Annotated in this window: 48 protein-coding genes, 1 pseudogene and 2 riboswitches (1 of these 51 running past the window's edge); of the genes and pseudogenes, 10 read left to right on the top strand and 39 right to left on the bottom strand. The window is 37.4% G+C overall.

Annotated features, from left to right (window positions below):
- The 8 genes from ACFSTH_RS01000 to ACFSTH_RS00965 all read right to left on the bottom strand — a co-directional run.
- Positions 1-415 carry the 5' portion of a transglutaminase-like domain-containing protein gene (locus tag ACFSTH_RS01000; RefSeq protein ID WP_377769283.1) on the bottom strand. The gene continues 284 nt to the left of window position 1, outside the view, so only the first 415 of its 699 coding nucleotides appear in the window; it begins with the start codon at positions 413-415; its stop codon lies off the left edge, out of view.
- A gap of 29 nt (positions 416-444) precedes the next feature.
- On the bottom strand, positions 445-1209 hold the full coding sequence (locus tag ACFSTH_RS00995) for a helix-turn-helix domain-containing protein (RefSeq protein ID WP_377769284.1): 765 nt from the start codon (positions 1207-1209) through the stop codon (positions 445-447).
- A gap of 407 nt (positions 1210-1616) precedes the next feature.
- On the bottom strand, positions 1617-3449 hold the full coding sequence (locus ACFSTH_RS00990) for a DUF4365 domain-containing protein (protein WP_377769285.1): 1833 nt from the start codon (positions 3447-3449) through the stop codon (positions 1617-1619).
- A gap of 475 nt (positions 3450-3924) precedes the next feature.
- The gene (locus tag ACFSTH_RS00985; RefSeq protein ID WP_377769286.1) at positions 3925-4167 is read right to left on the bottom strand and encodes a glutaredoxin family protein; all 243 of its coding nucleotides are present in this window, start codon (positions 4165-4167) and stop codon (positions 3925-3927) included.
- A 36-nt stretch (positions 4168-4203) separates the two neighbouring features.
- Positions 4204-4407: a heavy-metal-associated domain-containing protein gene (locus ACFSTH_RS00980; RefSeq protein ID WP_377769287.1), complete on the bottom strand. Its 204-nt coding sequence runs from the start codon at positions 4405-4407 to the stop codon at positions 4204-4206.
- Positions 4408-4440: 33 nt separating this feature from the next.
- Positions 4441-6876, bottom strand: coding sequence for a heavy metal translocating P-type ATPase (locus ACFSTH_RS00975; RefSeq protein WP_377769288.1), 2436 nt, complete (start codon positions 6874-6876; stop codon positions 4441-4443).
- Positions 6877-6906: 30 nt separating this feature from the next.
- Complete coding sequence (locus tag ACFSTH_RS00970; protein WP_377769289.1) at positions 6907-7107, bottom strand: copper ion binding protein; 201 nt, start codon at positions 7105-7107, stop codon at positions 6907-6909.
- 308 nt (positions 7108-7415) lie between these two features.
- Positions 7416-8372: a cation diffusion facilitator family transporter gene (locus tag ACFSTH_RS00965; RefSeq protein WP_377769290.1), complete on the bottom strand. Its 957-nt coding sequence runs from the start codon at positions 8370-8372 to the stop codon at positions 7416-7418.
- A 233-nt stretch (positions 8373-8605) separates the two neighbouring features.
- On the opposite strand from ACFSTH_RS00965, the gene ACFSTH_RS00960 reads away from it, so the two are divergent.
- Together ACFSTH_RS00960 and ACFSTH_RS00955 are read left to right on the top strand one after the other, a co-directional pair.
- Entirely contained in the window at positions 8606-8776 is a 171-nt protein-coding gene (locus tag ACFSTH_RS00960) for a hypothetical protein (RefSeq protein ID WP_377769291.1), read from the top strand.
- A 41-nt stretch (positions 8777-8817) separates the two neighbouring features.
- Entirely contained in the window at positions 8818-9570 is a 753-nt protein-coding gene (locus ACFSTH_RS00955; RefSeq protein WP_377769292.1) for an HAD-IIB family hydrolase, read from the top strand.
- Between the two features lie 80 nt (positions 9571-9650).
- On the opposite strand, the gene ACFSTH_RS00950 is transcribed toward ACFSTH_RS00955, so the two are convergent.
- The 7 genes and pseudogenes from ACFSTH_RS00950 to ACFSTH_RS00920 all read right to left on the bottom strand — a co-directional run bounded on the left by ACFSTH_RS00950 (position 9651) and on the right by ACFSTH_RS00920 (position 15471).
- Complete coding sequence (locus ACFSTH_RS00950) at positions 9651-10427, bottom strand: ABC transporter permease (protein WP_377769293.1); 777 nt, start codon at positions 10425-10427, stop codon at positions 9651-9653.
- A 22-nt stretch (positions 10428-10449) separates the two neighbouring features.
- A complete protein-coding gene (locus tag ACFSTH_RS00945; protein WP_377769335.1) occupies positions 10450-11448 on the bottom strand; it encodes an ABC transporter substrate-binding protein in 999 nt (332 codons plus the stop codon).
- Positions 11449-11565: 117 nt separating this feature from the next.
- Positions 11566-11673: riboswitch (TPP riboswitch) on the bottom strand.
- Positions 11674-11778: 105 nt separating this feature from the next.
- Entirely contained in the window at positions 11779-12219 is a 441-nt protein-coding gene (locus ACFSTH_RS00940; protein WP_377769294.1) for a GyrI-like domain-containing protein, read from the bottom strand.
- Positions 12220-12286: 67 nt separating this feature from the next.
- On the bottom strand, positions 12287-13183 hold the full coding sequence (locus ACFSTH_RS00935; RefSeq protein ID WP_377769295.1) for a helix-turn-helix transcriptional regulator: 897 nt from the start codon (positions 13181-13183) through the stop codon (positions 12287-12289).
- Positions 13184-13460: 277 nt separating this feature from the next.
- Entirely contained in the window at positions 13461-13679 is a 219-nt protein-coding gene (locus tag ACFSTH_RS00930) for a hypothetical protein (protein WP_377769296.1), read from the bottom strand.
- Between the two features lie 354 nt (positions 13680-14033).
- Positions 14034-14747: pseudogene (locus ACFSTH_RS00925) on the bottom strand (DUF4317 family protein); the annotation flags it as partial.
- A 451-nt stretch (positions 14748-15198) separates the two neighbouring features.
- Positions 15199-15471, bottom strand: coding sequence for a class I SAM-dependent methyltransferase (locus ACFSTH_RS00920; protein WP_377769297.1), 273 nt, complete (start codon positions 15469-15471; stop codon positions 15199-15201).
- Between the two features lie 260 nt (positions 15472-15731).
- Here ACFSTH_RS00920 and ACFSTH_RS00915 point away from each other — a divergent pair, with 260 nt between their 5' ends.
- Both ACFSTH_RS00915 and ACFSTH_RS00910 read left to right on the top strand, forming a co-directional pair.
- Complete coding sequence (locus tag ACFSTH_RS00915; RefSeq protein WP_377769336.1) at positions 15732-16289, top strand: histidine phosphatase family protein; 558 nt, start codon at positions 15732-15734, stop codon at positions 16287-16289.
- A 595-nt stretch (positions 16290-16884) separates the two neighbouring features.
- A complete protein-coding gene (locus ACFSTH_RS00910; RefSeq protein ID WP_377769299.1) occupies positions 16885-20697 on the top strand; it encodes a hypothetical protein in 3813 nt (1270 codons plus the stop codon).
- Between the two features lie 481 nt (positions 20698-21178).
- Here the strand turns inward: ACFSTH_RS00910 and rlmD are convergent, their stop codons facing one another.
- The 3 genes from rlmD to ACFSTH_RS00895 all read right to left on the bottom strand — a co-directional run bounded on the left by rlmD (position 21179) and on the right by ACFSTH_RS00895 (position 24070).
- Complete coding sequence (rlmD, locus tag ACFSTH_RS00905; RefSeq protein ID WP_377769300.1) at positions 21179-22768, bottom strand: 23S rRNA (uracil(1939)-C(5))-methyltransferase RlmD; 1590 nt, start codon at positions 22766-22768, stop codon at positions 21179-21181.
- Between the two features lie 32 nt (positions 22769-22800).
- Positions 22801-23709, bottom strand: a complete 909-nt coding sequence (locus ACFSTH_RS00900; RefSeq protein WP_377769337.1) for a diacylglycerol kinase — start codon at positions 23707-23709, stop codon at positions 22801-22803.
- 64 nt (positions 23710-23773) lie between these two features.
- Positions 23774-24070, bottom strand: a complete 297-nt coding sequence (locus ACFSTH_RS00895) for a YerC/YecD family TrpR-related protein (RefSeq protein WP_377769302.1) — start codon at positions 24068-24070, stop codon at positions 23774-23776.
- A gap of 200 nt (positions 24071-24270) precedes the next feature.
- On the opposite strand from ACFSTH_RS00895, the gene ACFSTH_RS00890 reads away from it, so the two are divergent.
- On the top strand, positions 24271-24987 hold the full coding sequence (locus ACFSTH_RS00890) for a hypothetical protein (protein WP_377769303.1): 717 nt from the start codon (positions 24271-24273) through the stop codon (positions 24985-24987).
- 94 nt (positions 24988-25081) lie between these two features.
- Here the strand turns inward: ACFSTH_RS00890 and ACFSTH_RS00885 are convergent, their stop codons facing one another.
- From ACFSTH_RS00885 to galA, 9 genes are all read right to left on the bottom strand, one after another.
- Positions 25082-25624, bottom strand: a complete 543-nt coding sequence (locus ACFSTH_RS00885) for a DoxX family membrane protein (protein WP_377769304.1) — start codon at positions 25622-25624, stop codon at positions 25082-25084.
- Between the two features lie 230 nt (positions 25625-25854).
- On the bottom strand, positions 25855-27231 hold the full coding sequence (locus ACFSTH_RS00880) for an NCS2 family permease (protein ID WP_377769305.1): 1377 nt from the start codon (positions 27229-27231) through the stop codon (positions 25855-25857).
- Positions 27232-27347: 116 nt separating this feature from the next.
- A riboswitch (purine riboswitch) is annotated at positions 27348-27448 on the bottom strand.
- A gap of 200 nt (positions 27449-27648) precedes the next feature.
- Positions 27649-28056, bottom strand: a complete 408-nt coding sequence (locus ACFSTH_RS00875; protein ID WP_377769306.1) for a hypothetical protein — start codon at positions 28054-28056, stop codon at positions 27649-27651.
- Positions 28057-28317: 261 nt separating this feature from the next.
- Complete coding sequence (locus ACFSTH_RS00870) at positions 28318-29166, bottom strand: SDR family oxidoreductase (RefSeq protein WP_377769307.1); 849 nt, start codon at positions 29164-29166, stop codon at positions 28318-28320.
- Positions 29167-29314: 148 nt separating this feature from the next.
- Positions 29315-29884: a xanthine phosphoribosyltransferase gene (locus tag ACFSTH_RS00865; protein WP_377769308.1), complete on the bottom strand. Its 570-nt coding sequence runs from the start codon at positions 29882-29884 to the stop codon at positions 29315-29317.
- A 93-nt stretch (positions 29885-29977) separates the two neighbouring features.
- Positions 29978-30856: a hypothetical protein gene (locus ACFSTH_RS00860; RefSeq protein WP_377769309.1), complete on the bottom strand. Its 879-nt coding sequence runs from the start codon at positions 30854-30856 to the stop codon at positions 29978-29980.
- Positions 30843-31433: an RNA polymerase sigma factor gene (locus ACFSTH_RS00855; RefSeq protein ID WP_377769310.1), complete on the bottom strand. Its 591-nt coding sequence runs from the start codon at positions 31431-31433 to the stop codon at positions 30843-30845. Before ACFSTH_RS00855 ends, ACFSTH_RS00860 begins: the two co-directional genes overlap by 14 nt.
- Positions 31399-31635 carry a hypothetical protein gene (locus ACFSTH_RS00850; RefSeq protein WP_377769311.1) on the bottom strand — a complete coding sequence of 79 codons (237 nt, stop codon included), beginning with the start codon at positions 31633-31635 and terminating at the stop codon, positions 31399-31401. The genes ACFSTH_RS00855 and ACFSTH_RS00850 overlap by 35 nt, the downstream gene beginning before the upstream one ends.
- A 491-nt stretch (positions 31636-32126) precedes the next feature.
- Positions 32127-34523, bottom strand: a complete 2397-nt coding sequence (gene galA, locus ACFSTH_RS00845) for a beta-galactosidase GalA (RefSeq protein WP_377769312.1) — start codon at positions 34521-34523, stop codon at positions 32127-32129.
- A gap of 127 nt (positions 34524-34650) precedes the next feature.
- Here galA and ACFSTH_RS00840 point away from each other — a divergent pair, with 127 nt between their 5' ends.
- Positions 34651-35484 carry an AraC family transcriptional regulator gene (locus ACFSTH_RS00840; protein WP_377769313.1) on the top strand — a complete coding sequence of 278 codons (834 nt, stop codon included), beginning with the start codon at positions 34651-34653 and terminating at the stop codon, positions 35482-35484.
- Between the two features lie 173 nt (positions 35485-35657).
- Here ACFSTH_RS00840 and ACFSTH_RS00835 read toward each other — a convergent pair whose 3' ends face one another.
- Complete coding sequence (locus ACFSTH_RS00835) at positions 35658-36155, bottom strand: flavin reductase family protein (RefSeq protein ID WP_377769314.1); 498 nt, start codon at positions 36153-36155, stop codon at positions 35658-35660.
- 766 nt (positions 36156-36921) lie between these two features.
- Here ACFSTH_RS00835 and dcm point away from each other — a divergent pair.
- Entirely contained in the window at positions 36922-38274 is a 1353-nt protein-coding gene (gene dcm, locus ACFSTH_RS00830) for a DNA (cytosine-5-)-methyltransferase (protein WP_377769315.1), read from the top strand.
- 51 nt (positions 38275-38325) lie between these two features.
- On the opposite strand, the gene ACFSTH_RS00825 is transcribed toward dcm, so the two are convergent.
- The 10 genes from ACFSTH_RS00825 to ACFSTH_RS00780 form a co-directional block, all read right to left on the bottom strand.
- The gene (locus ACFSTH_RS00825) at positions 38326-39051 is read right to left on the bottom strand and encodes a PmeII family type II restriction endonuclease (RefSeq protein WP_377769316.1); all 726 of its coding nucleotides are present in this window, start codon (positions 39049-39051) and stop codon (positions 38326-38328) included.
- A gap of 455 nt (positions 39052-39506) precedes the next feature.
- On the bottom strand, positions 39507-39962 hold the full coding sequence (locus ACFSTH_RS00820; protein WP_377769317.1) for a hypothetical protein: 456 nt from the start codon (positions 39960-39962) through the stop codon (positions 39507-39509).
- A 76-nt stretch (positions 39963-40038) separates the two neighbouring features.
- The gene (locus ACFSTH_RS00815) at positions 40039-40335 is read right to left on the bottom strand and encodes a hypothetical protein (RefSeq protein ID WP_377769318.1); all 297 of its coding nucleotides are present in this window, start codon (positions 40333-40335) and stop codon (positions 40039-40041) included.
- A 228-nt stretch (positions 40336-40563) separates the two neighbouring features.
- Positions 40564-45750: an S-layer homology domain-containing protein gene (locus ACFSTH_RS00810; RefSeq protein ID WP_377769319.1), complete on the bottom strand. Its 5187-nt coding sequence runs from the start codon at positions 45748-45750 to the stop codon at positions 40564-40566.
- A gap of 3 nt (positions 45751-45753) precedes the next feature.
- Positions 45754-47001 carry a discoidin domain-containing protein gene (locus ACFSTH_RS00805; RefSeq protein ID WP_377769320.1) on the bottom strand — a complete coding sequence of 416 codons (1248 nt, stop codon included), beginning with the start codon at positions 46999-47001 and terminating at the stop codon, positions 45754-45756.
- 197 nt (positions 47002-47198) lie between these two features.
- Positions 47199-48731: a response regulator gene (locus tag ACFSTH_RS00800; protein ID WP_377769321.1), complete on the bottom strand. Its 1533-nt coding sequence runs from the start codon at positions 48729-48731 to the stop codon at positions 47199-47201.
- Positions 48728-50398, bottom strand: a complete 1671-nt coding sequence (locus ACFSTH_RS00795) for a sensor histidine kinase (protein WP_377769322.1) — start codon at positions 50396-50398, stop codon at positions 48728-48730. The genes ACFSTH_RS00800 and ACFSTH_RS00795 overlap by 4 nt, the downstream gene beginning before the upstream one ends.
- A 64-nt stretch (positions 50399-50462) precedes the next feature.
- Positions 50463-51842, bottom strand: coding sequence for an ABC transporter substrate-binding protein (locus tag ACFSTH_RS00790; RefSeq protein WP_377769323.1), 1380 nt, complete (start codon positions 51840-51842; stop codon positions 50463-50465).
- Between the two features lie 104 nt (positions 51843-51946).
- Positions 51947-52777, bottom strand: coding sequence for a carbohydrate ABC transporter permease (locus ACFSTH_RS00785; protein ID WP_377769324.1), 831 nt, complete (start codon positions 52775-52777; stop codon positions 51947-51949).
- 26 nt (positions 52778-52803) lie between these two features.
- Positions 52804-53733 carry a carbohydrate ABC transporter permease gene (locus ACFSTH_RS00780; protein WP_377769325.1) on the bottom strand — a complete coding sequence of 310 codons (930 nt, stop codon included), beginning with the start codon at positions 53731-53733 and terminating at the stop codon, positions 52804-52806.
- Positions 53734-53968: 235 nt separating this feature from the next.
- On the opposite strand from ACFSTH_RS00780, the gene ACFSTH_RS00775 reads away from it, so the two are divergent.
- On the top strand, positions 53969-54412 hold the full coding sequence (locus ACFSTH_RS00775; RefSeq protein WP_377769326.1) for a GyrI-like domain-containing protein: 444 nt from the start codon (positions 53969-53971) through the stop codon (positions 54410-54412).
- Between the two features lie 302 nt (positions 54413-54714).
- Here ACFSTH_RS00775 and ACFSTH_RS00770 read toward each other — a convergent pair whose 3' ends face one another.
- Positions 54715-56007 (bottom strand): immunoglobulin-like domain-containing protein, encoded by a 1293-nt coding sequence (locus tag ACFSTH_RS00770; protein WP_377769327.1) that lies wholly within the window; start codon positions 56005-56007, stop codon positions 54715-54717.
- Positions 56008-56657: 650 nt separating this feature from the next.
- Here ACFSTH_RS00770 and ACFSTH_RS00765 point away from each other — a divergent pair.
- Both ACFSTH_RS00765 and ACFSTH_RS00760 read left to right on the top strand, forming a co-directional pair.
- Complete coding sequence (locus ACFSTH_RS00765; protein ID WP_377769328.1) at positions 56658-57056, top strand: hypothetical protein; 399 nt, start codon at positions 56658-56660, stop codon at positions 57054-57056.
- Complete coding sequence (locus tag ACFSTH_RS00760) at positions 57053-57385, top strand: hypothetical protein (protein WP_377769329.1); 333 nt, start codon at positions 57053-57055, stop codon at positions 57383-57385. The genes ACFSTH_RS00765 and ACFSTH_RS00760 overlap by 4 nt, the downstream gene beginning before the upstream one ends.
- Positions 57386-57671 lie beyond the last annotated feature (286 nt).

Genomic DNA, 57671 nt, shown 5'->3' with positions numbered 1-57671 from the left:
CATCCAGTATAAACCCTTCAATATTCAACCACTTCTCATCATATAATACTTCCACCCAGCTATGGATAATTTCCTCTGGCGACAGCTGGTAATACCACCCTGTTAGCGCACCTTTTTGCAATTTTTTATCAATCGTAAATCCATGCATGCGACAAGGTATGTCCACCGCTCGGAGCAGTGCCATAAAAAGAATCCCTTTCGTATTACATTGACCGTAGCCATCTTGCAGCACTTCCGATGCTTTTATCTCATCAGCTCGATTATAACCAAATAAAATTTCATCCCGCACGTAATTATATATGGCAAGTATTTGTTCTTTTTTCGGCATCCGATCCCATTTACGATTATGAATTAATTGCTGCACTTGTGAATACGAATAATTTAACAATGCGGTTTCTTGTACATATACTTTCATCAGAAACACCTCCTGCATCGAGTATACAATTAACGGAAGCAGGAAACTTGCAAAAAGACGCTATCTTTACGAATATCACGCGCTGTCATTCCCAATAGTTTTTTACTCGTTGTCGCCAAATGGGACGGGCTATCAAATCCAGCCGACATCGCTGCCTCTGTAATGCTGAGCCCTTGAAAAATATAATAAACCGCCTTTTGTAGTTTGTGTAGTACGATATATCCACTTAGCGAAATACCAGTATTTTCTTTAAATAGATGAGATAATCTGCTGTTCGACAACCCTATTTTCTGAGCATAGAGACTAACCGAATGGTCAGCATCTGAACAATCTTTGAGCAGCGTAATAAACGCTTTAATTCTATCATCAACAATAGTAGTATCAATAAACTCAACACCCAAAATCGCCAACATTTGCATCAAAAAAGTACTGTAACTCGCCGAATCTGTCACGTGAACATATTCTTTCTGCACATGCTCACGGACTTTCATTATTGTTGTAGGTGAAAGCAAAGCATACTTTTGATCGTTGATGTGTCGTTTAAAGCTTACCGCTAAGCTAGAGGTACTATCTATAAGAAGGAGCAACAGTGGATAACCCGAACCTGAAAGACGATGAACGACATTCGAGTTAATAATAATACCTGTACAGCCGAAGCGTTGCCCCGCTACATCCATTACACACTCCTTCTCCAAAGCTATCGTCAGCTGTAAAAAAGAGTGCTGATGTTCTTCTGCATCAATCGTATTGGATATAACCAACAAATGATCGTCCGCTCCAAACACATTCATCATCCACTCGCTCCTTCCTAATTCGAAAATCTAAATACTAATCTGTTGTTATCATCTCTCCATTCCATTGCTTCCTCAAAATTCCCCTTTGTATAATTCAATATAGTTTTTATTCAGCTCGCTAAGATTTGTGATCAGTTCCCATTTACCTGAAAAACTGCAAACCCTGCGAGACGATTATCAACTACTATTAAAAAAGATATAAAAAATTAGGTTACTTCCATCAAATATGTTGCACATCAAACTGATCTTGTAATGTTTTGAAGTTTGAATTGTCCTCAAAGATACCTTGTTTATTTGGTGTATGTCCTGGACCAAGTCCATAGTCTTCAATTAATCAAATTAATTTCTTATTTATTTTACAATCTTAATGTCCATCTTAAATCGTTCCTATTAATTTGCATTCAATTTCAATTGTCTACTTGATTCCAGAATTTATAAATAGGATATTTTATAAAGCTTTTTTGTAATTCCTCATCCATTTTTAAAAAACTTTTTTCTGCTTCTGATCGATTTTCAAGCAAAAGAAGTGCTCCTGTAATTATATCGTCTCCCTTAGAGGCATCTCCTGCTACTGTATAAAGCTGCTTATGTTCACCTGAATTGAATTTACGCTCTCTACGAACAACTTGTAAATAATTGAGCAAATTTAATTCATAAGAATGTTTTTTATCATCATCATCTAATATCCATTTCGCTAGTTTTTTCGCTGCATTGAGTAACCTAGAGTTCTTTATACTACTTTCATCATATGCTAATAACATCATTAGCAGATCATTTGTTGCTTTTTCGAATATTTCTTCATTTTCGTTTTTTAATGATTGATATGACGGTAGTATAGCATCATAATTTATATTAGATACTTTTAAATATCCTTCTTTTTGTAAAATAGAATATTCTGATGTTTTTAACTTTTCCCCATCTATTGTTTCATAACCTAGAGTAATACCTGAAGAAAAATAGTCTTGAATAATAAATGTATGATATGAATCTAGGTATTTCTCAAATATGAGTAGTAATGTTATATTAGCAATGCTAACATAACCTATTCTAGGTAAATTCGGTTTTAAGTTTGACACCGGCTTTCTATCAGCAAAAGCAATAACTAGATTGTAAAATTGACGATACTCTTGATCAGTCATTTCTTCTAAATTAATATCCTCTTTTACATGTAGTGTATCAAGCGCTAGTATCATTTTAAAATAATATTCAAGTGACTCTTTCTGCTCCTTTATATTAATTTTCCTAATTTCATCATCATTTAAATCAAATGGAATTCTTATCCCATCTACAAAAAATGATTTCCTAGTAATTAAATCAACAAAAAATTCTAAATCTTTTGTACGCTTTCGAAGCATCGACGCAGGCTTATAGCGAAATTTAACTATTCCTAGATTTTCATTTACTTCTATAAATAAACTATCTCCAATTTGGATGAGTGTATTTTCTAATGACTTAATTCTTAAAAATTGATTATAATATTTTTTTTCATTTATTGATATCACAGCTGTTTCTACTTCCTTTATAATAGGGTCAATGGGTAATTCATCAATTGGAAGTAGAATATCACTCCCCTTTAACATTGCATATACATATACTTCATTTTCCAAAATAGCTCTATGAATTTCATTTCTTGTTACTCCGTATCCATAACCTGAAACAGTAAGCGACAGCTCCGTCAACTTGTCGAGTTTACTTAGATCATCAAAAGAAAATACATTCGATTTAGAAAAACTAATTTGTTTTTTACCATCATTAAAAAAATTCAAAAAGATATTAGCCTTTCTAAGGCTATCATTTGGAAATTCTATTAATTTAAGATTTTTTGTTTTTTGTATTCTATTGCTATCTATGTTACTTCTCTCTATTTCCCCTAAATACAACTTTAGCTTTACAGGAGTTAACGTTTGATAATATATTTTGGTTCTATTCCCATTTTCATTAATATAAACAACAAAATAAACTACTCCTCCGTCGTTAAGGTAATTTTTCATATCAATAATGTTAACTGGATATGATATTTCTGATTTAGACAAATCATTATTAACAGTACCTTTAACCTGTACCGGAACTCTCCCTGTTAATTGATTCTTTTTTTTGTTCTTGGCATTATATATATAAACAAATCCATCCCAAGATGGCTCTTTATCGTTATCAGCTATATATTGATCTAGGTAATCAGAAACAACAATACTATCACGAACAGCACTGATTGATATAGTTTCAATAGCTTTTGTATTCATTGTAACTTACCCCCAATTTTTTTTATTATAAAAATCAGAAATATACTCTTCCTATTAATTTTAACAGTATTTTCAAATATATGCACAATAATAACGTATTTACTTTTCACCTATTACAACAATAAGCTTCATATCAATCTTTCATTTTTAAATTTAACGTACTTGGATTACTGCATATTCAAAATAAAAGAGTTCATATGCAAGCTAAATTGAAATTGCCAATTAAAAATAGTCCCAATCGCGAAGATAATCGCTGATTAGGACTATTTTATGTGTGATATAAGAAATTAAATTATTCATTAGATGCTGTAATAGTCAGTTAGAAACTCTGTATACGGAATAAGATTAATAAAAAGTTCATCTGTTGTTAAACCAACGTTCAGTCCGAATTTGATATGCAATTCGATCTGCCGCGTACCCTTGCGCCACAAGTGGAGATATCGTCGGTCGTAACTAATTCAACTACAATGAAAACTTAACCTTGTAACAACTTTTGAATATCTGTTAAGTTCTCAGCAAAACCAACAAATACTTCCCCATTAATGACAATGGTTGGTACGACTTGTTTGCCTGTTAACTTCCAAACTTCTTCTGGATAAGCAGGATTTTCTGCACAATTTAAGTCCTCATATGGAACATTATTTTCTGTGAAATAACGTTTTGCATAGTTGCAATCGCTACAGGTTGGGATTGTATAAATTTTTACCGGTTCATTCATAGTTAGTCCATACCTCCCTCGCTCATTAGCTAATTATTATGCCTCGACATTGTATCCTTTATTACGGATGGCTTCCTCTATTTCAGAAATTTGAACTTTCGATTCGTCAAATTTAACTTCAACTGCACCTTGCTCCATATTCACACTGCCTTCCGCACCGATTTCGCTGATAGCTCCTTCAATTTTCGAAATACACGAGCGGCAAGTCATGCCTTTTACTTTCACTGTTGCTTCTTGCATTATTTTTCACCTCCTCCCTTCTGCAACATCACTTTATTTGTTCATTTTCACACGTTGTAACCGCAGCGAGTTAAGCACAACGGAAACGGAACTTAATGCCATCGCTGCACCTGCTACCCACGGCGCAAGCAAACCAATTGCTGCAATCGGAATACCTAGTGTATTGTAGCCAAGTGCCCAAAATAGATTTTGTCTAATGTTGCTCATCGTCTTACGACTCATAAAGATAGCGTCTGGAATACTGGACAAGTCACCGCGCATCAACGTAACATCCGCTGCTTCCATTGCAATATCGGTACCTGTACCGATTGCCATCCCAATATCAGCTGTTGCAAGCGCTGGCGCATCGTTAATACCGTCGCCAACCATGGCAACTTTTTTACCTGCTGCCTGTAGCTTTTTCACTTCATCCGCTTTACCTTCCGGTAAAACTTCTGCAAGCACATGATCAATACCGACTTCAGTGGCAATCGCTTTAGCAGTTCGTGCATTGTCACCAGTGATCATAATGACCTGAATACCCATTTCTTTTAAGCGACGAACCGCAGCTGCTGAAGTTTCTTTGATCGTATCGGCTACCGCCACCATTCCGGCATACTTACCATCAATTGCTGCAAGCATCGCTGTTTTTCCTGATTCCTCCATTTTCTCCATAACAGGAAAAGCAGCTGTTGCATCCACATTATATTTATCCATTAATCTGCGTGTACCGATTAAGACATTATTACCTTCCACCACAGCTGCTATTCCGTAGCCTGGAATTGCTTCAAACGATTCGATTGCTGGAAGTTCAATATTTCTAGCTTGAATACCTGCTACAATCGCCTCTGCAAGCGGATGCTCCGAGTTTTTCTCAGCAGCACCAACCAATCTAAGAAATGTTGTTTCATCACCAATCGTCATAACATCTGTAAGCTCCGGCTTACCTTTTGTAACAGTACCTGTTTTATCAAGAATAATCGTATCTATACGATGCGTTTGTTCCAGATGCTCGCCGCCTTTGAACAATATCCCTATCTCGGCTGAACGACCAGAACCTGCCATAATAGATGTCGGTGTTGCTAGACCAAGTGCACAAGGACAAGCGATAACAAGTACCGCAATGGCTTTTTCTAATGAACCAGCAAAATTACCAGGTTCCACGAAGAAATACCAGACTGCAAAAGTGGCAAGGGCAATGCCGACAACAATAGGTACAAACACACCAGAAATTTTATCGGCAACCCGTTGAATCGGTGCTTTGGAGCCTTGCGCTTCTTCTACTACCTTTACAATTTGAGCAAGTGCTGTTTCTTTACCTACCCGAGTGGCACGAATACGTAGTACACCATTTTTGTTAATCGTTGCTCCGATAACCGGATCGCCAACTTTTTTCTCTATAGGAATACTTTCACCTGTCAGCATCGATTCATCAACAGAAGATAAGCCTTCCAACACTTCTCCATCGACCGGTATTTTGTCACCAGGACGTACTAACACCACATCGCCAACAATTACTTCTTCTATCGGAATAGTTAATTCCTGTCCATCACGCATAACTAGAGCTGTTTTTGCTTGAAGTCCCATCAGCGACTTGATCGCTTCTGACGTTCGTCCTTTCGCCTGCGTTTCAAATAATTTACCCATCACTACTAGCGTAATTAATACCGCACTCGTCTCATAGTACAGCGACGGCATATGATGCCCACCACTACTATTGAACGTCCAATCCAGCGTCAAATACAAACTATAGAAATACGCTGCTGATGTACCAAGCGCTATTAACACATCCATGTTCGCACTACCATTACGTAGTGCTTTGTAAGCTCCGACATAAAAATGCCAGCCAATAATGAACTGCACTGGTGTTGCCAATGCAAATTGGAACCATGGATTCATCAAAATTTCAGGCATATATATCCACGAAGTAAAGGAAAAATGTCCAACCATCGTCCACAATAACGGTAGAGAGAGTAGTGCAGAGACAAGCAACATTAATTTCTGACGACGTAGTTCCTTCTCCCGACGATCACCAGTCGACTGACCTTCTTCTTTCACTAAAGCTTTGTAGCCGAGTTGTTTTACTTTAGCTTGCAAATCAGCAGTCGAAACTTCCTCTGGCGAATATTCGATGCGAGCTGTTTCAAGCGCAAAGTTAACAGTTGCACTAGACACCCCCGGCATCTTGCTAAGTCCCTTTTCGATTCGAGTCGCACAAGCAGCACAAGTCATACCTTCAAGCTGAAACTGCGCTGTTTCCTTAATTGTTTCATAGCCTAACTTACGAATCATTTGTTCAACATTATCAAGGTTGACCTTGTTCGGATCATAAGTGACGCTAGCTTTCTCTAATGCAAAATTGACATTAGCAGCAGTCACACCATCCAATTTGTTCAACCCTTTTTCAATTCGATTGGCACAAGCGGCGCATGTCATTCCGCTAATTTGCAGCGTCGTTTGTTTATTCGTAGCACCCGCAGTCGTTCCCATCCTTGAGTCACCTTCCTCTCCAACTTGCAATTAAACTACATCATATCCTTGTTCTTCGATGACTTCTTTAATGCTGTCAATATTAGTGTTGCTTTTATCAAAAGAAACATCTACCGTATTATTTTGCAAATTAACTTTTCCTGCTACCCCAATTTCCTTTAACGCCCCTTCAATGCTATTGACACAATGTTGACAACTCATTCCCTCTACTTGCAATGTTACTTTCTCCATGTATATTACCCCTTTCGTTAGGTTTTAATTAGTTGTTTCCATTCGATTAGTTATTTATGAATCACATACCATACCCCTGTATAGTATATGAGATTCAAAAAAATTTGCTACCCTATCAAAATCACCGTCTTATTACTCTAATACCACGAAGTTATTCTTCCTCTGATTTCATGGCTGATGATTTTAATTGGCTGCATGTGGATACAACTTTTATTATTAATGTAAATTTAACATACCCCCCATACGTATGTCAAACTATTTTTTTATCAGAAAAACCACGCCGGCATAACGTGGCTCTCCTGATTTTACTAATGGTCATCGTGGTGGTCATGTGAACCCGTCGCATAATCTGTTTTACACATCAACGAATCTTCGTGCGGATGCGTATCCGTTTCGAGTTGAATAGTAACATGATTAATCACCTTGTGCTCCAACTCATGCTCTATTTTCCGAAGAAGCTGCTGGCTTTTTTCCACCGTTAAACTTCCGTCCACAACAATGTGGCAAGAAAGTGCATTTTGTCCGCTTGTTATACTCCACACGTGTAAATCGTGAATACTTATTACGCCATCTACATGCTCAATCATCTGAATAATTTCCGGGACATCTACATTAGCTGGTGTTCCTTCCATTAGGACATGAACAGCATCTTTCGTAACACGCCACCCACTTAGTAATATGAGCAACGATACAAGTATACTAGCTACTGGATCAGCCCATCCAAAGTCAAAAAAGATGATTAGCAATGCAGCAACTACTGCACCGACAGAACCCAAAAGATCACCTAATACATGAAGAAAAGCAGCTCGCATATTCAAATTTTCTTTTGTATCCCCACCACGCAGCATAATAAATGCGACTAATATATTAACTAATAATCCGATACTCGCTACAATTAACATACCCTTTGAAGCAACGTCAGGTGGAGCAGAAAGTCTATGATATGCCTCATAAAAAATATAAATGGAAATGCCCAGTAGTGTAACACCATTAAAAATAGCTGCTAATATTTCAACACGCTTATAGCCATATGTCTTGGCATAGTTTGCTGCTTTTTCTCCCAGCGTAAAGGCGATTAAAGCGATAAACAATGATATCGAATCACTTAACATATGTCCTGCATCAGCTATGAGAGCTAAACTATTCGTAATAACTCCTCCGATTACTTCTACAACCATAAAAGCGGTAATAACTAAAAAACTAATTAATAATGTCTTTTTGTTCGCACCATGCGTATGATCATGACCTTGATGATCGTGTCCCATATGGCAACCTCCTCCATATTTATATATGAACATATTAGCATGTATTCATATGTTATTCAATGCTTTTAACATTAATTTATCCGAATTCACTCGTTAAGTTACCCTTTAAGCTGTTTAACGATACAGTATTTTGCAAAGAAATGTGTTCATCGTTTTAATAAATGTTAAACTAATAGTACTTAACAAGTAAATAGGACGAGGATATGGTATGAAAATAAGATTAGGTGGATGAAATGGTTCATAAGCTCGTATTTGTTAAAAATGAGAAAGTGACTCTAGATATTACTTTGTATCGAAGTGACGTAGATTTCCTACAGATAAAAGAACTAGTTAACATGGATAGAACTAAGCTTACTATTGAAAAAGACGACAAACATAAAAATATTATTGTAGTAAGTGAATGAAAAAATAAAGTAAGGAATAGAAACCTAAGGGGGCAACACCAATGACATTTGTTTTTGACCTAGATGGTACCATTTGCTTTAAAGGAAAGCCGTTAAGTAAACAGATGGTCGATGCATTAAACTTATTAGTGGACAAAGGACATGACATTATATTTGCCTCGGCTAGACCAATTCGAGATTTATTACCCATATTACCTCCGCAGATGCACCATTTTCCAATGGTAGGTGGCAACGGAGCCTTTGTCGTTACGGAAGAACTACATATTTCTACCAGCCATTTCGATACAACTACGGGTAAAGATATTATTCAACTACTAAAAAAATATAAAGCTGAATATTTGGTTGATAGCGCTTGGGACTATGCTTATTCAGGTAGTGAAGACCACCCCATTCGAAAAAATTTAGATCCTAATCAAACAGCAAAAAACGTTCCTCTAGAAAAATTAAATGAAATTGTGAAAGTTGTTATTTTGCACAGTAACGATAACGAAAAATTGTTACACGAGTTGAACCAGTTACCGATTGTTACCTATTTACATGGATCAGAAGATATTATAGATATTAACCCTAAAGATGTTAGTAAGTGGAGCGGTCTACAAATGATAGGTATAGCTCCCTTTGATTTTATCGCATTTGGCAATGACGCTAACGATATTCCGATGTTTAAACAAGCCAAACGTTCCATCTGCGTCGGAAATCATCCCGAGCTAATCCACGTTAGTTCTGAACAGGTCGCCAGCGACGAACAACTCGTCATCCAAAAAATAATAGAAGTGATGAATGATATAGACTAGTGCAGGTTAGTTCATCATTCATCACATGTGACACATCATCGATTAGTAATTTATTGTTATTTTAGCATGATTCAGATTACTCAAGTATCTTGGGTCATATGCTTATCTCTATCCCAGCGAGTGAACCATCTTCCCGCTAATGCGACTACCCCATATAGCGATAAGCTAACGATAACGATGACAATAATAGCAGCAAAAATTCTATCAGCGCGATAAGAAGCAAGCCCCATTTTCATATATTGCCCTAATCCTTTTTCTGTTCCAAGATAATCTGATATAACAGCACCCATCACACTGTATGTCGTTGATATTTTCAACCCCGAAAACATTTGCGGCAGAGCACTTGGCAGCTCCAGTTTCCAAAAAATTTGCCACTTTGTAGCCCCGACCATCCGCATATACTCGAGCAATTTACGATCAACCTGCATCAATCCGCCCATCATCGCTATCGTCACCGGGAAAAATAACATTAATACAATCAATATTATTTTAGGCAGTATTCCAAAACCGAACCAGATCACGAGAATAGGACCAATTGTCAACATCGGAATATTTTGCGAAATAAGAAGTAATGGATAGAGTGCCTTTCTTAGTGGTGAAATAAGATGTAATGCGATTGCGACGAATAAACCGACACCTATACTTAACAGATACCCTGTAATAGCAATATACATCGTAGCTGTAATATGTGGCCACATCATTGGAAAGCTAGTGACCACAGTATGCAGCACATCTAGCGGGCTTGGTAATATATGTTTTTTCATCCCGCTCCAATCAACATACAGTTGCCAAGCAATCAGAGTTAATAATACGACCACAAAGGGCAGCCAAACTAATCTAATCCATCGCAGCAACATAATCACTATTCCCTCAATAAGATTATTTAGGTAAAAATTCATTCGTATACGCTTGATCCACTTCAAGCTGTTTCTCTATTAAACCATTGTCGTACATCCACTCGCCATAGAGCTGCCATACTTCCCGTCTTTGCTCACCCCAGCGAGGCGCATCTTCTTTGTAGCGTGGACTGAGCCACTTCTGACTAGCAATAACAAGCTCTTCGTCTAATTCAGGCGCTGCTTTCAGCAACACTTTGGCTGCTTCTTCTGGATTGTCTATTGCAAACTCATAACCTTCCGATGTCGCTGCCATAAATGCTTTAACAACATCCGCCTGCTCGTTTATCATCTGCTCATTGGTCACAATAACTGGTGTATAGTAATCTAGTTTATCTGAAAACTCATTCACATAAATCATATCAATCGGCTCGTTACGAAGCTCTGCCTCGATACCAGTCCAAGCATAAAACACCCATAAAAAATCAATATCCTTTTCAACAGCAGCGAAAAACTCCGTAGTCCCGACATTCACGAACTTCACTTGTTCAACATCAGCGCCCTCTTCTTCCATTAGTGTTTTAATAATGGCTCTCTCAGGCTCGCCTCCATAACTGCCATATACTTTTCCAGCAAAATCTTTAGGTGATTTGATATTTTTACTAGCAGGTGCAGCAAAACCAGAAGTATTATGCTGAATGATGGCTGCAAGCGAAACGAGCGGGACATCTTGAATGCGTGCTTGCGTCACATTTTCTTGATTTCCGATTCCAAACTCAACTGTTCCAGCAGCAACGACTTGCTCTGGGGGAATATCTCCAGGATTAATAATGGTGACATTCAGTCCATGCTTTTTATAAAATCCATTTTCCAGCGCTACAAAAATCCCAGTATGATTCGTATTAGGCGTCCAATCAATCATCATTTTAACATCAATCAATTCATTGCTCGACTCTTTCTCGCCTTCCGTCACTTGCTTGGCCCCACTACATCCTGCCATAACAAGGAACAACATCATTAAGCTTGTACATATGAATACCATCTTTCTCACAATGAAACACTCCCACTCTTTTTTTATAATACTATAATGGGTCACTCCCGGAGATGGCATGAAAAAAAGCCATTCCTCGAAAGAAATGGCTGGATTCGTTACAGATGTAATCGAAACTGCCCACTTCCCTACGCTGGTATAGTCCAGATCAGGTTCGAAGGGTCCCGAATTTAATTTCAGTCTCAGCCCATAATGTGGGCTCCCCTAGTGACAGTTAACATCATATACACTTTAGATTGACTTGTCAATCAGTGATTGGACTATAGTTACTAACACTTGAAAATCACAGACAGCAGCTTCAACAAGTTACAAAGCTAGTATTTATTTTAATGCAATATAAATATCAACATCTGTGTTTTCCCAATCATTATTAAGATACTCCTCGAAATCTCCTGTAAAACTTCTATCCAAGTCCATTTTCCAGATTTCACCCCAAGCTTCGGCTACAACAGTCCCCATCGGTCCATGTACAGAAAACTTTGCGTATTTACCTGCTGGAATCGTCTTAGTAGTTAGTTCATCATTGACCGCTTTGGAAACCTCGTTACCAACTGTAACACAGTACTGGTCATTGGAGTAATCAGAATAAAGTCCAATCGCATACTGATTAATCTTGTTTTCAATCGAAACATTTATTCCACTTTGGTATAATTTATCCCAAAGCCCTTGAATAATTTCACCCATGTTTGGATCAGTATTACCGGTAATTGCACTAACACCTACAACTGTTTTTTGCTCTAAATGCACAATTTCATATTTCACTTTACATAACCTCCATCTGTTTGATAAGGCTATTATACTCTGTCTAATATGACAGCTTGTTGTCATATTAAACGTAATTTTTTAATGTGTTCTGCAATTCTTTTTTTACCTCGTCTCTTACTTCTTCCGGTGCTAATACTTCACAATGTCTACCAAACGTTGTAATATAGTAAATTAACCATTCACCCTTTGGATAGTCAATTTCAGTAATAAAACTTCCGTCCTCTTGCTGCTCATAGCTTTCGAATTCATCATATACTCTGTAAGCAACTTCGGCAGACAACTTTAGCTTCAATCTAACATACTCTCCCGGGGGCACATTTTCTTTCACTAAAACTTGCTTCGGAGATTTCCGCTGGAAGTGTTGTTCTAATACACGAAGTTCCCTAATTCTTCTTAGTTTGAAAAAACGAAAATCCCTTTTCTCCTTACAATATCCATATACATACCATGCAGCACTTTTAAAACACAGTTTTAAAGGCTCTACTTGACGAGCTGTCTGCTGGCTTTTTGCACTGGCATAGTTGAATGAAATAACTTCCTTACACAATATTGCAGACTTAATCATATTAAAAGTTTCCGTTTCATGCTGTCCACTAGCCCAAGACGAAAAATCCACTTCAATCCAATCTGTTTGTTCACCACCAAATAATGAACCAAGTTTAGCTATGGCATTGTCACTTTCACTCAAATCCACGGAATGTACAGCTTTAAGTGAAGATAGAATACTGTTTTTTTCTTCCTCTGTAAACACCGTTTTATTTAGTACAAAATCAGGTAAAAGGCTAATCCCACCACCTCTACCTTTGGTCATAAATACTGGAATTCCAGCACTAGATAACGTTTCTATATCACGATAAATCGTCCGAGTCGACACCTCAAAATGTTCTGCAAGTTCATTTGAAGTCACTATCTTTTTATCGAGTAAAATATATACTATTTCAAAAAGCCTATTAATTTGCATCTCATCACCCTACTTATATATACACTATTAAAATAAACGTACAACTTATATTATATATCAAGTATAGTGCAAATATTTGTTGAGTGATTTTTATAGCAATTCAGATCTAACTAGCAATGTAAAGCGTCCTTGCTCAGTCTTCCGATTGTTGAATACTTCACCATATCTTTAGCTGTCACACCTGAAAAAGCTCTTGCAAAATGAAAAAGTATTGGTTTATCGTAATACCGAAAAAGCGCAAAAAAAAAAGAGCGGTAACAATCTTCTATTAATTATGCTATCTTCTTTTTTTGACAAAATATATAGCAGATATAAAACAAATGGCACTTGGCAATAAAAACAAAACACTTCTGCCAATGATAAAGCTATAAAATGGTGCAGCATCAATTAAATTTTGTGATTTATAATAATCAGCCCCTAATCGAACAATAAATCCTATTATTAAAAGAATACCTATGACGTTCAATAATTTATCTAATTCTAACAATCTCTTCATACTATACCTCCAATCTATAAATAATTTTTATTACTCCTAATTTTTTCGCTCGAACACAAAACATTATCTAAATTATACTCTCCGCATCATACAAGTGGATGTAATTGATGTCATAGGTTAATTTTAATTATAGAAACTCCCTTGTGACGAACTGTTTCAAAATCTTCGGTTCCCATTAAATACAACATGGACTTCAAATATTTATTCGAGTACTCCAGTTTGACTTATCCTCCAGCAAGACCCTCCCCTCTCATCGCTGTTGTCTTATTTTAATATTTTCTTTCCCTCAAGAACACATTATGTGCCAACCTATTCAAACTCTGCAACCGCATCAACCACCGCTGTCTACTGAGTTTATAATGTCTCTGTACTGAGCGTGAATCCTTCGATTACAACATCTTCGTCGATCTCAATCATGATGCATCGTTTCCCTTGATAATTCACCTGTCTCACATACTTTAAATGCTGCGGGCTGACCGAAATCGAGACTATCTTTGTATCGATCTTAATCGATTTTGAAGTGAATTTCGGCATAACGCTGCTTACCTTCATTTCATAGTTCCTATCGTCCACGATCGTTTGAAACGCGCGTTCCACTTTATCCGTCGTCACATTCTCTATGCCGCTTACTGTCAGCAAACGTTCCACATCTTTATAATCCAACTTCGGGAGTTCTTCCTTATCTTCGTTGGTTTCGATTACCTGGTGGATCTCCTCGTACACATGTGCGAGAGTGGCTACGTCGAGTTGTGCGCCCACCACTTCCTTCACGATGTCTTCGAAAATAGCCCTCTCTTCCATTGAAGTCATGGATCTTTCGGCATTTAAGACCTGTCCGATGAAGTGCGGATCTGGATAATTCGATTTTGCCGTACAATACAGAATGCGGTTCGCATCGGAATAGTTATCCGTCACGCTAGGGTAAAAGAACCCGTGCTCTGGCGAACTTAACTTGATAATCGGATCTACAATGACATTGTACTTAAATTCCCTCTCCACATAATCGAACAAGAGAGTTTTCTTTTGCTTCTCCGTGGAGTTCACACTACATAGAATGAACGGATGCGCAATTTTGCTTGTCTAACACATATAACCATCATATAGAAAGAGGCGATCTTATGAAATTCCCTTGTAAAAAAAAACCAGTCATGAATCCGTAATGATCTTAAAATATCCTGCTTAGTAAGAAATCAACAAAGAACTGTAACAGAGCTTTTCAAGAAAAAAACTCAAACATTACTTCCACTTGAGCTCAACTGGTTATACATTTAGGTAAATATGACTAGTTAACAAAGACTTAAGAGTATCATTATCAGTAAAACGACAGGCAATTCGAGAAGCAGTTTTCTTATATCCCCAATCACGGAAAGTGATCCAGTACATGATATGATTCCTGGCATCATAGGTTTGCATTCCAGATACCTTGACATTAATTCCATCCTTATCGATAAATTCTCCCCAAATTGTTTCCTCTTCGTTTGATAAATCAGTTCCGTTTTCAGACTCAAATGTCCGAGCATCACCTTTTAATAAAAGTAACAGGCAGACCTTTAGCTTTAACCCGCGCATAGTAAAGCATTGCTGAAGAAATATCAACACCCGTAATATTAATTCCGGATTTTGATAAGGGTATTGTTGTTAATCCTGTACCACATGCAAGTTCTAAAACTTCTCCCGGGTTTATTTTTGCAAGTTCAAGATAGAAATTATATTTATTAATCTCACCGCCAAATTCAAGATCATAATTAATCGGGTCCTGGTATTCTTCAAGATTATTATGCTCTAGCAACATAGTATCACCTTATCTTATTAATTTGGATTTCCTTGTTCATTCATATAATTAAATACGTCTAGTTTAAACTGTAAACTGTAGGATGTATAGTTTTTTTCAAAAGCTTTTTATCCTTTAAATCGATGCTGCTGAATCCATGCCATATGATCACTTCTTCTAAAGGAATAATCACGACAATAAATCCGGATATACAGACAATACTTTCTTTAATGTGTTAAAATATGGTTATTTACTAAATCGATTGGATGGTGACAGAGTTGATTACAAATCTATATTTTGTTCGACATGCTCATTCTACTTATTCTGCTGACGAATTAAATAGACCATTATCAGAACGTGGAAGAGAGGATGCTAGGAAAGTTACTGATATACTGAAAAACGAAAGTATAAATGTCCTGATTTCAAGCCCGTATAAAAGAGCAATACAAACGATTCAAGGGTTAACTGGTATATATGATGTTGATATAGTCATAGAAGAAGACTTTAAAGAAAGGTTACTATCTGACAAACACCTCAGCGACTTTGATAGTGCAATAGCTAAGGTATGGGAGGATTATTCCTTTGCTTGGGAAGGAGGAGAATCTAACATTGTTGCCCAAAACAGGGGAGTTCGAGCGCTCGAAAAAGTATTGGAACGATATGTTGGTAAAAACATTGCAATCGGGACACACGGTAATATTATGGTATTAATTATGAATGACTTGGACAAAAGATTTAATTTCACATTTTGGAAACAGTTGAATATGCCTGACATTTATAAATTAAGTTTTGACAATCAGAGACTTATTGAAGTCAACCGGATATGGGAAAAGAGTTAGTTATGTACAACTCCCTGTTCACCGTCTTAAACTACTTCAAGTGGAATTGTTAGAGCTATCTATGTACATTGGTTTAATAAAATTGGTATCTATTCATGGAACGTTAGCATATTTAACGTCTGTGCAATCTCAATTGAAATCGCCTAAAAATTGTTTGATTTGGTGTACCCATACCGATCACTTTAGCCAAATTTCTAAGGGTTACGATAGCTTCAGTAAACCTTTTAGTTATCAAACATTGATTGGCAAAAAATTTAAAACGAAAGAAGTAAGATTACTACTGGACGATCTGCTCCTCTTACTTAAGTCGCAGTTTGTTCTATCCGTGGAAGAGTTCTGGAACGTTTACTCATATAGCTATAATATTATGAAAGGCTTAAGAATTAATCATTTTCTAGGTAATCTCGTATGGATTTTAGAGGCCTACTCCAAATATAAATTAGGAAAAGAACTAATGAAGTAACAGGTCAATTTGAAAAAACAACCGTTTGTTCCTACTTTTCATTGAACTTTCGGATTCGTAACTAAAGAACGACAAACTTACTAAAGCGACAAGCAAATGCCGATGAAGAATTTGAAGGAGGTTTTTAATATTATGATCGAAGTTACAGGTAATGATATTAGTGAGCTAAGTGATGCTGATTTAAGATCTCTTATTGGCCTTCTTTGTGAAGCAGACCTTCGTCTTAACGCACTACCGACCGCAGGAGTTACATGGGGTGGCCATCAAAATGCCAAAGATGGCGGTGTTGATGTCCGTGTTGAACTTACAAGCACGTTACATTCTGACAGCTTTATTCCGAGATCAAAAACTTGTTTTCAAGTAAAAAAACCAGACATGCCACGTAGTGCAATTATTAATGAAATGCAACCAAATGGTGAGCTTAGACAAGTTATTAAGGACTTAATTGACGAGAGTGGAGCTTACATTATTGTGAGTAGTCAGGGTTCAACTGCTGACTCAGCACTATCAGACCGAAAAGATGCGATGCAAGAAGCAATATCTGATTACCCGAACTCTCATAATTTAAAAGTTGACTTCTATGATCGTGAACGAATTGCTGGCTGGGTACGTAACCATCACGCTCTTGTCCTTTGGATACGAGATAAACTTGGACGGCCAATTCAAGGATGGAGAGCATATGGAAATTGGGCAAACTGTCCGGAGGGTCTTAAAGAAGAATATATTTTGGACGGACACATTCGTCTTCACAATGATTCTGCCCCTCTCTCAGAAGGACTTTCGGCAGTAGATGGAATAAACCATCTTCGAGCAATTCTACAGCGCCCGTCCTCTTCCGTTCGTTTAGTTGGACTTTCAGGTGTAGGAAAAACGAGGTTAATCCAAGCATTATTCGATGAACGCATTGGTGACAAACCTCTGAATCTCTCGCAAGTGTTTTACTGTGATATTAGTGACAGTCCTAATCCTGATCCTCGTAATTTTGCTGAACGAATACTAGCTTCTCATAGACCTTCAATCTTAGTAATAGATAACTGTCCGCCAGAATTACATAGCCGATTAACATCTTTATGCTCGGCTTCAGGAAGTTTAGTTAGTTTAATAACAGTTGAGTATGATGTCAGAGATGACCAACCTGAAGAGACTGAAGTGTTTCGTCTAGAACCAGCTTCCTTTGAACTTATTGAAAAAGTTATTCGTGTTCGATTTAATCACATTAGTGAAGTAGATGCTCGCACGATCGCAGAAGTTTCAGGAGGTAATGCACGTATTGCAATTGCATTAGCTCGTACAGTTCAAAAAGATGAAAACCTAGCAAATTTAAGAGACAACCAGCTATTTATTAGATTATTTCAACAAAGAAACGAATCCAATAGCAATTTACTAAGAGCAGCAGAAGCTTGCTCGCTTGTATACTCATTCGATAGTCAGACTGTTGAAAGTACCGACTCTGAACTTAGACTTCTTGGATCTCTAGTAGGGATATCTGTCCGAGAGATTTATGAAAATGTTAGTGAACTGAAACGCCGAGAGCTTGTACAACAACGTGGAAAATGGAGGGCTGTTTTACCCCATGCAATTGCTAATAAACTTGCACAAAGAGCACTTGAAAACATCCCACTTGAAAGTATTCATAATGCGTTTGAAAGAGTGGGTACCGAGAGACTGTTAAAATCTTTTTCACGACGTCTGAGCTACTTACATGAATGTGAGGCAGCAAAACAAATATCGAATAACTGGCTTTCAGAGAATGGTCTATTAGGAGATGTCAGTGACTTGAATGAACTTGGTATTAGTTTGCTTAATAATATTGCTCCTATTAATCCAGAGCTAACCCTTTTGGTTATTGAAAGGGTTTCTAGTCGAGATTATGCACAACAGTTTTTCTCACGTGATAATGCCCACTATACTTTTTTCACAAAACTTCTTCGATCTCTCGCGTACGAAAAGGATTTGTTTGAACGATCTGTTTTGTTGCTTAGTCGATTTGCCCTTTCAGAAAATCCTAATGAAAATAATAATTCGATTCGAGCGCTGTTGAAGTCATTGTTCTATATATATCTGTCAGGTACACATGCTACACCTGCACAAAGGCTTAAAATAATTTCGAGCTTGGTAGAATCGAACTCTGATGAGCGAATCGCTCTAGGAATTTCTTTGTTAAGTGCATCATTGGAATCCTGGCACTTTAGCTCCCATCACGGATTTGAATTTGGTGCTCGCTCAAGGGACTATGGATATTCACCAAGAGATAAAGATGATGTTCAATCATGGTTTAAATTATTTATAGAATATACAATATCTCTTGCAATCTCCGAGACCCTAGTAGCATCTCAGGCAAAGGTCCTTTTGGCAGAAAAATTTAGAGGATTATGGTCAAGAGCAGGTATGCATGATGCACTTGAGTTCGCAGCAGAGAAGATTTCCAGTAAAGGTACTTGGAGAGAGGGATGGGTTGCTGTTAGAACTACAAAAAAGTTCGATAAAACACGTATGGATCCTAATATTCTTTCTCGTTTAAATAACCTTGATATTATTCTTAAACCACTTACTTTAATTGAACGAGCAAAGTTGTACGCTCTTTCTCCTCTCAGCTATATTTGGGTAGACGATATCGAGAATGGAGATACCAGAGCAACTAATAACTATCATCAAACAGAAATTACTACTCGTTCTATAGGCCAGGAAATTGCATTTCAAAATGTTATTTTAAACGAGTTATTACCTGATATTCTAAGCAATGAAGGGGTTAGACTATTTAATTTGGGACAAGGCTTAGCAGATGGCCGTGATAATTTGGAAGAAATGTGGCGGAATTTTTATAAACAACTTTCCCTTATAGAAGAATCAAAAAGAAATTTCCAAGTAATTCGGGGATTTTTAAATGCTATTTTCTTTGGCAAAAGCCCCAACATGGCTGAGGCTTTTCTCGATGAGGCTGTTACAAATGATATTTTAGCGCCAGTGTATCCTTGGCTACAAACAAGCATACCAATGACAATTCAAGGTATAGAAAGGGTCAAAAGGTCTCTAGAGCTTGGGATTACGCCGATATCGCAATATGCGAATTTGGCCTATGAAGGTGTCCATCAAATAGTAAGTGACAGCGATTTTTGCGAATTATTAAGAATAATATCCTCTAAGCCCGGAGGTTTAGCATTATCAATTAAAATTTTACAAATGAGAATTTCTGGTCATTCTACAGAAACTTCTATAAGTGATACTATCATTTCTATCGGACAAGATTTACTTGGACAATTTCCTTTTTCAAGAGAGTCTAACATTGTAAATCAAAAGGATTATGAGTTATCTATCCTAATTATGACTTGTTTTTCAACTGAATCAGCAAAAGAAAAAGCAAGGATTCTATGTGACAGACTTGTTGAGGCTTATATAAACTATGATATTTATTCTAGGGACTACGAGCATGTTTTGGAAGCACTCTCTAAAACACAGCCACTAGTCTTTCTCGACTCCTTTTTAGGAGATAGTGATGAACTTAATTACATGATACGCCGAGTATTTATTTCGGAACGTTCACTGAATCCCATATCTAATATTGAAGATGATTTAATCATTGCCTGGTGTGAGATTAATCCCGAAACAAGATACCCTATTGCAGCCTCAACCATTATGCCGTATCGAAAAAACGAAAAAAATAATCTAGAGTGGACTCCCTTGTCACAAAGAATCCTAAGTAACTCTTCCAATCCTATCGTAGTTTTGAATGAGTATAAATCAACCTTTAGACCGATGTCATGGGAAGGGTCCAGGGCAGAGATAATGCAATCACGTCTTTTTTTAATATCTGATTTAAAAGAACACGAAGATTATTTTATTGCAGATTGGGCAAATAAAGAAGAAAAAGTATTCGAAGCAGAAATTCGTAGCGAACGTGAGTGGGAATCAAAACGAGAAAGTGTTAGAAATGAGAGTTTTGAATAATTATCTACACCTGCAAGATTATTTAGGGATAATCTACAAGAACTCAATCAGATATCTAAGCTGTACTGCAGAATCCAGTAAAACTCTCAAAATATAGAACCCTGAATTTATTAAGAATAGCTATTACCAGTATGTAGTAAAACAAAGAGCATGATCAGGGTGAATATATGGCAAAACGGATTTTATCCTAATTCTCACGTTCACCTAGGATAAGAACCTTTTGCATCACACGGAAAATAATTTTAAACAAGTAGACAAAATGTCTACCAATGCACCACTAAAAAATCCTTAAATAATTTGATGTGTACTGTATTGTCTATTTTTTATGGCAAAACAAAAGCCCGACCGTACTAGGTCGGGCTTTTCATGGTGGAGGCGAGAGGATTTAATCTCATAGTTCACCATAAATTCTTAACATATATCGAGATATTAACGACACTCAAGTCATATTCCATAAAACATTTGGTTTAGGCATTCCCAATTATTTGTCTACACGATGCATTGATACTACACTCTCCACATGACTCGTCCAGGCAAACATATCTACTGGTGTAGCTTCTACTATGCGATAACCGCCATCTTCCAGTATGCGCAGATCACGAGCTAGTGTGGAGGGATTGCAGCTCACGTAAACGACGCGTTTAGGCTGTAACTGAATGATTGTTTCCAACAATATCGGATCGCAACCTTTGCGTGGTGGATCGACTACAATGACGTCAGCAGTTATGCCTTGTTGTTTCCATGCAGGCATCACCTGTTCTGCTGCTCCGACGGCAAAAGTTGTATTGTTTATGCTATTTAAGCCAGCATTGCGCTTTGCATCTTCAATAGCTTCGGGTACAATCTCGACCCCATATACGTGAGCCGCTTGACGTGCCAAAAACAACGATATCGTTCCGATGCCACAGTAGGCATCAATGACCGTCTCTTGCCCTGTTAACGCTGCATACTCCACTGCTTTTTGATACAGTGCGATCGTCTGCTTAGGATTCACTTGAAAAAATGATCGTGCAGAAATAGCGAAACGAATACCGTCTAGCTCATCATATATAATATCGCTGCCCCACAGCGTAATCGTCTGCTCGCCAAAAATAACATTCGTATTGCGCTCGTTTATATTTTGGACAATGCTAGTCACTTGCGGTAGTTCCTTACGAATTCGCTTTAGCCACTCGGCAAGCTGCGGTATAATTCGTCCATTCGTTATAAGGACAACCATCATCTCGCCTGTCACTTCACCGCTACGCACCATAATGTGACGGAGTAATCCGCTTCTAGTCCGCTCATCATAAGGCTCGATTTGTAGCTGCTTAGCTATTTGTTTGACCACTCGAACTGCTTCATCGTTAGGTTCATTCTGGATAAGACAATGATCCATATCGACTATTTCATGGCTACCACGCTCATAAAAACCAGCGATCAATTGACCGGTTCGTTCCTCTCTACCAACAGGTACAGTCGATTTGTTACGATATTTCCAAGGATGAGCCATCCGAATCGTTGGACGAACGATAACGCCAGTTTGCTCGCCAACTTCTACCGTGGATTCTTCTTTGACGACGTTCAACTTGCCAATTTTCAGCAAATTATTAACAACAAGCTGTCTTTTCCAAACTAATTGCTGTTCATAATCAAATTGTTGCAACTGACAACCACCGCACTGATCGAAGATAGCACATGGTGCAGAAATCCGACTCGGACTAGCTGAAAGTAGCTCTACTGGTTCGGCAAAACCATAGCTCTTTTTTAGATGCGCCAACTTAACCTTCCATCGATCTCCCGGAATAGTACCGGACACAAATAAAGGATAGCTGGCCAACCGCGCTACCCCTTGACCTTCATGCGTCAAATCGACGATATCGACTTCTACTATATCATTTGCATGCCAATTACCAGCAGCTAGTGCTGCTGGTTGGACGGAGTTTTCATTGTTTACTGCGGATGCTCCTGATACACCTGAAGGCTGTTTGTTACGACTGTTTCGTCTGCGAGACATGGACGATTTTCCAGCAGTTTGCTTAGCTGGTTTATTGCGATCCTTCTCATGCCGTCCTGCTTTACCATATTTCATTTTTAACTCTCCGCTCTTACTGAAATCAATTGTTATTCATACGTAGAAATTCCCGTCTCATCTGTAAAAATATGCAAATGTCCCGGTAGTATAGAAAAAGTAAATGGCAATACGCCACCATATTCTCCATCCAAGTTAATTTGCACATAGTCAGGTGTTTCTACTTGTAATCGTTTTGTTTGAAAATGTATGACATGTGGATCGTTCAGATGCTCACCACGCAAAGCTAATGTAACTAACCGAATAAATTCTGCCAGATTGCACTTCGTCACCAACAAAACATCCAACAAGCCATCGTCTGGCAAGGAATTAGGCGCTAACCGTTCAAACCCACCGACTGAGTTACTATTGCAGATAAGGAACATCATATATTCGTCGTGAAATGTCCCGACTCCTTCTGCATCCAATTTCAGTACCGTTGGACGCAAACGAGTCATTTTCTCTATACCCTTCATATAATAAGCCAATTGGCCAATCATCGTTTTTAATTTACTAGGTACGTCGTAAGTTAGCTCTGTCAGGGAACCGCCACCAGCAATGTTAATAAAATAACGTTCATTGGCTACTCCGACATCAATCGGCTTTTTATATTGTTGAATAATTAAATCGCAGGCATAGTCCCAATTACGCGGGATGCTCATCGCTCGAGCGAAATCGTTAGTCGTTCCGACTGGTAATATTCCTAGCGGTGGACGATTCATTTTTGACGCCAACCCATTTACTACTTCATACAATGTGCCATCGCCGCCAGCAGCAATAACCATATCATAATCTCGCTCAGCTGCATCAGCAGCAGCTAGCATGGCGTCTCCCTCACCCGTAGTAGCATAACAACTCACTTCAATACCACCAATATCAAGCTTTTGCAATATATCCGGCAGCCGTTTTCTCATTTCTTCTCTACCCGAGGAAGGATTGTAGATTAAGCGGGCTCTTTTCATAATCACGACGTCTCATCCCTTCATCTCTAATCATATAACGGAACATGATTGCTCCTACGATGAACTAGACATTGTTTTCAATTCGCTCCAGTGCCATTTTGTACCCATCATTCCCATAGTTTAGACATCTTTTTACGCGAGAAATCGTGGCAGTGCTAGCTCCTGTTTCCGCTTCTATTTGATTATATGTACTACCTTTGCCGAGCATGCGAGCTACTTCTAGCCTTTGTGACAACGATTGAATTTCATTAACTGTACATAAATCATCAAAAAATATATAACATTCCTCTACCGATTTTAACGTTAATATTGCTTCAAACAATTGATCTACTGCTTTATCATTTAGCTTTTTCAATTGCATTTCCCATCACTCCTAGTGTTTCGTTACCATGATATAATTGTTGTCTCCATTGTAGCGTTTTTCTCTCATTTTTTCAAACGTTACAGTATTCACGCTTTACAGGAGGGAAGAGTTTTTCTTGTTTATTTTTAAAACCGTGACAATCGTCCAATCGCACCATAGGTTATTGCCATAGACTATAAAAAAAGGTTGTGATCGGTTTGAATAATTCACGTCAGCATCAGTCTGAGCAGCGCTATCGAATCGGCAACGGATTTAGCCACGATCCCACTGTCCATAGAGAAGCAGTAGCATCCGTGTCTTCGCATACACCACGCAGACCGATGCTAAATAATTATGCGCAAGAACACGGGCACTTTACCAATAACTCACCATCAACAGCTACTATTAGTCATGCAGCAGCACCATATTTATTACCACGTCCACCAGAACTACCTCTTCCTGAAGCAACAAACGCTATCGTAGAACAAAGTACCGACATTCCACTACAACAAGATGCCGAAAAAGCGAGCGGATTTAGTTTAGCTAAACTTGGTAAAATGGCAAACATGACAGAAATTAAACGAGTAGTTGATCGCATGGGCGGACTCGATGGCATATTAACAACGGTAACTAAAGCACAAAAAATTATGACTAGCGTGTCACAAATGGCTCCATTAGTAAAAGTGTTCTTCGGTTCATTTGGCAGTAAAAACAATAATAATAATGAACATTCATCTGAGCAAACTGCTTTACCAGCGCAACGAAGAAGAAGACGAACAGCAAGCAGACCAGTCCAAAGATCAGGCAGTCGAGTCAATCAACGACCAGCACGCAGATCAAGTAGTTATTCTTCTAATCGACCACTAAGTATACGCAATCCACAAAGCTCCAAATCCAAACCACAAACGATTGCCAGAAAAAGACGAACGAGATAATAACCATGGATCACTAACTCACCTGTCAGCAAAAAAGAACCTTGCCTCACAATATTTGTGATCGGTAAGGTTCTTTTACATTGTGTAAAACTTGTTAATCTTTCCTTATATCTTTACTCCACGGTGTTCCGAGTAGCGGTAGTGCCCAACGATCAAGCCCGTACCAACCTGCGTTTTTCCACGCTAGAACTAACCATGTAGCCAAAATGAACAATAAAGGATTCGTGCTTAACGTTCCGGCAAATAAAAACATAACGTTCATTAAAGCTCCGCTAAATGCAGCAATACCAGTCAGCAATCCTAAAATTAATCCTAATCCTACTAATAACTCACCGTAAGCAACAACGAAGCTTAGTACTTTCGCGTTTGGAATAACGAAGTTTTCTAGAAAAGATGCATACCACGTTGTAACATCGGCACCTTCTACCGACTTATTCACTGCACCTTGCAAAAAACCTTTCATCGCTACACCAGCGTTTTTACCTGTCCATGCATCAGATGTTACTTTCCCCCAACCTGCTGTCAGCCATTGATAACCTAAATATAATCTGACGATTAACCAAATCCAACTTGCTCTCGTACTACTAAATAAAAAGCGTGATACTGGATTTTCTGGAATTGTTATTTCTCTACCCATCCTTAAGCCCTCCCCACAAATTAACTGCTCACTGTATTCTTTATCCTGACCTTATTATATAGTGTTAAAAATTATACGGAAGTGATTAATGTCACTTTAAAAAAATTGAGCGTCTGTATTATTTCATACCATCCTGTAGCCAATAGAGCAAAAAAAAAGCAACGCCGGCCCTGCGCTGCTTTTCTTTGATGTGTTGTTATTATATTTTCCATCTTTTCGTAAATTAAACATTACATATAAAGATAACGAGCAATAATTAATATGGCGAGCACCCACATAATCCAGTGGATTTTATACTTTCCTTTACCAAACAAATTAGATACTGCTGCTAATACAACATAAGATACGATACCGAATGAAATACCGTTAGCAATACTGTACGTAAAGCCCATAAATGCCATAGTCAAAAATGCTGGAATAGCACTTACCATATCTTGAAAATCAATATCTTTGACAGATTGCATCATCAGTACACCAACGATAATCAAAGCTGCTGAAGTAGCCGAACCTGGAATTAGCGCAACAATTGGTGATAGGAAGATGGCTAACAAGAAACAAATTCCTGTCGTTACTGCTGTTAATCCAGAACGTCCGCCTTGAGCAATACCTGCAGAGCTTTCTACGAATGCCGTTACAGTACTAGTACCTAGAACAGCACCGCCACTTACACCAATCGCATCTACAAACATCGCTTTACCGATACGCTTTTTGCCTTCCACTGGGTTTTTCATAATACCCGCTCGGTTCGCTGTTCCGATCAAAGTTCCGAATGTATCAAACAACTCCACGAACGTAAACGTTAAAACAACCGTAATTAATCCAACTTCCAATACTCCAGCAAAATCAAAATGCCAGATCAACATCGAGGAGAAATCAGGAACCCATTTTTGGTTAGTAAATACGGCTTGAACATCTACAAACCCAGTAATCATCGCTATTACTGTTGTACCCAAAATTCCGAATAATAGTGCTCCAGGTACACGCAATACCATCAAAATAGCAATTAAAAATAAAGCAAGAATCGTATACAACATGTTTGGATCGGAGAAGCTACCGATACCGATGACTGATTCAAATCCTTGTAATGGTGTAAATACGCCCTTTTCTATATTATTTATTGATTCTACAGAAATGGACATCAAGCCACTGTTTTTCAAACCGATAACTGTAATAAACAAACCGATACCAACTGTAATGGCATGCTTCAAACTATCGGGTACTGCATCAACCAACATTTGTCTTATTTGGGTAACCGTTAGGATGAAGAAGATAATCCCTGAAATAAATACAGCCGTTAACCCCATTGCTGGAGTGATTGGTGTGTCTGTTGCTTGTGATGCAATAATTACCGAAGCAAAGTAGGCGTTAAGCCCCATCCCAGGTGCTAATGCTACCGGAAAGTTAACGAACAATCCCATCACTATCGTGAAAATACCGGCGGATAAAGCTGTTGCCAAAAATACGCCATTCCAATCCAAACCTGCTGTACCTAAAATAGATGGATTGACAGCCAAAATATAAGCCATCGCCATAAATGTGGTTAGACCAGCCATAATCTCTGTTCTAACATTTGTCCCTAATTCTTTTAACCGAAAGAAACGTTCCATTCCGTTAAATACCTCCTAAATTTTGCTGGAATAAACAACAAAGCCTGGACGAATGTTCTTACAATTCTCCAGGCTTTGCAAAATGGAAAGAGGAATCACTAGGCCGTAGTGAACTAACTCCTCTTCACACCTTTCGTAGCCAGATCATTTACGGTGATCAAGTAGAGACTCTCAAGCCAATTCTTGAGATTATACGAAAAGAAAATATTTTTTTGTTTTTCCTTAAATACTGTTTTCGTCTCCAATTTTAATGAAATAAGCAGTCATTTGTCAATGATAAATTACGTACATTATTAATATTTTTTTAATTATCATTCGTTTTTTGCATGATCTAACATTTAGTAGGCAAAAGTATTGGTAGCTTTCTTTTTCTATCGATTTACTTGGTAATATAGGTACAGCACTTATTCGTAAAGGTTATTTCGTCTGGTCTATAAATGGTTTAATGACTTCCGTTCCTCGGACGCGAGTGTAAGGCATTGGCTCAATACCGAATATTCCGGCATCGCACAAGTCAATTAAACATTTATCCTTCGCTTCCTCATGTATCTGTGCATTTCGATCAAATTTTATAACAATTTCTGTATGACTATCCGTTATACTAGCTTGATGCAATGGGTATTCTATCTCGCCTACCATCGGTAAAACTAATTCTTGCCCGGTATTCGCATTTCGATTACATATTCTAATACCGATAAAATTATTAGCAACATCAAACAACAAATAACAGAGAACATCGGTTAATGTATTATGTGTAATTTGATGTATTTTTGCATCCTTCAAATAAATGTACATTTGAGAGTCGCCTTCTATTGTAATTCGCATATTAATTCTCCTTACATCAATCATGTTTGTAGTTAGAGTTAGTATTGGCTTAAAGTGCCACATTACATTCATGACGTATCCATTTCAGCGATTAACAACGTTCTTCATCCTGCCTATATTATAAACGATTTAAAATTTTTGATTTTTGATAAATGAAAAAGAGCTGTTCATTAGCAGTACAGGACTGTTTTAACGAACAACTCTTATTTCGTAACGTTTAGCGGCTAGCATTGGCAGATCTCGTTTACCTCTCTCTATGATTTAACTATATTTTCCTACCAATGCTAACGACCACTCATATAACTTTTCTTGTTCCTGTTTATCATAAGAAAATGGCACGGTCCGTTTTGGAGTGAATTGATTATAATAATTGCCAGATACTGTCTGCAATGTTGGCTCCATTGCCAGTCGCAATGATGGTTGTGCCCCTTTTTCAGGGCTAGACATAAATAATTTTAACAGTGGTGAAAAGAAAGTTGGGGCTACTCGTGCTGATTGTGGTGTGAAAATAACACCAGGATGTACAGCATTAACCGTTACACCCGTTCCTTGTAATTTTTCGGCAATTGTATAAGTGAACATAATAACGGCTAATTTGGAAGTACCATATACTTGCATCGATTTGTATGGTGCTGGGTGGAGTAACTTTCCGATATGTAAACTTTCCGCCTGCACTCGTGATGCAACGTTGATAATACGGGCTGGTGCGCTTTTTTTCATTGTATCCAGTAACAAGTGAGTCAACAGGAACGGTGCATAGTAGTTCAACGCAAAGGTGAGTTCCATCCCATCTTTATTTTTCTCAAACGTTTGAAACAAGCCACCGACATTATTGACTAATACATGTAGTTGATCATGTTTTTGTAAATACTGTGTTGCCAAAGATTGCACGCCTGCATGCGTAGATAAATCAGCAACCAATAACTCCACATGCTCATTGCCGCTTCGTTTCACAATCTCAGCTCTCGCTTCTTCTCCCCGCTTCTTATCTCTAGCTGTAAATACTACATATGCACCTGCTTTTGCTAGCCCTATTGCGGTTTCTTTGCCAATACCAGAGTTAGCCCCAGTTACTATACAATACTTTCCTTCCATCTCTTTTTTATCCATAACATCAACTCCTCCCCATAACATTTATTTTTAGTGTAGTCTTCTTTTCTGACAATGTAAAATACACATCATGCTACCAATAAAAAAAATTATCCAGCTACCTACTCCCAAATAGAGCACGTAGTGGATAACTCTCCACATAACAAAACTACAAAAATTCAATGTGACCAGGAGACATTTGTTTGATGCGAGCTAAGGAATGAACACGAACCCCTTTTTCTTCTAGCAATTGACGACCTGCCTGGAAACTTTTTTCGATAGCACAGCCTACACCAACCAAATGAGCGCCAGACTGTGCAATGATATCGACTATGCCGATCAGTGCTGCTCCAGTAGCCAAAAAATCATCCACCACAAGCACCCGATCCGTAGCATCTAATAAATTTCGCGATATACTCACTTCATAATTTTCTTGCTTCGTGAAAGAATAGACTGGCGCACGATAAGCAGTTTCATCTTGAATAATCGATTTTTTCTTTTTTGCATAGATAAACGGTGTTTGAAGTGCTATTGCAGTAGCCATCGCAAATTGAATGCCACTTGCTTCAATTGTAATCACTTTTGTTATTTGTTCCTGGCGAAAATAGTCTGCCAACTGCTCTCCAATTGCAACGACTAGCGCCGTATCTACTTGATGATTAATAAAGGTATCTACCTTCAAAACGGTATCTGATAAAATTAATCCTTCTTGTCGAATTCGTTCTTGTAGTATATACATATAATGTAATCGCTCCTATATTAGCTATGAAAATAATGAATACCATAACTATTATAGCGAATTAGAGCAACAAAAACATAATTGTTCTTTATTCTATTTCAACAAAAATTGTAACAAAGCCACTAATCGATCCGCTCCCGCTTCTGATTTTCCTTGCACACTCATTTCATAAAATAAATCTTGTTGTCCATCATCCGATTTCCACATCAATTGCTGACCATCCTCCCTTTCAATAAGTAACGCATCTCCATGTTCTGTCACAATCGTTCGATGAGCTTTCACCTTTTCCAAATCAGTGTACAACGTTTGCCATCTACTACCTTCCAATATAGACACGATATATTCCTGATTTTCCATTTCTATAAACATCGTCACTCCTAGTATTTGATCAAGAACAGGCACTTTTTCTACAACTGTCTTGCCATCATTTTGAATACTCTCATCTATTAAACGACTACTATCTGGCCGCCCCAATTCATATTGAACATATCCTCGCTTAAACTGAATATTATTTGCATCTAATGCTGGTATATCAAATTGATCCTGTGGGACGTTCGCTTTCAGCATTTCCAATTGTTCATAAATGATCGGTTTGTCTCGCACCGTAATGATATTTTCTGGATTATTGACAGGAGAATAAATGGCGATTGCTTCCCCTGGTTGCAATTGGTTTACATACTGATCTACTACTTCCACTTGCTCTAGAGGAGGGAGATTGTCATCGTTAAATCCACGGATCGAAAATATAAGTTTACCTTGTTCATTATGAATGCCAACTACCGCTGTCGCTGCAAATCCCGTTAACAAACCAGCAACAGCAATCGAAGCAATGATTATTTGAGGCTTACTGTATCGTATTCGTCTTCTTTTTTCATGTTTAGCTGCAATCTGTTCCATCACTTGTTCCCGCACATCAATGTAATGTATTTCGATGTTTTTCAGTTGTCTTTCTAACCCGCTATCTCTGTTCATATACAATCCCCCGTTTCATGTTATCGGCATGTTCCCGTTGTAACTTTTTCCGTGCCCGCTCCATTTGTTTTCGCAAATTTACTGGCGCTCCACCGACAATTTTGCTAATTTCTTCATAGCTCATCCCATGTACTACTTTTAAAATCATAATCTCTCGTTGTTTGATAGGTAACGAACGTAAAATTATCATTCCTCTATTTGTTCCATTTTCTATTCGATCTTCTAAACGTTCTTCCATCCCTATTTCTTTCTTGTCTTGCCGCACAGCTTCTTCCGATGCCGCTTTTATAAGTAACTGTTTCCATCTACTCTGCTTCTTCCAGCTATTCAAACAAAGTCGATGTGCAATCGTAAATAACCAACCACTAGCACTACCAGTTTCTTCATATTTAGCTAAATTAAAATAAGCCCGCACGAACACCTCCTGCACAATTTCTTCTGCGTCATGATAATTTCCGATCATAAGGTAACAGTAACGAAACACTTGTTGTTGCATCATCGTCACCACTTCTGAAAAAGACTGCTGGTTCCCTTGCTTTGCTTCATGTAATAGTTGCTGCAAGCTTCGATTTTCCACATGCACTCTCCTCCTTTACTACTACTACTACTACTACTACTAACAACAGATCCCTATTATTTGTGACACTATACAAAAGATTAGCGGCTGTCCAGAAAGACCAACCAGAAATTTCTAGTTGACCTGATAATACGAAATCAGAGAAAAAATAACGACTAGCTAGGGAAGTAGATTTGTGTAAAAAAAACGTATAAACGATCATGGGAAAGGGCTTGTAACGAAGGGTTTGTTTGAAAAAACGTATAAACGGTCATGGGAAGAGGCTTGTAACGTAGGGTTTGTAGGAGAAAACGTATAAACGGTCATGGAAAGAGGCTTGTAACATAGGGTTTGTAGGAGAAAACGTATAAACGGTCATGGAAAGTAGCTAGTAACATAGGGTTTGTAGGAAAAAACGTATAAACGGTCATGGCGAGGGACTACTGACGTAAAAATTTCATATTTGAAGAATAGGTGCATGAGACGCTTCAGCATATTCATACGATCAAAACAAACTGGATAGAAAAACATTACGTTTTTCCATCCAGCTTCTTTTCATTTTAGGACTTATTAGATAACCCCTACTTTTATTTTCTTGACTTTTCATCTACTTTATCTTCTGGAATAATAACATTAATCGTGGGCACTTGCTACCATAACTAATTCAGCTGCTATTTCTTATATTGCTACTAACGATGTATAGAATGTTCTACTTTATTTTGCTAATGTTTGCTCGTTATTTTTTTCTACTTGCAATACCACTTCCGCTGGCTTTAACCCCGGAGCTGTTGCAGTTAATGTGACACTTCCAGCGGCATCGCCTGCTTGAATTAACGCCAAACACCAACCATTGAATGCTCTACGATAAGACGCTTTATCTGATTCGTGACTACTTGGATCACCGTTACCAACACCTAGTAAATGACCTGATCCAGCCACACTAAACTGAACTTCATTATCTGCCGTTGGGATAACATGACCGTGCTCATCTAAAATCGCCACTCGAACAGGTATCGTATCCGAATGATCCGCTACCATTGCTTCTCGATTTGGGTATAACGCTATTTGGTGAGCTGCACCAGTCGTTACTACGCTATACTCTTTGATCACTTGACCATTCGTTTTACCAATCGCTTTTAGTTCACCCGGCTCATACGTAACCTTCCATGCTAGATGATCATTACGATCTACTACTCGCTCCCCTAAACTGCGACCATTTAATACTAACTCTACCGTTTCTGTATTAGCAAATATACGAACTTCTATTTCTTTCCCTACTTTATCCGGTAAGTTCCAGTGCGGGAACAGATGAACGACAGGCTCGTCTGTCCAAGCTGCTTGCATATAGTAGTAGACGTCTTTCGGAAAACCACACGTATCCATTAAGCCAAAATGAGAATTAACACATGGCCATAAGTGCGGCGTCGGTTCACCACGATAATCAAATCCAGTCCACATAAACACCCCTGTTAAAAACGGGTGACGAACAACATCGCCCCATGCTTTTTCTACGCTACAACTCCATGATGGTATATCCGTACCATACATTGAACAATAACCTTTTTCCTGATCATCTTCATAAATACCCCGTGTAACCGTGAAGCTAGCACTCTCACTACCAATTATAATCCGATTAGGATACGTTTCGTGATCTCGTACATCTTGATCTTCCCGTTGCCCGTAATTGTAACCTACAATATCTGCTACGTCCGCGTAACCGCCTTCATTCCAACCATGATTCATCGCTGCGAGTGTTGGTCTTGTCGGATCTAACCGCTTTGTTGTATCGACTAATGTTTTTAGAATGCGTGCCCCCATTACTGTTCCTTCAAGAATTTCCTCATTTTCCATACTCCAAATAATAACACTCGGATGATTTCGATCCCGATAGATTAATCGTTCCAACTGCCAAAGCCCATTTGGACTACTATCTAACTTTCTATTTTCATCCATTACTAACATACCTAAACGATCACATATTTCAAGTAACTCTGGCGTTGGTGGATGATGGGCACTACGATAAGCATTACAGCCCATTTCTTTCAACAATTTTATTTTATATTCAATCAAGCTTACTGGTAGCGCCACTCCTACTCCGGCAAAATCTTGATGATTACACGTTCCTTTAATCGGAAGATGCTGATCATTTAAGAAAAATCCTTCGTTCGGATCAAAATGAATGCTACGAATACCAAATGTCGTCTCATATTGATCAACGCATATCTCATCTATATATAATGTCGTTATCGCTGTATATAACACTGGTGTATCTGGCGACCATAATTCCGGCTGGTCAACAGTCATTACTTGTGCTACTACAACTTCTTTATACCAGTCTACGGTAACATCAACCGCATCTGTTGATAACAACTGACCAACTGCATCATATAATTCTGTCACCATATTCACTTGCTTATCTACCGTATACTCATTTTTAAGTCGCGTTTCTATATGAATTTCTGCTTGAGTAGCTGTGATGACTGGCGTAGTAATATAAGTACCATGCTCTGCAACATGCAACTTATCTGTTTGTTCGAGCCAAACGTTACGATAAATCCCACATCCCTCATACCACCAACCTTCATAATCCGTCGCATCTACTTTAATGAGAATGACGTTTTTACCTTCATCACCATAGCGTAATATATCGGTCAAATCATAGGAAAAACCAATATAACCACCACGATGTTCTCCTAACTGGTGTCCACTGACCCACACCGTACTTACCCCTGTCACCCCATCAAAGTTAACGGTCCACTTCTTACCTTCGCCAGACTTATCAATGGTAAATTGCTTGCGATAAAAGCCAATACCTGTTGGTAAAAAACCATGACTACCTGGTCTTGCTCCGATCGAATTATCGTTCACGTATTGCTGCTCTACACACCAGTCATGCGGTAGACTCAATGAGCGCCACTGTAAATTAGTATGACCCATCCCTTTGTCGTTAAAAGCAATATGTAGCCACTCGCCTTCCGCTGTAGCCATATTATCCGTAATCCCACCAGTCATCCCCGCTTTGACCGAGTATGGAATTGAAATATCCCCTTTATAGAAATCCCAATTCGCATTAAACAATTGCTTTTGTCTTACTTGCTCTAATTCCTTCATAAATAATACCCTCCCTGCTAAATTCTTTTTCGAACCTTATATCTAGTGTAAAACAATATATAAATAGCAGTTAGAACAATAGTAATATATAATAGCATTATATGAAGATAGAAGGGCGGTTTCTATATTGTTTCTACCTTTTCGACTATCACCGTGGAGAGAAAATCGCTTGCCACTTCACCTCTATAGCATAGGTTCACATGTACAACAATACCAAACAAGACCTCATGGTTATCCAGCCTGGCAAATCTTTTTTACGATAGAAGGTTCGGGGAGTTTCTCCTTATCTAATCAACGTCAATGTAGTTTACAAAAAAACCAACTACTAATCATACCAGAGGGTCAAAATCACGAATATAAACCTATAGGAAATGAAGATTGGTTACTTGCTTATGTCGGATTCACCGGTGATTTAGCCCAAAGCTTTGTTTACGATTGTCAACTTCCACTGAATAAACCAATTACAATTGTTCGAACTACGGCGTTATTCAATCAAATAGAACAATTATGGAATAGTAGTGGTCATCCGACAGCGAATCAGTTAAGTATCATTTCCGTAAAACTATATGAATTTCTAGTCACTTTACTAGATAAACTGCAAGAAACTGAGCCCAAGGAAAATGTAACAGACAGCCATAACATCGATAAAGCATTACAAAAAGCAATACATTATATGAACAACCATTACACTGAAAAAATTTCAATTGCAAATATCGCTAATGTTGTTGGTTATTCACCGCAGCATTTTCAAAAACTTTTCAAAAACAGTTATGGGACCACTCCACATACCTATCTGCAACGAATCAGAATGCAGCAAGCTAAATTATGGTTAGAAGAAGATACGACGGTTCCTATTAAAGAGATTGCCTGGCGTTTAGGCATGGAGCCTAATTACTTTAATAGAATATTTAAAGAGTATGAGCAAATAACTCCTAAACAATATCGTCAGCAGTTGAAGTAACTTTCCCCTTTCCTCTGTTTAATATAAAAAAGGCTCCAGCGTTAGCTAGAACCATAAGTAATATAATATAATTTAGTTTAAAAGTAACATCAGTAAATCCTAATAAGAGAAATAACTTCTCGTTAGGACGTACTGATACTTTAAGATCGTTTAGATAATAACAAGTTATAAAATTAGTTTTCATAAAATGAAGCCGGTATCGCACCCATTTGTCTTCGGTGGTACAGTAGTGGTTGCTTATCTTCCGCAGTAAGTTCCGTCACAGCCCCTATCAAAATTGTATGATCTCCCGCTTCCACTGTTTGCACCGTTTCGCACTCCATCGTTGCATACGCTCCAGCAATAATAGGTACGTTATGTTTAGACATTTGCCATGCCACTTGACTAAATCTATCCATATGTCGAGTAGAGAATACCTGCACTACTTCTTGTTGATCAGCAGCTAATAAATGGACAACGAATCGTTGGCAATTTTTAAATGTATTTATTGACGAAACTCTATGATCAATGGACCAAAGTATCATCAGTGGATCAAGCGATACAGAAGCGAATGAATTTACTGCAAGCCCTACTGGTTTCCCCTCATTATCTACCGATGTTACTACTGTAACTCCTGTAGGATAATTCCCCATTGCAGCTTTAAAAAGTTGTTGCTTATTTTCTTTAGACATGGTTTCTCCCCCTCCAGCGTGAACTCAATGTATGACCAAAACTACTATACGCTCCCAAGCATACATCTAGGATTATAATTGCAAATTGCTAAAAAGTCACTTGTTTCCAGCTCGAAATAGTGAACACTACATTACAAATTACTTTTTTCTACGATTATCGGTACATCGAAGCTTATAATATCAATAATATGATCCAAACAAGCCATTTGATAATGTACCATTTCTTTGTCCGCATATACTTCTTGCGCAATCGATCTTTCCAAAAAATGATTAGTTTGTAGTATTCTTTTTACTGTTGAATGTTGGCAATCAACTAATTCAATTGAGTAGCATCAGGATTAGGATTACTGATTTCCATCAAATATTGAAACGTAGTATTTTCTTCGACATCAACTGAAATGGTAGCTAAAAAATGATTTTTGTATCTTTTATAGTTAAATCTAACATCAAGTGGATACTTAGCATTAAGTCTCTGTAGCTCAATTGAATGTTTTTCAAAGAGTAACTGTTGAATATGTTCTAGCTCTTTATTGTATTCAAAAACTCTTCTAAATGTTTTAGACTAGTTCCAGTGTGATTAGCTTGAATATATACATATTGTCTGATCTAAGTGATTTACTATCCATCTTAAATTTAGCTGCAAACTCAGGTACTTTTGCTCTGTTAAATTACTATCTTACACTTTCAATTATTTAAATTGACGTTCAAGCAAAATATTAGTTATAATATGGGTAGTTAAATATATATTAAACATGAGGGTGGTTACATGATAATCGCTAAAGAAGCTGTTTTAAATGCGATGAAAAAAAAAAACATTAGTACCCAAACAGAATTAGCTGAACGTTTAGGTATGAACAAATCACAATTATCTCAAATGTTATCCGACAATTTTTGCCCCATTAAAACAAATGTTATGAAACTTATTGAGATATTGGATGTTAATTTGAATGGTATTATAGAAAATGAACATAGAAATTCTATGATGGCTTTGGAAACACAAAGTTCCTATCTTCAAGTTGAATTATTTGATGATATAACTGATCGATTTAGCTATCAATTGAATGCTTACGAAGATGTCCAAGGAGTACAAGCTAAGCGTTCATATAACCTAGTTGAAACGTTTGCTGGCGCAGGCGGTCTATCAATAGGACTGGAATTAGCAGGACTTCATACAATTGCTAACATAGAATTGGATAAAGCTGCTTGCTCCACCTTGAAGTTAAACCGTCCACACTGGAATATTATCGAAGGAGATATTAATGAAATTGCTGCCAACGGCATATATAATCATCCACAATTTACATTTAAGGGTGAAATCGATGTTTTGTCAGGTGGATATCCCTGCCAATCATTTTCATATGCAGGTTTAAGGCATGGGCTAGAGGATGTGAGAGGTACGTTGTTTCATCCATTTAGTCAACTACTAAATCAACTGAAACCAAAAATCTTTATCGCCGAAAATGTAAAGGGATTAGTAAACCACGATAATGGTAATACATTAGATACAATGATTAAGATGTTTGAGCAATCTGGATATCAAGTAGTTTGGAATATACTAAATGCATGGGATTACTCTGTCGCTCAAAAAAGAGAAAGGATAGTTATTATTGGTATTAGAGATGATCTAATTGAACAGCAACAGTACGAGTATAAATTTCCTAAACCACATGAGTATAAACCTGTCTTAAGAGATATATTGATGGACTCACCTGAAAGTGAAGGATCAACTTATCCTGAATCAAAGAAAAAAGTGCTGAATTTAGTTCCACCAGGAGGATGTTGGGTCAACTTGCCTGAAGAAATAGCTAAAGAATATATGGGTGCTTCGTATCATTCCGGAGGCGGACGTAGAGGGATGGCTCGACGACTTTCATGGGATGAGCCTTCTCTAACTCTTACTACTTCCCCACAACAAAAACAGACGGAACGTTGTCATCCTGAAGAAACACGACCATTCACTGTCCGCGAATATGCTCGAATACAGAGCTTTCCGGATGATTGGAAATTTTGTGGTAGTTTAGGAAATCAGTATAAACAAATAGGCAATGCTGTCCCTATTAATTTAGCAAAGGCAATAGGTCAATCTGTCATAAACTATTTGAATAAAAATAATTTGTAACATCTAAAAGAGTCAAGTGAGGTAATAGTAATACCCCCTTGACTCTTTTCTTTATTCTTCTATGCTATCAATATTTTTCAATTCTTTAGATAATGCCTCTATCGTTTCTGCTAGTAATTCAGTACCATCAAACTCGTTGGCAATTTCACCTATTCCATTCGTTAGCTTCTTATAAAACTCGGGGTCACCTGTTAGATGATACCAGAAGTCCTTTCCTACAAGAACAGTGTAATCTTCAGCAAGTGTTTTATAGAATGCGCTAATTTCCTCATCTTCACCATAAAATATACCAACGACACAATCCATATTAGCAATCGGGATACCATTTGTACGCCCTAAATTTATAGCACCTTTAAAATGTGTTCGTATAGTAGTTACATCATCATAATTAATTGTATTAGGTCCTGCTTTGATTTGACAGTACTTCCTTCGACCGTCAAACTTATCAATAAATTCAATATCCATCCCCGTAGTCGTTGAACCATAACCTTCTAGTGTAGTATTGATAAACTTTTGCAAGTTTGCTCCAAATGATGTATTAATAGATGTTCCTAATACTCGTGGATAGATCAAAGCTTTTGCAATACTTGTTACATCATCATTTCCAGATAGAAAATTAGCAAGGTATTTATTCAAAAATGGATTTATATTAAATTCTTTAACGCTACTTAGTTTCTTTGTGTTCTTCACGTGATTCTCTGCAATTACATCTCGAAAAAACTGTTTCGCCTTATTAATAATTTCATCATTATTTGGAAACACTTCTAAGTTATCCATTATCTCACCTTTTTTGAAATCATTTATAGTCTGAGTATACTGTTTCTGTAAAAATAAGTACAGGATATACTTCAGCATAGAGTCAAAAGACCGTATAATAGTAATTAAGAGAGGTTAAGGTTGTTAAGTGAACTTATAATCATGGTTAAAGTAGATGAGTGACAACACATTCCTGATTGTGCATATTCCAGATCCAGATTTTGGTAAAATTGATGTCTTGATCATCTAAACAATTCTCAACTAGCTTGTCTAATTTCCCTATGCTAGACTGCTGCTCCAATATGTAGCTAATCAACATATTGCTAGGCTACAGCAAACCCATGGATTCTCCCCCTCCATCGTGAACTCAATGTATGACCAAACTGCTACAATACGCTCCCAAGCATACATCTAGGATTATAATTGCAAATTGCTAAAAAGTCACTTGTTTCCAGCTCGAAATAGTGAACACTACATTACAAATTACTTTTTTCTACGATTACCGGTACATCGAAGCTTATAATATCAATAATATGATCCAAACAAGCCATTTGATAATGTGCCATTTCTTTATCCGCATATACTTCTTGCGCAATAGATCTTTCCAATACAAAAGGTAATAATGTAGACTTCTCCACTATACGAACTGCCTTCCCTTTATGTTCCTCCCCTTCCATAGCAGCATAAAATGATTCGTTGTTCACAGCATAAAAAACGTAGGAGGCGAATTGTATTTCAATAGCTGGCAAACCAACGTCTACTTCAATTGGAAATACATCGGAGACCATCACATCATCAATCGTTACATCCTCACTCTGAGACTGCACAACCGCTCTTCTTACTACTACTGTTACATCATTGACACTCGGTTCCTTAATCTCTTCCAAAAATAAATACCCCTCTAGTTCCATTACATCTTTATACGTCATCATGTAAACCTCCGATTGCTTGAAATCATGACTATATTATGATCTAGCAGCATTACACTTAAACCAAAAGTCAGACTTTCTACTTATTCTCAAGCTTTAAAGCATCAATATACTGTTTAGCTTCAAGTAGTGACATGCCAAAACTTTCACGTGCTAATTTAACAGCTTTCACATCATGTCCTTCAAGTAGAAGTTTACGTAACTCATTATTTATTGCATCATTACTTACCGTCTCATCATTTAAAATTAGCTTCTTAGTAATCTGATCTAAACTATGTTTCATGCTTTTCATTTGACTAATTAATTGCGTTACATAAAAAAGTAACACAAGCACACCAGCAAAAGTAATTATTTCTATAATGGTATATGGCATCATTAAAACCTCACTATTCTTTTATTTCATACTACAATGAATAACTGGCTACGCTCCCTTCAAAAAAACTTTATCATAATCATTTATTTTAACATAATCTCATTAACCGATTGCGCTGCCAAGCACAAAAAAGACGACCTTCTCCCAAAAAAACAGAAAAATGGTCGTCTTTTTTGTTTGTACACTTAACTAATCCATCAAAATTATAAGTTCTTCCGTAATTTTATCATGCTATTTGGAGAGGAGATTGTATAATATCTGTGCCGCCTCAGCTCTTGTAGCGTTTCTTTTCGGATTCAGCTTCTTTCCATCTCCTGAAATAATTCCCGTTTCTACAAATAGCTTCATGGTATTATAGGCATAACTAGCGATATCCGCACCATCGTTAAAGTTTCCAATGGTCTTGCCGTCTGTACCTGTTGGTCGTTCACCTAGATTGCTCAATACTCGGTTCAAGATAACAAACATATCCTGTCTACTGATGGTCGCTTCAGGTGCATATTTATTTTCGCTCACGCCAGTAACTATACCAAGATGTTTTGCCGTTGCTAGGTAAGGAGTGTAATACTTATTTCCTGCATCAGTAAAATTGTCTGTTACTGTTGCGTCAAGCTCGATTCCGTAAGCATTCATAACCATGATAAGAAAATCGGCACGAGTAATGTTGCTAGCTGGAGCAAATCTATTTCCGCCCACTCCGTTTACAATTTCTCTTGCTGCCATGAAACTTACTGCCTCATTGTACCAAGCATTTGCTGTAACATCTTTGAAACTCACTTCATTATATCCCACTACAAATTGTGTTAATTGGTTCGTCTTGAAGTTCACCATTCCTGTAGCAGCAACATATTTTACACGGATTGTTTTCAACTTCCCTGCATGATTAATGTAATTAACGATGATAGCATTTTCTTTCTCACCAAGCTGTGGTGTGTAAGGGATGCTAATTTCAGCGTAACCATCACCTAAGTTGGATATTGGACTGTTACCAGCCATGACAGAGATTTCATAAACTGGTCTATCTCCAACCACTTCCTGATTTTCTGTTGTCAGACTAGCCTTAGCTACTCTTTTTATACTTACTGTAATATTTCCATCACTTGCTGTACTACTTATCTTTTCCACCGCTTCTGCACTAAATGTAACTGTTCCAAGGGCGCCATCGATCTTCATAGCTGCATCGGTTTCCTTAGCTAACTTATTAAAGGCTTCTCTTGGTATTTCCAATACAACAGTCGTTATACCTGTCTGAGACTCTACTTTAATTTCAACAACTGCACTTCCCCCAGAAGCTTCAGCTTCTTTCACTTTGTCCGTTAGGGTGTTGAGTGCACTTTCTTCAATGACTGCAATTGCCGTACCTGTACCCGAGTCGGTCGTTGCCATTACTGTAGTAGATACAGATTTTTCAGACGGCTTTGGCGATGGTGTAGCTGTCGGCTTTGGCGATGGTGTCGGTGTTGGCTTTGGTGATGGTTTCACTGTCGGTGTTGGTTCTGGCTTCGGCGTTGGTTCTGGGGTGACTCCAGGCTTTTTAATAATAATTTTCTTTTCAGCGGTAATATTACTGTTTGATTTTAGCGTTGCTTTTACAATAACAATACCTTCCGCACTAGGCTTTAATATGCCATCACTAGAAACTTTCGCAATGTCAGAATTGATGCCTGCTTCGTCTCTGACGGACCATCTAACGGAAGTATCATTTGCATCTTCCGGTTCGTAGGCAATATTTAACTGCAAGGTTTCATTCGTCTGAATTTCAGTTTTATTCCCTTCCGTAAGGATAGAAAGAGAGGTCGCTGATATTACATGTTCATAGACAATAAACTCACTCAGTGCTACTCCCATTCCAGGGATGTGTTTCATCACAGCTTGAATTTTCGTAGTTTTGACTGGAGAAAATGTTATTTCGTTATTCCCCTTTGCAAAACCTGTCTTCTTTGACTGATCCTCTATATCTACAAAATCGCTTCCATTCCAGTATTGTAACGTAATAACTTCCGGAGCCTTCGTTCCACCGTCTTCAAAAAATGGGAATTCTACACTTTCTATCATGCGCTCCTTCGAGAAACTTACACCTACAATAGCATCATTCGGATAGACTTGTTCATCATTATAATCTGTCCAAGAGCGCGAAGGCGTATTGGTATCGATGGTTCCATCATTTAATTCTAATATTCTGTCTTGCGGATACCTGTCATATCCTTTTTGAAACGTAACAGTATTAGCGCCTAAAAATATTTCGCCACCGTTTGATTTTTTTGCAATGTTTACACGAGATTCTTCCTTGCCGAGAATAGAGCTTTGAATTTTGTCTACATCCACTATAAATTCTGGATTGAATTCATCCGAATTCATATAGTTAAGAATAGATTTTTTCAATGCCTCTGCTTCAGGATATTGTTTTTGTAATTGTTCCAGCCCCATAGAAGAAACCATTAGCTTACCATTGCCTACCTTTGCCTCATATAGCAAGCCCATCGTACGAATAGTCGAGAAACTGTCAATGACCTGCACTAATGGCTGAATGTTGTCACCATCTTCATTTTTCAAATTCTCCAACACCATCGGTCTACCTAGCTTTGCCATCGGCCACCATTGAAAATTAGTGTGATATTCTGTAGGAAAATCGTTAAATACCGGATGTTCTGGATTCATAAGTAGTCCCATCGACCCTGGCTGTGATTCGCTTACAAACTGTGATGACCAGAATGCTGTAGTAAACGTTCCCGTAATACTGTTAGGGAGAGCAGCATTATTGGCATTGGGGCTAATCAGTACAGATCCACCATCCTCCAATACTATTAATGCTTCCTTATCTAGAAATTCTGTGACATACACTTCACCATCATCAGGTCTGTTATTTGCTGGGTACACCCAAATGTCGTAACTATTGATCACATTTCCTAAACTAATATCTAACTTTAGTTGGGACGCTTCCTTAATGGATGTAAGATCAATGGAAATTTCCCCTGCAGATATTAGCTTACCTTGTGTAAAGGTAGTGCTATCCATGTCACCTTGTACAACCACTTGGTTATTTTTGTCAACCAACTTATAAGAAACTGTACCAGTCATGTCGGCTGCACCATAGTTTGCCATCAAGATTTTCCCTTTGAAATTCTCGTCATTTTTCCATACAAATTTTTCGGTTTCTAACAAGATAACTTCGGGGCTGAAAAACTTTGAAAATTGTTCAGGTTTTGCAAAATCATAAGGTTTCGCATCACCAAGGGCATTCATCATACCAACTAACGCTGTGCTTTGACCGCTAAAATCTTGGATACCTAACAGAGAAATCCCGCTCAAATTTTCCGTTCGCAATGCAGCTTCAATCTCCATACGGTAAGCAAGCCGAGATAACATACCAGACGCATTGATAAATTTTTCGGTCTCTTCGTCAGTGGTGTTGGTTTCTTCGAGTTTGTCCACGACGAGATGAAGATTTCTTGGCTCCAAAACTCCTGTGTAACCATCCAGTTCTTTCAATACATCAGGGAATACTTGAAACTGCCCTACTTCAAAACTAAATACAGCTTTTCCTAAGTCAGTAACACTTTTCACGCCCTTATTGTAATTCACCGTTGTTGCGGGACGGCTCTGATTAATAAATCCGCTCATACCTGCAAATATTCCTCTAAGCGGCTCGTTAAAATAAACTTGCCCTGTAAAAAAATCACTATTTAAAGTTGGAGCCGTCCAACCGTAGGTTCCATTAGAAGCGAAGGAATACAGTCTAGTATTATCAATATCCTTCAATTCTCCTATTAGTTTGTCAGCAAATTCATAACCTCCATTTGTAAAATGCAGCTCATTACCAAATGCCAACATCACAAAGGATGGATGATTAGCGTACTCCTTCATGATTGCTTTTGCTTCTTTGCTATAATAATCTCTCTCCTGTTGCGAGGCCATCATATTATTTGGGTTCCAACTTGAAAGCTCTGGTTGGAGAAACATTCCCAACCTATCGGCAACATCAAATGCCGCTTTGGGCGGAGTCCAGCTATGGAAGCGAACCGAGTTTAATCCAAAGGATTGGTAGGTGGAAAATAGTTTCTCCCAACCTGCTTCGTCCATAGGAGCATAAGCTGTCAATGGAAAAACAGCAGTATTAGATTCGTTACGCAAAAATACTTTATTTCCATTGTTCGTAAGCTGCTTCGTTTGCGAATCAATGGAAAAATGACGCATACCAAATGTATCAGATAACTCATTGCCATTGTCCAACGTTGCTGTCATCGTATATAAGTTTTGCTCAAACTCACTCCATAATTTACTTCCATCCATACTGTAATGAGGGACGGTGATAGTCTTTACTTCATCAGTACCTATCTCTACTTCAGCTGTTGCAGGAGCAAATTCATCAACCCCCACTGTAACTGTACCGGTATAAGCCTTATCGGAAGTGTTTTTAACATCGACTTCCACAGTGACCGATTTCAAATCACTATTAGGATAAATCCTTAGATCATCAATGTTTACTTTGTTTGATATATTTAGTTCGAATTTCCCCAAAATACCATTCCAATTCGTTTGTGTCTCCTCCGTCGCCATCGAAGAAGTAGTAATAGAATCGCGGGGAGTAGTAGGGTAACTGTTATCTACCACGATTGATATGACATTTTTCTCGCCAAATTTGATCGCACTTGTTAAATCATACACCTGCGCGGTTGCCATTAAGTTAGATGTGTCCGGTGCAATAACTTCTTCAGCATTTACCCATACGCGCGTTTCTCTTGAACGCTCCATATATAAAGAAATCTGTTTTTCATCCCATGAATGAGGAACGAATACCTCTTTTTCATAAGTAGCCGGTCCAGTGTAAACATAATACCGACTGAGTCTTCTTGGATCTTTAAAAGAATTCAGAGTACCTTTCTTGTTTTCATCTAGCGTTCCTGGAAGCACCACTGTGTCATCTGAGCTTAAGTCTTCACTATATCCACCAAAATTAAAATTCCACACGCCTGATAAATCGTATACAGATTTAGTCACAGAAAGTAGTGGGTCCATAATGCCTTTGAGATCAACTGCTGCTTGATTAATTTGCATAGCTGTACTTTCCATGTTTTCGGCAACCTCAGAAGCTTGTGTCATTGTATTTTGCAAAAGTAATTTATCTTGTTCATTATCAAGTGTTCCTAGAAGCACTAGGGCTTTATCTATAAAACCACGTAGTTCCGCTAGAGAATAAGCATTTGCTTTGGTAGCAAATGCAGTCCGAGCCTTTGCAATTTCATTAGAAAGCTCATAGCTTTTGCTGTTAGTTGTGGTGATCAACATTCTTTCATACAATTCGTTGAGTATATTTTTAAAGTCGTCTACGTCTTCTTGTTTGAACTGACCAACCTCTCCGCCAATTTTTACACTTTCAACGAATCCTTTAGCGGCAATATAGGTGTCGAAAAGGTTCATAATTCATCGATCATACGTAAATACATCTATTTCTGAAATGGCAGTATGCGTATCATTGCTTTTGATCGACTTTATTTTCAAGTATCTCCCCCTTGTATACGGGAGTTCTACGATAACTGCATCAGCAGAGCTATTATCAGTAAACGCTTTCACAAATTCTAGGTTATCTGGATCGTTCCCAATATAAATTTCACCAGATGTGATGCGACCACTGTTTTTATCCTGTCTTGGCAAAATGGAAATCTTGTCTAATAACAGTTCTCGCTCAAAATCAATCGTTATAGCGTGGGGATGCGGTAAGACTTGACCCTCCCAACTACTATGCCACATAGTTGTACTATCTCCATCAATAGCATTTTCAGCTCGATAACCTAGATTTTGTGTATCCGCACTTGCTTTCATCAGTGTCTTTAATGTCGGAACAGTTAATTGTTCTTCAGCGCTTTTATTACTGGCTAAAACTTCCGTAATCGCTACTTCGACTGCATCATATCGTGTGCTATAACCGTCCAAATTTCCTGAAGATAACAACTCGTTCAAACTATTTGTTGCCTCTTCCAGTGCCGTCACTGAACTGGTTTTAAATTGATGCGCCTCTTCTCCGATATCTTCTCTTGCATAACCTAGTACTTCATTTGCCTGTGTAATCATAGAAGATATCAATTCACTGATCCTTTCATCAATACTCTCTTTCTCGTAAATCGCAAACTTAATTTCCGCTGCAGAAACGCTGTAGTTATCTTCTACGTGCGTATCCACTTTATTTTTAGCGACAAATTTAACTAACTTAGCTTCCACAGGCTCAAATTCCGCTATAGCTGTTTTGGCACGGCTCCAGTTGCCATCCGCCACTTTAACCAATTGTGTCTCATCTGCTGTTGGGCTAACCCAAATTTCATATTCCGTTATAAATTGAAATTGCGATTCATGTCTAGCGACATACATAAAGGAGTCAAGCATTTGGGGTTCATTAAATTCAACCATCAGCCAATGGGGAAATCCTGGCGAGTCAGGAGCCCAAGGGGTATGCCAGAAACTATTTTCTATGCCATCAATCGCTTTTTCTGGCTCGTATCCATCTTCAAATATGTCCGCAGTAATCCCTTTCATTTTTTCTCTCGCAACATATTTCTTATCAACAACTAAGGGGGATTGCACAGTGTCTGATTCTGCATACACGTTAACAAAGTTGCTTGATACCATGCATACTACCAATACAATCATCAACCATTTTCTTGAGAATCCGTTCATTTTTTTCCTCCCTTTTCTACATGTTAATTGATACTTCCAGCGTAAACTGTGTTTGGCAAATGAAAAGCAGATAATCGCTTCCCTTATATAGTATAACGCCGTGAACGTGTGAAAAAAATGGATAGGAATCTGCTCTTATTTGTATAATCATCCTTTTCCTTACGCCATTCAAATGAATCCCGCTAACCTTAAACTGGCTATCTATCTTTGCTAGGATTAATCCCGAAATGCTTTTTGTACAGCTTACTGAAATAAAAAACGTCCGTAATCCCCACCATCTCGATAATTATCGAGATAGGATGTGAGGTTGTACGCAACAGTAAACGCGCCTGCTTCAGCCGATAAGTTTCAATGTATTTCATGACAGATACTCCCTGTTGTTCTTTAAATAGCTTGGATAGGTGCGAACGGCTTAAATTCACATGCGCACAAACATCTTCTAACGTTAGTTTTATCGCATAACGATCATGAATGAAAGCTAAAGCTTTAGTAATTTCTTCCCGATGTTTTCCATACCAATCCATCTCACCCAACCACTCTATAAAAATAAGCTTATAGTCTGTAAGACGGGAAGCCCGTAGTTGGTTAACTTCTGACTTTAAAGCAGCAGGGACGGCAAACCCAGTTTTCTCGATAAACTGAATGAAAGTCATGATATCGCTCTTCACAGATACAGGTGGTCGACACAAATGACGAAGCAACTCGAAATAAGTTTCTATTAGGCCAGGCAGAGCCATAACTTGAAGTATTTGATTACTATTTCCCTCCACGGATTGAAGAAAGGAGTACAAATCCAATTCAACAACTGGAGTTGGCACATGTTTAGCGTTAACTACACATGCTTTTTTCTCATAAAAAAAACGAACTAATTGTAGTCGTGATTTCAATACCTTCTGAAAAAAAGTGTCCATACCGCTGAAATCAATGTTAATCAAGAATGACGCATCAAGCCCCAAGTATTGTTTAGTAACATTCGAAATATTCTCAATTTTTAAAGTATGGCGTTCTTCATTAGACTCCGCTAGATCAAGAACAACAAATCGATTATCTCCCAAATGAAACAGCTCATTACTTTTATTCCAACGTTTGATTGTTTCTCGAACTAAGTTAATTAATGCGTAAATCGCTAAATCAGTTCTACCGCTAAATTTATTTTTTGTCCAACTGTCGAATGTGTCTATTTCCATTACAGCAAATTTCGAAGGAGCATGGAATCCTTCCATAAATACAGATACGGACAGACGCTCTGCTCTCCGAAGAAGCTCTGCGTTGTGAATATGTCCATTTAGTCGCTCAGAAAATAATGAATTCTGCACCATTAATATTTCGTTAGGATCAAATTTAAGTCCATTTCCCGCAGCTTTATTCAGATGAAGTATAGCTCTATCTACTTCCTCAGCTACGATGTCTTTCGTAATTGTTGCTTTCAAAAGATAGCTTCGAGCTCCATACTCTACTGCCTTCTGCGCTAATTCAAATTCGGCGAAGTTGCTCAAAACGATAAACCATACATCAGGATGCCTCATCTGACTTTGGCGAATCAGTTCCATTCCATCCATGACTGGCATCCGAATATCTGTCAATACAATATTAGGAAGTAACAATTCCATTTTTTGCAGTGCATCCTGACCGTTCGCAGCCTCCATGACAGATAAACCATCGATGCCGCGAAGCATCAGTGCCATGTGATTGCGAATAGCATATTCGTCATCAACGATCATTACATTCATACGACCTCACCTTTCATAGCAGGAATCGTTAAAGATATCATCGTTCCACTCGGTTGCCTATCCGTAATTTCCAATAGCGATTTGTTCCCATAATGCAAATGCAAACGCTCCCTAACATTACGCAATCCAATGGACTTACGCGAAGTCGCTACTGACGAAATCATAAAACCTACACCATCATCTGAAACACTTAATCGCACACCGCCCCCCCAACATTCAGCTTGAATGAGAATATAGCCATTCTCTCTCCCACTAAAGCCATGTTCAAAGCTATTCTCGACTAAAGGCTGTAACAGCATTCTCAGAATCAGCATCGCTGACAGCTCCTTAGGAAAATCTAGCATAACGATAATATTTTCACCGAATCTAGCCCTTTGGATTTCTATATATTTCAAAAGATACTCTTTTTCTTCTTCAAGCGTCCAATATGTTTCATTACGATACAGTTGTTGATTCAAGAGATAAGATAACGACAATACCAATGAACCTAACTTATGTTGAGAAGATTTTTCTGCAAGAAACCGTATCGTGTTTAATGAGTTCAGTAGAAAATGGGGATTCATCTGCTCCTGCAGAATTTGCATTTCCAATTTCTTTTTCTCTAAGACAGCCCATTCTAAATTGTTACGGGATATCTGTAAATTATGAATTAGTTGCTGTAATAGCTCCGATAATTCTACTAGACGCTGATCAGAGTGCATTTCGACTGATAGATCAAGAGATGGGTTAACTAGTCGTTTGGATAATATCCTTATTTGATTGAATACCTGTCTGATTGTTTTTAATACGAAGGTTGACATCGTGATGAAGATTATTATTACAATGAGTATAGTGGTCATAAGTGTAAGTTGAAAATAACGTAATTCATTTTGTATAACGAACTTCGAATCTGTTTGAATCATCTTCCATGGTGTAGGTAGCAATAAGATTTCTGCATCAACTATGTCTTCATCCATCTTAGATAGATCAGATTCAGATGGAGTTGCGAAGATTAGATTGTTCTTCTCATCCAAAATGGCATATGATCCATTATCATTATTTAAAATATTTAACAAATTTGTAAACGGAATAACAATCGATACGATCCCTTTTTTATTTGCAGTAACCGGACTGAATATCCACCGACTTAATACGATCAAGGACTCTTTTCCTTCTTCGGACTTAAGCATTTCCCATTGATAGCTATTAAAAAAATCACGACCTTCCCAATTAATCGTCTTCACAATTCTCTCCTGTAGTTTTCCTTTTCGCAAACCAAGTCTAGATGGATTAGATTCGAACATATTACCGTAGTTATCTTGTATAACAACCGCATATTTTTCATTTAAGAAAAAGGTATATTGCAGCCGTTCAATCGCCTGAATATACGTTGAGTTTTTCTCGATGCTTAAGGAGCTCTCTTCCTGAAGCGCTTGAATGAAAGCGCTGTCGTAAATGAAGTTGTTCGTTGACATAAAGGTTCGCTGAAGTAAATCCTTCACCCTTGAGGCTGTCTGTTCCACTTTAATTCGATTAATCTCATCGACTTTATTAACCATCATACTTCCTGAAAATTGATAAGCCGCATATAAAATGATGATTAGCGGGATAAAGATGGAGACGAGCAGAATATTAAGCCTCCGTTGTACGGATTTTGGACCACGATATCCCTTCCTTCTCCATCTCATATTGTTATTCATCCCCTTTAAGTAAAATTATGCCCACGATAATTATTGGGCATAGTCAAAGATTCTAATTATTTTTTTGTTCTTCAATTGCTAAGTCTACCTTCTCTTTCACTTCATTTAATACTTCATCCACCGTTTTTGAACCAGTATAGTATTGGCTGATAATGTCAAGGAAAGTTGATTCATATTCTTGTGGCGCACCCAAGATTGGCTTCTCTTCCACATTAATCACATTCGAATCACCACCGAATAAGTAGGTCACCTCCTCCAGAGTAATATCATCATCTTGCAAAGAATGAGCCAAATCTTCAAAGTACTTATCTTTATTTACTTTAGTATACATTGGAAGAGCACCTGTACTAAATGTATAGTCTGCAACATATTCTTTAGCAAAAATGAGAGCTTCTTTAGCATTTTTCGAGTTCTTTGGAATACCTAAAGAATCGATACTTGACCAATTCATATGCTTACCTGCCATTTCTGTTGGAACTGGCATTGGAGCGATACCCGTTTTCCAGTCACGCGGGAATTTTTCCTTCTGTGTCGCCGCAAGTTGGGCATACCATTGCGCTCCTACAACCATTCCGTAGTTCCCATTCCAGTAGGAAAGAAAATCTGTATTATTTTGAATAAATTCGGCAATTGGTACTGCTGCTTTCTTGACATTCATAACATCATTCATAAATTCCAAACTACGTTTAAACTCCGGAGCGTTGATATTTGCATTACCTTCATCTGTATAGAATTTCCCACCATTCAACTGACTACCATAACCGTAGAAATACATTCCCCAATTGTTGTAAAACATACCATACACTTTTTCCTTACCGCTCAAATCTGTAATTTTTTCTGCAACATCAGCCATTTCCTCCCATGTCATCGGTACTGTAGCATCTGGATAAGGTACATTTGCATCATCGAATACTTTCTTATTGTAGTACAATAACCAATTGTTCTGCTGAATAGGGAAACGATAGTATTTACCATCTTTATCTGGCTTAAAGTCGCCAAAATCTTTGGTCATATCCACATCAACTTCTTTAGCGATATCATTAATCGGCATTAGAAAGCCTTTATTAATAGCATCGAATTGTTCAACACCATTACCCCAGACCAAATCGACTTGCTCACCACTAGCCAACATGATGTTACGTTTACTGATGTATTCCTCATGAGGGACAGAGATCGGATCAATTTTGATATTTGGATATTTCGCATGGAATCGTTCTAAAAAATCAGTAAATTCCGTGGAATCTATATACTCCGAAATATTCAAAAACTTTAGCGTTACTTCTTTGTCCGAATCGTTACCTTTTGAACCTGTTGATTCTGACTTTGCCGATGATGATCCAGTACTACTCTCATTGTTATCTTTGCTGCTGCATGCGGTAATTGCCAACATGAGTCCAATTGCTGCTAAAATTAATAATGACTTTCTAATCATCTTGAAACCTCCCCATATTTATATTATTTACATTATTATTATAAATTGGTTTATAATTCTTTAAAATGTATTAAATGCTTTTCTATTTGTATAATAGTATCGTCTTATCCCTTTAACCCTGATGACATAATACTTTCGACAAATTGCTTTTGAAGCGCTAAAAACACGCCGAGTACTGGTAAAATCGCTAAGCAAGCTAGAGCCATCTGCATAGCATATTGCTTACCGAATTGCGTTTGGAAACTTTGCAGCCCGATCGGTATAGTATAGAGTTCTTTCGAATTTAAAAAAATGAGCGGTTGATAATACTGATCCCAAATCATAAAAAAACCGAGAAGACCGAGTGTTAACAGAGGAGTTTTAGCCAATGGAAGAGCGATTTTCACAAAAGAACTAATGATACCTGATCCCTCTATATAAGATGCATGAATTAATTCCTTCGGAAAGGAGAGGAAAAACTGTCTCATCAGAAATATCGATAGAATATCGATGACATTGGGAATAATTAATGCCCAATGAGTATCCAATAAATTGATAAACCGAAAAGCTATAAATTGAGGGAGCAACGTTAACTGATAGGGAATAAACATTGTCGCAAGAAATACAAGAAATATCTTATCGGAATAGCGAAATTTTAGAAATCCAAAGGCATATCCTGCTAAAGCCGATAGAAGGAGTCGGAACGTAATCGAAATGACGACAACAAAGATAGAATTTCGTAACCACGTAGGGAATGCAGTGTTCATCAAAATATGCTTATAATTATCCCAATTAATTTGACCCCAATGAATAAAAACAAAAGGACGTTCGAAAACTTGGCTCTCATATTTGAGAGAAGTGAATAGCATCCATAGCAAAGGCGTAATAAAAACCAGCCCGATCAACAAGAAAAAAATAGAACGAATAGTGTATTTTACATTCTTATTTAATTGCACGTTTCATTCCCCCTCACCTCATAAAGTTATTGATAGAAAACCCACTTTTTCTGAGCAAACCAGTTAATCATAATAAACACTAGTGTAAGCAAGAACATGAACATGCCCACTGCCGATGCGTAAGAAAAATTATAATACTCAAACGCCGAACGATAGATATGGTAGGTCATTGTAGTCGTACTAAAAGCCGGTCCTCCCTTGGTCAAAATCGCCATTTGGTAGAAAGCTTGAAGTCCTCCAATAATGGTAATTAATAATAGAAAAAAAGTGGTTGGAGAAATCAGAGGAAATGTGATGTGCTTAAACCGTTGAAGCAGAGTGGCTCCATCGATAGATGAAGCTTCATAATAATCTTTAGATACGCCTTGCAAAGCTGCCAAGAACAAAATGCAGTGATAACCTACATCTTTCCAAGAGCCGATGATAGCCAATATAGGTAATGCCCAATTCACATTAACCATATACTGCGGTGGATTACTTATTCCCAAACTCATCAACAAACTATTTACCGGCCCTTCCGTCGGATGTAAAAACACATTCCACACGACTAGTGTGGCAACATATGTAGTAATGTATGGAATGATAAAGAAAGTTCTAACTACCCCTCTTGCTCGCATTTTAGTATTCAAAATGAGCGCCATCCTAAGACCCATCGCTAACGTTAATGGAACATAAATGATCATATAAACCAAGCTGTTTCTAACACTTTTCCAAAAGTCCTTATCGTGAATCATATTGTCGTAATAAGTAAGTTGCTTAAACTCAAATGTATTACTTATCAAATCAACTTTGAACATACTAAGAAAAAAAACACAAATCATTGGGATTAGAATAAACAATAAAAAACCAATAATTGCGGGCGTGGCAAACATCAGACCAGCTCGCGATTCTAATTTTTCCAATGAGTACGTTCGCGTTTTTTTCTTTTTCGGTTCATCTTTCAATACGATCTCCATCTCATACACCCTCCTTTGCTATTTGTGTGTATTATCACACAAGCAGCGGTTGACAAGGAATAGAGAAATTACCTCGCTTATTTGTAAAATCGTCCGATTTAAAATTAACTAGCGTGGATAGGCTAATAAAGACTCCCAGATAAGATAAAATTAATGGTTGAAATATATTTTAATAGAAATTATGCTGAGTGTGTTGACGTCGACATCAACATTTATTGTAGAATGGGGATGACATATGAAAACAGAATATTTTTCAAATATTACAATCGCTTTTATGAGAAGTTTTGGGGAATATGGTTATCGAAACAAAGTACTGATGAATCACTTTAAAGCGTATCTTGCGGATCGTCATTTATTAAACGACAACGCTGTACTACTGGGTATAGCATTGGATAATCCGTCAATTACTGCAAAACATTTATTAAGATACGATGTCGGACTAATAGTAGAAGGAAAGCATCCCATTACAGGGAATTTAGAACATAGACAAATTGATAATGGTAAGTACGCTATTATTGAAGTTAATCATACAGAACAGGGAGTACTTGATTTTTGGAGCAATATAGACAACTTATTAAAAAATTTACCAGTAGATAACAATCGCCCTATCATGGAATTTTACCAAGCAAAACTAGTGCAACAACATCTCTGTGAGTTTTGCATTCCACTAAAGGATTAGGTTGTTGTTCTAGGATATTCCACATAATTTCATGCCAGTAGCCAATAGTTTTGAGCGTATTCTCATACTATTGGCTTTAGTTGATTTATATTAAACTCGAAATTCTTCACCGAACTACAAATATGCTAATATAGCTTCTTTTAAATTTAGAAACGATATGACAAAAGAAACGGAATGGAAAAAACACATTTTTTCATCCCGTTTCTTTTCGTTTTAGAACTTATTGAACAGCGCCTTGTTATGTATTGTTTTACGATGATCTGAATATGATGCTTGCTCCCATACTTTTAACTAGCAATACATCAGCTAATTTTCAGATAAACTGCATTATCAGAAGTTTCGTAACTAGAAAATTTGATAACAACACTTTCCTTAGATCCTTTCACTTCTAAAGGAACCTCAAAAGTTAAATTTTTAGTACTACTAGTTAATGGCTTTAAACTTACAAACGTATCATACCAATTATTATCTATTCTATGCGCTACACTATCATACTTGTATTGGTTTTTGTATATCAATTCCGCTCTTAATTTTTCACTATCCGTACCAAATATATCAAAAGGTTTTCTTTGAATATCATTTTCATTCTTAATTTGAATTTTACATATGTAAAATATTTGATCTTCTTCCGCATTATAATACTGATAGTAACCGTCTTGCGGTTCAGTATCCGTTCTGTTAAAGGTACAAGAGTTCACTATAATATTATACTTATTGATGACAAACGACTCTTTAAATTTTACAGCTGGCAAAATAGTAATCGTTCTTGATTTTTCACTTTCATTCCCAGCTGAATCAACTACTTTATAAGTAACAGTATGTTTACCTGCTTTATCTACCGAAAAACTTCCCTTATCCAACACTACTTTTTCAATTAAATCACCATCCACGTTATCCATTACTGTAACACCACTCATCAGATCTATTTTATCACCGACAAATAATTCAATATTACCAGGTATTTCAATAGTAGGAGCCTCTTTATCAACTACTTTAATTTTATCCTCTAACGTAGCTGTGTAACCTTTAGAATCATAGGCTTCCACTTTAACATCATATTCACCAATGACATCGCCTCTTAAGTCACTTGAAATTGTAACATTTTGAATAATACTTCCATCAAATTTACTATCAGCTATAAGGACACTTTTAATAAGTTCTTCTTTGTTATTTTGCAGAGTTCCATCAACTTCTTTAAGCTTGAACTCCAGTTTTGGTTTTAACGCTACCTCAATACTCTCGATAATATTCTCTTTAGACTCGTTAAAAAAGACTGCAGCATCCGACTCAACTTTCGCAATCTCGTTAGCTCCAACAACTAATTTATCCAAATCGTCCAGTCCATATATAGAATTAGATAATTGAATATAAAATAATATGTTATCCTTTTGATAATATTTATTCTGTTTTATATCATTAAACTTATCATGAGACACACCATTTTTAATAATCTGTTTCTCATAATTTTGCTCTATTACTTCTTCTATTAATTCTTTATTGTAACCAAGCTTCTCTAACTTATTAGTACTAGAGCAAGAAATTAAAACGATTGATATTAAGATTATTCCCCCTAGTAAGCTTAACCTTTTTTTCATAAATCCTTCCTCCAAACCCTTATTTCCCATAATAGTACCATGTCTTATAGAATAGGTCTATAGTATTAAAATTTGATCGCAAAGTCCGCAATAACTGTCTTTTCTAAACAGGGATACTCCGGTACTGCAATGATAGATATTATAGAGGAAGCTAGCCAGTTAATTTTACGAATACTCTATTGAATCATCATTAGAATTTTAGGGAAAGATATCGAACCAAGTCCATATTTAAATTTTACATTGAACAAATCTTGAACATTGTAAATCCTCTATACATTAAGGGTTTAAAATAAACAAAATCGAATCAGATTCGATAAGAAAATTGCCAGATAAGAAATGTATCATTTATGTATCACAAGCTAATATAAAACCCATTAAAGCCTTGTAAATAAGGACTTAGAGGGTTTTTGTTTACTACTCCCACTCAATAACATATGAAAATGATTAGAGTTGATTTGACGATTTTAAAGGACTTTGATACCACTAGAGTTTTATTTATCTATATGAATATGAATGGATGGGTAGCAAAATGGTTGCACCTAGAAAAGTAAATTAATACTTGTCAATTTTTAAACATATAAATTGACAAGTATTAATTTTGTCAGTTATAATGATTACGTAATCAGAAATGATGCGTAAGAGGTGGAGTTATGAGAGTACAAATGCGGTTAAGTCAAGAAAGTGAACTTATTTTGAGAAAAGAAAAAGAAAGTTATAAAGAAAAGGAGGATATTTCAGTTACTTATGGCTGGATAGTAAACAAAATCACTAAATACATTTTCTCTAAAGACATTAATAAGATTGATTGGAAATTCATAAGAAACTATCAATTAAAAATAGTTGATGAGCATCAAGCTAATGACAGTGAGTACAATACAACATTAAATTTAGAAAAAACGGTTTTAGAAAACATAAACTTATTACAAATTATGTTTAAAGATGTTTTCGATGCCGCTAGGATTCATAAAGCTTTTGTCGTAAGAATGCTTTTAAAAGCTAACTATCTAATAAATCAAAATATTAATATTTTTAAGGAGGATGAGGTATGAAAATTTTAACTAATCCCTTATCTTTTTATGATCTGATAGAACGTCATCAATTAGCGTTACCAACATGTCTATCAGAAGCACGCAAATTACAGAAAGAAAGTTGTAAGCCATCTTCATCATGGGGAGAATTTGATTTTACAGACTCTGATGAAAGAAGGTTACGCGTTCATCTACAAAATATTTATGATGGTGAAATCAAAAATTCCTTTATTTCAAATTTCGCCTTGCGTTTCCTCAATATGTCCCAACCTAACAGGAAGTTGGAGAATAATACTACAACAAGCATGAACGTATTAAATCAAGAGGATGCCTATCCAACATTATATTAATTTTATAAAGAAAAGGATGAGAAAACTATGCCATTAAGAATAACTGATCTAAAAATCGACCCAAAATCTTTAGGAGAAACAATGGATCGGCTACACTAAGGTGGACAGAAAAAATAAGGGCTTGTAGAATAAAACTATCATGCTAAGGAGCGGATCTCTTACAATGCCTAAAAAACAACGTCGTACGTTTACGACCGAATTCAAAAAACAAATGGTGCAACTCTATGAAAATGGGAAAACCAGAGCAGCGATTGTGGAGGAATATGAACTCACAGCTTCTGCTTTG

This window comes from Paenibacillus yanchengensis (assembly GCF_042684845.1).
Lineage (GTDB): Bacteria > Bacillota > Bacilli > Paenibacillales > Paenibacillaceae > Pristimantibacillus > Pristimantibacillus yanchengensis.
Note: the sequence above shows the minus strand (reverse complement) of the source record. Positions and strands in the feature narration are given on the sequence as shown.

Excerpts from the sequence above, each read along its gene's own strand:
- ACFSTH_RS00865 (WP_377769308.1), bottom strand. The coding sequence starts at position 29,884 with ATGTATATACTACAAGAACGAATTCGACAAGAAGGATTAATTTTATCA.
- ACFSTH_RS00795 (WP_377769322.1), bottom strand. The coding sequence starts at position 50,398 with ATGAGATGGAGAAGGAAGGGATATCGTGGTCCAAAATCCGTACAACGG.
- ACFSTH_RS00920 (WP_377769297.1), bottom strand. The coding sequence starts at position 15,471 with ATGTTGCTAGAGCATAATAATCTTGAAGAATACCAGGACCCGATTAAT.
- ACFSTH_RS00780 (WP_377769325.1), bottom strand. The coding sequence starts at position 53,733 with ATGGAGATCGTATTGAAAGATGAACCGAAAAAGAAAAAAACGCGAACG.
- ACFSTH_RS00970 (WP_377769289.1), bottom strand. The coding sequence starts at position 7,107 with ATGGAGAAAGTAACATTGCAAGTAGAGGGAATGAGTTGTCAACATTGT.
- dcm (WP_377769315.1), top strand. The coding sequence starts at position 36,922 with ATGATAATCGCTAAAGAAGCTGTTTTAAATGCGATGAAAAAAAAAAAC.
- ACFSTH_RS00900 (WP_377769337.1), bottom strand. The coding sequence starts at position 23,709 with ATGAAAAGAGCCCGCTTAATCTACAATCCTTCCTCGGGTAGAGAAGAA.
- ACFSTH_RS00950 (WP_377769293.1), bottom strand. The coding sequence starts at position 10,427 with ATGTTGCTGCGATGGATTAGATTAGTTTGGCTGCCCTTTGTGGTCGTA.
- ACFSTH_RS00965 (WP_377769290.1), bottom strand. The coding sequence starts at position 8,372 with ATGGGACACGATCATCAAGGTCATGATCATACGCATGGTGCGAACAAA.
- ACFSTH_RS00990 (WP_377769285.1), bottom strand. The coding sequence starts at position 3,449 with ATGAATACAAAAGCTATTGAAACTATATCAATCAGTGCTGTTCGTGAT.
- ACFSTH_RS00790 (WP_377769323.1), bottom strand. The coding sequence starts at position 51,842 with ATGATTAGAAAGTCATTATTAATTTTAGCAGCAATTGGACTCATGTTG.
- ACFSTH_RS00810 (WP_377769319.1), bottom strand. The coding sequence starts at position 45,750 with ATGAACCTTTTCGACACCTATATTGCCGCTAAAGGATTCGTTGAAAGT.
- ACFSTH_RS00960 (WP_377769291.1), top strand. The coding sequence starts at position 8,606 with ATGGTTCATAAGCTCGTATTTGTTAAAAATGAGAAAGTGACTCTAGAT.
- ACFSTH_RS00935 (WP_377769295.1), bottom strand. The coding sequence starts at position 13,183 with ATGCAAATTAATAGGCTTTTTGAAATAGTATATATTTTACTCGATAAA.
- ACFSTH_RS00980 (WP_377769287.1), bottom strand. The coding sequence starts at position 4,407 with ATGCAAGAAGCAACAGTGAAAGTAAAAGGCATGACTTGCCGCTCGTGT.
- ACFSTH_RS00835 (WP_377769314.1), bottom strand. The coding sequence starts at position 36,155 with ATGTCTAAAGAAAATAAGCAACAACTTTTTAAAGCTGCAATGGGGAAT.
- ACFSTH_RS00880 (WP_377769305.1), bottom strand. The coding sequence starts at position 27,231 with ATGGAACGTTTCTTTCGGTTAAAAGAATTAGGGACAAATGTTAGAACA.
- ACFSTH_RS00850 (WP_377769311.1), bottom strand. The coding sequence starts at position 31,635 with ATGATCGTTTATACGTTTTTTTTACACAAATCTACTTCCCTAGCTAGT.
- ACFSTH_RS00955 (WP_377769292.1), top strand. The coding sequence starts at position 8,818 with ATGACATTTGTTTTTGACCTAGATGGTACCATTTGCTTTAAAGGAAAG.
- ACFSTH_RS00800 (WP_377769321.1), bottom strand. The coding sequence starts at position 48,731 with ATGAATGTAATGATCGTTGATGACGAATATGCTATTCGCAATCACATG.
- ACFSTH_RS00825 (WP_377769316.1), bottom strand. The coding sequence starts at position 39,051 with ATGGATAACTTAGAAGTGTTTCCAAATAATGATGAAATTATTAATAAG.
- ACFSTH_RS00975 (WP_377769288.1), bottom strand. The coding sequence starts at position 6,876 with ATGGGAACGACTGCGGGTGCTACGAATAAACAAACGACGCTGCAAATT.
- ACFSTH_RS00910 (WP_377769299.1), top strand. The coding sequence starts at position 16,885 with ATGATCGAAGTTACAGGTAATGATATTAGTGAGCTAAGTGATGCTGAT.
- galA (WP_377769312.1), bottom strand. The coding sequence starts at position 34,523 with ATGAAGGAATTAGAGCAAGTAAGACAAAAGCAATTGTTTAATGCGAAT.
- ACFSTH_RS00875 (WP_377769306.1), bottom strand. The coding sequence starts at position 28,056 with ATGCGAATTACAATAGAAGGCGACTCTCAAATGTACATTTATTTGAAG.
- ACFSTH_RS00815 (WP_377769318.1), bottom strand. The coding sequence starts at position 40,335 with ATGATGCCATATACCATTATAGAAATAATTACTTTTGCTGGTGTGCTT.
- ACFSTH_RS00885 (WP_377769304.1), bottom strand. The coding sequence starts at position 25,624 with ATGGGTAGAGAAATAACAATTCCAGAAAATCCAGTATCACGCTTTTTA.
- ACFSTH_RS00930 (WP_377769296.1), bottom strand. The coding sequence starts at position 13,679 with ATGAAGAGATTGTTAGAATTAGATAAATTATTGAACGTCATAGGTATT.
- ACFSTH_RS00765 (WP_377769328.1), top strand. The coding sequence starts at position 56,658 with ATGAGAGTACAAATGCGGTTAAGTCAAGAAAGTGAACTTATTTTGAGA.
- ACFSTH_RS00805 (WP_377769320.1), bottom strand. The coding sequence starts at position 47,001 with ATGAACGGATTCTCAAGAAAATGGTTGATGATTGTATTGGTAGTATGC.
- ACFSTH_RS00775 (WP_377769326.1), top strand. The coding sequence starts at position 53,969 with ATGAAAACAGAATATTTTTCAAATATTACAATCGCTTTTATGAGAAGT.
- ACFSTH_RS00770 (WP_377769327.1), bottom strand. The coding sequence starts at position 56,007 with ATGAAAAAAAGGTTAAGCTTACTAGGGGGAATAATCTTAATATCAATC.
- ACFSTH_RS00985 (WP_377769286.1), bottom strand. The coding sequence starts at position 4,167 with ATGAATGAACCGGTAAAAATTTATACAATCCCAACCTGTAGCGATTGC.
- ACFSTH_RS00945 (WP_377769335.1), bottom strand. The coding sequence starts at position 11,448 with ATGGTATTCATATGTACAAGCTTAATGATGTTGTTCCTTGTTATGGCA.
- ACFSTH_RS00820 (WP_377769317.1), bottom strand. The coding sequence starts at position 39,962 with ATGATGACGTATAAAGATGTAATGGAACTAGAGGGGTATTTATTTTTG.
- ACFSTH_RS00895 (WP_377769302.1), bottom strand. The coding sequence starts at position 24,070 with ATGCAATTGAAAAAGCTAAATGATAAAGCAGTAGATCAATTGTTTGAA.
- rlmD (WP_377769300.1), bottom strand. The coding sequence starts at position 22,768 with ATGAAATATGGTAAAGCAGGACGGCATGAGAAGGATCGCAATAAACCA.
- ACFSTH_RS00995 (WP_377769284.1), bottom strand. The coding sequence starts at position 1,209 with ATGATGAATGTGTTTGGAGCGGACGATCATTTGTTGGTTATATCCAAT.
- ACFSTH_RS00870 (WP_377769307.1), bottom strand. The coding sequence starts at position 29,166 with ATGGATAAAAAAGAGATGGAAGGAAAGTATTGTATAGTAACTGGGGCT.
- ACFSTH_RS00860 (WP_377769309.1), bottom strand. The coding sequence starts at position 30,856 with ATGAACAGAGATAGCGGGTTAGAAAGACAACTGAAAAACATCGAAATA.
- ACFSTH_RS00760 (WP_377769329.1), top strand. The coding sequence starts at position 57,053 with ATGAAAATTTTAACTAATCCCTTATCTTTTTATGATCTGATAGAACGT.